This window comes from Blastococcus sp. SYSU DS0669, assembly GCF_054050895.1.
The window spans coordinates 57,672-99,962 of sequence record NZ_JBJHAE010000015.1 but is presented as its reverse complement, the minus strand read 5'-3'; the positions used below and the strand labels follow the sequence as shown (position 1 = coordinate 99,962).

The window sequence follows — 42,291 nt, the reverse complement described above, 5'->3', positions numbered from 1 at the left end:
TCTCAAGGAGCGGACGCGCAGAAACTCGACCCTTCCGGGCTTCGTCCCTGGCTGGAGGTCCCACTCTACGCCGGTTTCCAGCAGCCCGTCTAGCGGGGGGCTGGTCCGGCGGCCCTCCCGGGCCGCGCGGCGCAGAAAGAAAGTTACGTGCCCCCGCAGGCCGTGTCAAACCCGTGGTCCGTGACGCCCGACACGCTGCCGTCACACGCCCGTCGCCGGGCGTTCACAGGGCCCGGGAGGGCTCAGCCGGCCCGGTGCACGCCGGCGATCGAGCGGCGTCCGCGGCGCAGGACGAGCCAGCCACCGGGGAGCCAGGCGTCCTCCCCCGGGCGGGCGTCGGCGTCCGCCACCCGCTCGTTGTTGAGATAGGCCCCGCCCTCCTTCACCGCGCGTCGCGCCTCCGACAGGGAGCCCACGAGCCCGGTCTGCTGGAGCAGCTGGGCCACGGTCGGCGGGTCGCCGTCGACGGTGATGCTCCCGGCCTCGGTGAGCGCCGCGGCGAGGGTCGCCTCGTCCAGCGAGCGCAGGTCCTCCCGGCCGAAGAGCGCACGTCCCGCGGCCTCGGCCTGCCGGAGCTGGTCGGGGCCGTGCACGAGCAGGGTCAGCTCCTCGGCGAGCGCGCGCTGGGCGGTGCGGGCCGCCGGCCGCTCGAGGCTCTCGGTGATCAGCACCTCTAGCTCGTCGGCCGGGCGCTCGGAGAACAGCGGCAGCCACGTGCGGGCGTCGGCGTCGTCGGCGTTGAGCCAGAACTGGAAGAACGCGTAGGGGGACGTCAGCGACGGGTCGAGCCAGACGGTCCCGCCCTCGCTCTTGCCGAACTTGGTGCCGTCGGCCTTGGTCACCAGGGGCGTCGACAGGGCGTGCACCCCGGTCCCCTCGACACGGCGGACCAGGTCGATGCCGGCGGTGAGGTTGCCCCACTGGTCCGAGCCGCCGGTCTGCAGGGTGACGCCGTGGCGCCGGTGCAGCTCCAGGAAGTCGTTGGCCTGCAGGATCTGGTAGCTGAACTCGGTGTAGCTGATGCCCGCCTCGGAGTTCAGCCGGGCCGAGACCGCCTCCTTGGCGAGCATCCGCCCCACCCGGAAGTGCTTGCCGAGCCCCCGCAGGAAGTCGATGGCCGAGAGCTCGCCGGTCCAGTCGAGGTTGTCCACGTAGACCGGTGGAACCAGCCCGTCGCGCTCGGCCGGCAGGTCCAGGAACGGCGCCACCTGCCGGCGGATGCTCTCCACCCACCCGGCGACGACAGCAGGGTCGTTCAGCTGCCGCTCCGCCGACGGGCGCGGGTCACCGATGAGACCCGTCGCGCCACCGACCAGGACCACCGGCCGGTGCCCCGCCCGCTGCAGGGCCCGCAGCACCATGAACTGCACGAGGTGCCCGACGTGCAGGCTCTCCGCCGTCGGGTCGAAGCCGCAGTAGTAGGTGACCGGCCCCTCGGCGAGATGGGCGCGCAGCGCGGCCTCGTCCGTGCTCTGGGCGATCAACCCGCGGCGGTGCAGCTCGTCGATGACTCCGTGGGCGGCAGGCGTGGTCACAGGGGTCCATCCTGCCCGGCGCGTCCGCGCCGCGGTCTGCCGCCCGCCCGGAAGGCGCTCACCGACGGCGCGCCGGTCTCCCAGAACCGCCAGGGCAGCTCCGTGGCGACGCTGATGCCGACGCGGGGTCCGGCCGACACCTCGGCCGGCGGGGTTCCCCGGTGCAGGCGCACCGGGGAGGCCGGGTCGAGCAGGTCGGTGCCGAGATCCGGGCGCCCGACGGCGAGGGCCTGGGTCAGCCGCGCCGGCCCACCGGCCAGGTCGCGCGGGGTCCGCGCGACCGGACGGCGGGCGCGCGCCAGCTCCTCCCCCACCACGACCTCGCCGGCGCGCAGGAGCACCGCCGAGCCCTCGCCCTCGTGCCCGACGACGACGTTGGCGCACCAGTGCACCCCGTAGGAGAAGTACACGTAGAGCCGCCCCGGCGGGCCGAACATGATCGCCGCCCGGGGCGTCGGACCGCGGTGCGAGTGCGCCGCCGGGTCGACGCCCGACCCGGAGTAGGCCTCGACCTCGGTGAGCCGCAGCGCCACGGTGCCCTCCGGCCGGTCGGTGACCACCCAGCAGCCGAGCAGGGACGGCGCGACCTCGTCGACCAGGCCGAGCAGCTCCTCGGCCCGCACCAGCGGCCCCGGCTCCGACGACGGCACGCTCAGAGGGCCGCGGCCACGGGCGAGGACACCGCCCACCCGGCGTGCTGCCGCGCCGCCTCGGCCAGCTGCACGAGCTGCCCCGCGACCCGTTCCGGCGCCGTGCCGCCCCGCGCCGACCGCGCCGCCAGCGCCCCCGGCACCGACAGCACCGAGCGCACGTCGGGGGTGAGCCGCGGGTCGATGCCGGCGAGCTGCTCGTCGTCCAGCTGGTCGAGCTCGAGACCCGCCTCTTCGCAGAACGCGACCATCGCGCCGCTGATCTCGTGCGCCGACCGGAACGGCACCCCCTGCCGGACCAGCCACTCCGCGACGTCGGTGGCCAGCGCGAAGCCCTGCGGCGCGGCAGCCTCCAGCACCTCGGGGCGCAGGGTGAGGGTCGCGACCATCCCGGTGACCGCCGGCAGCAGGAGGAGCAGCTGCTCCATGGAGTCGAAGACCGGCTCCTTGTCCTCCTGCAGATCGCGGTCGTAGGCCAGCGGCAGCCCCTTGAGCATGGTGAGCAGGCCGGTCAGGTTGCCGACGAAACGGCCGGACTTGCCGCGGGCGAGCTCGGCGATGTCGGGGTTCTTCTTCTGCGGCATGATCGACGACCCGGTCGCCCACGCGTCGTCGAGGCGGGCCCAGCCGAACTCGGTCGACGTCCAGAGCACGACCTCCTCGCCGAGCCGGGAGAGGTGGACGCCGATGAGCGCGGCGGCGAAGCAGAACTCCGCGGCGAAGTCGCGGTCGCTCACGCCGTCGATGGAGTTGTCGGACGCGCGGTCGAAGCCGAGCTCGGCGGCGACGGCGTCGGGGTCCAGCGGCAGCGAGGAGCCGGCCAGCGCGCCGGAGCCGTAGGGGCTCACGGCCGCCCGCCGGTCCCAGTCCCGCAGCCGGTCGACGTCTCGGGCGAAGGCGTGCGCGTGGGCGAGCAGCTGGTGGGCGAAGAGCACCGGCTGGGCGTGCTGCAGGTGGGTCATGCCGGGCGCGGCGACGTCCTGGTAGCGCTCGGCCAGGCCGACCAGCGCGTACTCCAGCGACGACAGCTCCCCGACCAGCGCGCGCACCGTGTGCCGCAGGTAGAGCCGCAGGTCGGTGGCGATCTGGTCGTTGCGGCTGCGGCCGGCGCGCAGCTTGCCGCCGAGGGCTCCCAGCTTCTCGGTGAGCCCGCGCTCGAGCGCCTCGTGCACGTCCTCGTCGGACTCGACGGCGACGAAGGTGCCGGCGGCGACCTCGTCCGACAGCTCCCGCAGCGCGCCGAGCATCTGCTCCAGCTCCTCGTCGGCGAGCAGCCCGGCGCGGTGCAGCACCCGGGCGTGCGCCCGGGAACCGGCCAGGTCGAAGGGGGCGAGCTTCCAGTCGAAGTGCGTCGATTTGGAGAGGGCGGCCATCGCCGGGGACGGGCCGCCGCCGAAGCGCCCGCCCCAGAGCCGGGTGTGGGTCGCGGGGGCGGTCGGGTCGGTCACGGGGCGGTTCCTCCGGAGGGGTCGTCGGCCAGGTCGCTGTGCAGCTCGGGGTAGACGGCGGGGGTGCGGGCGGCCATGGCCCGCAGCCGCTCCGCGAGCGCGGGTCCGCCGTCGGGAGCGCGGGACACCACCAGGAGAGTGTCGTCGCCGGCGATCGTGCCGAGCACGTCGGGGAGCCCCACCTTGTCCAGGGCCGACGCCAGGAACTGCGCGGCGCCCGGCGGGGTGCGCAGCACCGCCAGGTTGGCGCTGCCCTCCGCGCCGGTGAGCAGGTCGGCGAGCAGCCGGGTCAGCCGGGCCGGCGCGGCCTGCGCCGGGCGCAGCGGCGCGTTCTCCGGCGGCAGCACGTAGGAGGCCGGCGCGCCGTCGGAGCCGCGCATCTTCACCGCGCCGAGCTCCTCGAGGTCCCGCGAGAGGGTGGCCTGGGTGACCTCGATCCCCGACTCGGCCAGCAGCACCGCCAGCTGGGTCTGGGAGGTGATCGCCCGTGCTTCGATCAGCTCGCGGATGCGGGCCTGGCGCGCCGAGCGGGTCAGGGCACCCGTCACGAGCGTTCCAGGAGCCAGACGAGGAGGGCCTTCTGGGCGTGCAGGCGGTTCTCCGCCTCGTCCCAGACCGCGCTCTGCGGCCCGTCGATCACCTCGGCGGCGATCTCCTTGCCGCGGTAGGCCGGCAGGCAGTGCAGGACGACGGCGTCGTCGGCGGCGCGGGCGAGCGCCGCCTCGTCCACCGCGTAGGGCAGGAACGGGGCGACGCGGGCCTCGTACTGGTCCTCCTGGCCCATCGACACCCACGTGTCGGTGACCAGGACGTCGGCGCCGTCGGCGGCGGCCGCGGCGTCGGGGGTCCACGCCACCGAGCCCCCGGTCTCCGCCGCGATCGCCGCCGCGCGCTCGAGCACCGCCGGGTCGGGCCGGAAGGACTCCGGCGACGCGATCCGCACGTGCATGCCGGCGGTGGCGCCGCCGAGCAGGTAGGAGTGCGCCATGTTGTTGGCGCCGTCGCCGAGGTAGGTCATGGACCGGCCGGCCAGCGAGCCCTTGCGCTCGATCACCGTCTGCAGGTCGGCCAGGATCTGGCAGGGGTGGTACTCGTCGGTCAGCGCGTTGACCACCGGGACCCGGCTCACCGACGCCATCGCCTCGATGCGCTCCTGGCCGGAGGTGCGCCACACGATCGCGGCGGCCTGCCGGTCCAGCACCCGGGTGGTGTCCTCGATCGGCTCCCCGCGCCCGAGCTGGCTGCCGGCCGCGTCGATGACCAGCGGGTAGCCGCCGAGCTCGGCGACGCCGACGGAGAACGACACCCGCGTGCGGGTGGAAGGCTTGTCGAACAGCACCGCCACCGCCCGGGGCACCCCGTTGGCGGCGCGCAGCGGGACGGGGGCGTCCCCGGTGTGCCGCGAGGCCTTGAGGGATGCGGCCAGGGCGAGCACCTCGGCCTGCTCCGCCGGGGTCAGGTCGTCGTCCTTGAGGAAGTGCCGGATCACTGGTGGTTCTCCTGGAGAGCGGTGTCGAGGGCGGCGGGCAACGCCGCCACGAAGGCGTCCACCTGCGCGTCGGTGAGGACCAGCGGCGGGGCGAGGCGGAGGACGTCCGGGGCGACCGCGTTGGTCAGGAAGCCCGCCGCGCGGAGGTTCGCCTCCAGGGCGGCGGCGACGTCGGCGGTGAGGACGACGCCGAGCAGCGCGCCCCTCCCCCGGACGCCGCGGATGCCGGCGTGGCCGAGGGCCTCGATGCCGGCGGTGAACCGGTGCTCGAGCTCCTTGGCGCGCTCGAGCAGCCCCTCGTCCCGGATGGTGTCGAGGACGGCGAGCGCCGCGGCGGCGGCGATGGGGTTCCCGCCGAACGTGGAGCCGTGCGAGCCCGCCGTGAGCAGTTCCGCGGCGTCGCCGAAGGCGAGCATCGCGCCGATCGGCAGCCCGCCGCCGAGCGCCTTGGCCAGCGTGATGACGTCGGGGTGCAGCCCGTCGGCCTGGTGGGCGAACCACGAGCCGGTCCGCCCGATGCCCGTCTGCACCTCGTCGACGGCGAACAGCGCGCCCGCGCCCTCGGCGGCGTCGGCCGCCGCGGTGAGGTAGCCGGGCGGCGCCGGCAGCACGCCGCCCTCCCCCAGCATCGGCTCGAGCAGCACCATGGCCGTCTCGCCGGTGACCGCCGAGCGCAGGGCCCCGGCGTCGCCGTAGGGGACGTAGGAGACCCCGCCGGGCAGCGGCGCGAAGGGCGCGGCCTTGGACGGCTGGCCGGTGAGCGCGAGCGCGCCCATCGTCCGGCCGTGGAAGGCGCCCTCGGCGGTGACGACGCCCGGGCGGCCGGTGAGCCGGCTCAGCTTGAACGCCGCCTCGTTGGCCTCGGCGCCGGAGTTGCAGAAGAAGACCCGCCCGGGCCGCCCGGCCAGCTCCAGCAACCGCTCGGCCAGCAGGATGCCCGGCTCGTGCATCGCCAAATTGGAGACGTGGCCCAGCCTCGCCGCCTGCGTGGTGATCGCCTCCACGACCCGGGGGTGGGCGTGGCCCAGGATCGTCGTCGCGATGCCGCCGAGCAGGTCGGTGTACTCCCGCCCGTCGACGTCCGTGACGGCGGCGCCGCTGCCGGAGGCAAGGGCGACCGGCGGGGTCTTGTAGTTCGTCATCATCACGGCCGACCAGCGGCGGGCCAGCTCCTCGGTGTGCGTCGTCATGCTGTGCCCTCCTTCTGGTCCCTCGCCGGGACGACCATCGTCCCGGTGCCCTCGGTGGTGAACGTCTCCAGGAGAAGGGCGTGCGGGGTGCGGCCGTCGACCACGGTCGCCCGCTTCACCCCGCCCTCGACCGCCCGCAGGCAGGCGGCCATCTTCGGGATCATCCCGGCGTCCAGCGTGGGCAGGAGCTCGGCGAGCTCGCGGGCGTCGATCTGCTGCACCAGCGAGCCGCGGTCCGGCCAGTCGGCGTAGAGGCCCTCGACGTCGGTGAGCACGACCAGCTTCACCGCGCCCAGCGCGGCGGCGAGCGCGGCGGCCGCGGTGTCGGCGTTGACGTTGTGCACGACGCCGTCGGCGTCCGGGGCGACGCTCGCCACCACCGGGATGTGGCCGGCCTCCAGCAGCGCGGTGACCGGGGTGGTGTCGACGGCCGCGACGTCGCCGACCAGCCCGATGTCGACCGGTTCCCCGTCGACGACCGCGGTGGTCCGCCGGGCGGTGAACAGCCCGCCGTCCTCACCGGAGAGGTGCACCGCCATCGGGCCGTGCTGGTTGATCAGCCCGACGATGTCCGGGCCGACCTGCCCGGTCAGCACCATGCGGACGACGTCGATCGTCTCCGGCGTGGTCACCCGCAGCCCACCGCGGAACTCGCTGGCGATCCCCAGGCGGGTGAGCATCTCGGTGATCTGCGGGCCGCCGCCGTGGACGACGACGGGGAGGATGCCGCACGTCCGCAGGAACACCATGTCGTCGGCGAAGGCGCGGCGGCACTCGTCGTCGACCATGGCGTGCCCGCCGTACTTGATGACGACGACCTTGCCGTGGAACTCCTTGAGCCAGGGCAGCGCCCCGGTGAGGACGGCGACCTTGGCGGCGTCGCCCTCGGGGTCGTGCGTGCGCATGACCCGGCTGGTGCCGACCCGGCGGGGCAGCTTCGTCGGCGGCGCCGGCTCGTCGATGCGGACGTCGGGCGGGGTGGGGTCCTGCTGGCTCATGTGGAGTAGGCCGAGTTCTCGTGCACGTAGGCGATGGACAGGTCGTTGGTCCAGATGGTGGCCTGCTCGGCGCCGGCCCGGAGGTCGACGTCGATGGTGATCTCCCGGCCGGTGAGGTCGACGCCCTCGCGCGGGTCGCCGATCGAGCCGCCGCGGCAGACGGTGACGCCGTTGATGGTCACGTCGACCCGGTCGGCCTCGAAGGCGGCGTCGGTGGTGCCGATCGCGGCCAGCACCCGCCCCCAGTTGGGGTCGTTGCCGAACAGCGCCGTCTTGAGCAGGTTGTTGCGGGCGCAGGCCCGCCCGGCGGTGAGCGCGTCGTCGACGGTGGCGGCGTTGCGCACGGTGATCGCGATGTCCTTGGTGGAGCCCTCGGCGTCGGCGAGCAGCTGCATCGCCAGGTCCGTCGCGGCTGCGGTGAGCGCCTCGGTGAGCTCGTCCTCGGTCGGGGTGACCCCGCTCGCGCCGTTGGCCAGCACGATCACCGTGTCGTTGGTGGAGAGGCACCCGTCGGAGTCGACCCGCTCGAAGCTGACCGCCGTGGCGGCCTTCAGCGCCCGCTGCAGGACGTCGGGGTCGGCGGCGGCGTCGGTGGTGAGGACGACGAGCATGGTGGCCAGGCTCGGGGCGAGCATGCCGGCGCCCTTGGCCATGCCGCCGACGGTCCACCCGTCCCGATGCTGCGCCGTCGTCTTCGGCACGCTGTCGGTGGTCATGATCGCCCGTGCCGCGTCGTCGCCGCCCTCCTCGGAGAGCGCCTCCACGGCGGCGGTGACGCCGGCGGTCAGCTTCTCCATGGGCAGCCGGACGCCGATCAGGCCGGTGCTCGCGACGACGACGTCGATCGCGCCGATGTCGAGGCGGGCCGCGGCGTGCTCCGCGGTGGCGTGGGTGTCCTGGAAGCCCTCGGGGCCGGTGCAGGCGTTGGCGCCGCCGGAGTTGAGGACGACCGCGCGCGCCCGCTGGCCGGCGAGCACCTGGCGGCTCCACTGCACCGGCGCCGCGGGGAAGCGGTTGGTGGTGAAGACGGCGGCGGCGGCGTCGTCGGGGCCGGTGTTGAGGACGACGGCGACGTCGGGGTTGCCGCTGGATTTCAGCCCGGCCGCGACGCCCGCCGCGGAGAAGCCCTTCGGTGCGGTGGTGGTCACGGCGCGACTCCTACGAGCGGGAGACCGGTGGTCTCGGGCAGGCCGAGGGCGAGGTTGGCGCACTGGACCGCCGCTCCCCCGGTGCCCTTGGTGAGGTTGTCGACGGCGGCGACGACGACGAGCCGGTTCGCGTCGGCGTCGACGGCTAGCTGCAGCGCGACGGTGTTGGCGCCGAGCACCTGGGCGGTGGTGGGCCACAGGCCCTCGGGCAGCAGGTGCACGAACGGCTCGTCGGCGTAGGCCTGCGCGTAGGCGGCGCGGGCGGCTGCGGCGTCGACCCCCGGCGCCAGCGGCGCGGAGCAGGTGGCGAGGATCCCCCGGCTCATCGGCACGAGGGTCGGGGTGAAGCTGACGCCCACCGGCGCACCGGCGGCCTGCGTCAGGCCCTGGATCATCTCCGGCGTGTGCCGGTGCACCCCTCCGACGCCGTAGACGCTCGCCGCGCCCATGACCTCGCTGCCGAGCAGGTGCGGCTTGGGCGACTTCCCGGCGCCGCTGGTCCCGCTGGCGGCCACGACGACGACGTCGGGCTCGACCAGGCCGGCGGCGAGCGCCGGGGCCATCGCGAGGGTGACCGAGGTCGGGTAGCAACCGGGGACGGCGACCCGCGTCGCGCCGGCCAGCCGCTCCCGCTGGCCGGGGAGCTCGGGGAGGCCGTAGGGCCAGGTGCCGGCGTGCACGCCGCCGTACCAGCGCGCCCAGGCGGCGGGGTCGTTGAGCCGGTGGTCGGCGCCGCAGTCGATGACGAGGGTCTCGGCGGGCAGCTGGTCGGCGATCGCGGCGGACTCGCCGTGCGGCAACGCCAGGACGACGACGTCGTAGCCGGCCAGGCTCGCCGCGTCGCTGGGCTGGACCACCAGGTCGGCGAACGGGAGCAGGTGGGGCTGCAGCTCACCGAGGCGTCGGCCGGCGCTCGAGTTGGCGTGCACCCCGGCCAGCCGGAGGTTCGGGTGCCCGGCCAGCAGCCGGCACACCTCGCCTCCCGCGTACCCGGTGGCGCCGGTGACCCCGACCGTCCACGTCTGCGTGCTCACGATGCATGACCATACATCACCATGCATGAACGTTCATCCGGGACCGACGCGGACCGGACCACCGGGGCGGTCGTGCGGTAGGACTAGCGGGGAGCGCGACGGGCGCACCGGCTCGGGTGAGGAGCGGCGTGATGACCACGGAGGGCGGTATCCGGCCGCTCGAGGAGGGCGTGCAGACCGACTTCAGCACGCGGATGAGCTACGGGGGCTACCTGGGGTTGGACACGCTGCTGTCGGTGCAGCGCCCGATCAGCGACCACCACGACGAGCCGCTGTTCATCATCCAGCACCAGACCACCGAGCTGTGGCTCAAGCTGGCGCTGCACGAACTGCGCGCGGTCCGCGCGGACCTCGACCGCGACGACGTGCAGCACGCACGAAAGGGGCTGGCACGGGTCAAGCACATCCTGCGCACGATCACCGAGCAGTGGTCGGTGCTGGCGACCCTGACCCCGAGCGAGTACGCCCAGTTCCGGGGCGTGCTGGGCAGCTCCTCGGGCTTCCAGTCCTACCAGTACCGCGCCGTGGAGTTCCTCCTCGGCAACAAGAACGAGCGCATGCTCGCCGTCTTCGCCGCCGAGCCGGCCGCCCGCGAGATGCTCGCCGAGCTGCTGGACTCCCCCACGGTCTACGACGCCTTCCTGCGGTTCCTGGCGCGCCGGGGGCACGCCGTCCCGGAGGAGATCCTCTCCCGCGACGTCCGCGAGCCGTGGACCGAGCGCCCGGCGCTCCTCCCGGTGTACCGGCGGATCTACGGCGACACCGAGGCGCACTGGGCGGAGTACGCCACCTGCGAGGACCTCGTCGACCTGGAGGACGGCGTGCAGCTCTGGCGGTTCCGGCACCTGCGCACCGTGCAGCGGACCATCGGCTTCACCACGGGTACCGGCGGCAGCTCGGGGGTGGACTTCCTCCGGCGCGCGCTGGACCTCACCTTCTTCCCCGAGCTCTACACGGTCAGGTCGGGGATCGGCGCCTGACCCACTCACAGGTACCTGACAGTCACCGTGCGCGGTTCTGTCAGCACCCGGAGGCACAGTTGCTCCTGTCCGGCGATGGTCGCCGGCGGGAGAGGGGTCCACGTGCACGTCGTCGATGCGAGCGCCGCCGTCCTGCCGCTGGGGGACATCGACCTGGTGGACGAGGAGTCCGGCCCGGTGCTGCGGCTGCGCGGTGAGGTGGACAGCACCGTCGTCGCGATCTGGGACGCGGTGCGCCGGAGCCCGGGGCACGCGCCGGTAGCGGTCGACGTCTCGGGGACGACCTTCCTGGACGCCCGGGGGCTGCGGCTGGTGGTCCGCGAGACCGAGGTGACCCGGCGCTCGGGCCGGCTACCGGAGCTGCGGCGCCCCTCGGCGGCGGTGCGCCGGCTGGTCGACATCGCCGGGGCCGGCCCGCTGTTCGCGACGGTCGCCTGACCGCCCGGCGGCGGGACGGGGTCAGGCGAGCGGGTCGCTGTCGCCGTAGGGGCGCAGGCGCAACTGCCGGGCGGTGCCCTCAGGGGTCACCGAGCGCAGGGTCTGCAGGTCGTCGGCGCCGGCGCGCAGGAAGCGGCCGGACCACGGGTCGAGCTCCCCGGCCGCGATCGCCGCGACGATCTCGACGACCCTCTCCGGCGGCGTCCAGTCGCTGAAGCCCTGCCACATGCGCATCGACCGGGTCATCGGCGTGTCGACGACGCCGGGTGCGACGTCGAAGGCCCGGACGTCGGAGCCCTCGAGCGAGAGCGCCAGCGACTCGGTGATCCGCATCAGCCCGGTCTTGGCCACCGAGTAGGCGGAGTAGTCGGGGTTGGCGCGGGTGCTCATCCCGCTGGCCAGGTTCACCACCCGGCCGCGGTTGCGCAGCAGCATCCACGGGACGACCGCCCGGCTGAGCAGGAAGCTGCCCCGCAGGTGGCTGGTGACGACGTCCCACCACTGATCGGGGTCGGCCTCCCACAGCGGCACCTCGGCCTCGTCGATCAGGCCCGCGTTGTTGACCAGCAGGTCGACCGGCCCGAGTTGCTGGCGCACCTCGCCCACCGCCGCCTCGACCGACGCCTGGTCGGTGACGTCGGCCGCGACGGCCAGCGTGCGGGCCCCGGTGGCCTCGGCGACCTCGGCCATCGCCGCGCGCAGCCGCTCCCCGCCGCGGGCCAGCCCGGCCACGGCCATCCCCCGGCGGGCCAGCCCCTCGGCGAGGTGCCGCCCGATGCCGGTGGAGGCACCGGTGACCAGGGCAACCGCACCCGACAGCGCGGCCCCGTCCAGGGACCCGCCCTGAGCCTGCGAAGGGCGGGGAGGACGGGGTCCTTCGTCAGGCACGGAGCTGCGCCCCGGTCGCGGCGGCCGCGGCCACCGCTGCATCGAACGCGACCCGGGCCTCCTCGCTCGTCAGCGTGCGGTCCGGAGCACGGAAGGTGAGCGAGTACGCCAGCGACTTCTGCCCGTCGGGCACCGAGCTGCCGGTGTAGACGTCGAAGAGCCGCAGATCCTCCAGCAGCGCGCCGGCGCCGCCGTGCAGCGCCCGGCGCACCCGGTCCTCGGGCTGGTCCTGCGGCACGAGCAGCGCGAGGTCCATGCGCACCGGCGGGTAGGTCGAGATCGCCGGCGCCTGCGGCACGGTGGGCTCGGGCAGCGCGTCGGCGTCCAGCTCCATCACCGCGGTGCGGGCGGGGAGGCCGAGCACCTCGCAGACCTTGGGGTGCAGCTCGCCCGCGTACCCGATGACCCGGTCGCCGACCAGCAGGGCGGCGCACCGCCCGGGGTGCCACGGGGCCCGCTCGGCCTGCTCCACGGTGAGCTCGGCCCCGGCGGCCGCGGCCACCAGGCGGGCGGCCTGGACGGCGTCGGCCCACTCCGCCGGCCGGCCCGGCCCCCACCAGCCGCGCGGCTCGCGCTGGCCGGTGAGCGCCACGGCGACGTGCCACGGCTGCGCCGGCACTGCGCCCAGCAGCGCGGCGAGGGTGGCGTCGTCGGGACGGCGGTCGGCGCCCGGCAGCGGCGCGGACGCGCGCTCCCCGCCCGGGAAGACCGAGCCGTGCTCGAAGAGCGCGACGTCGCGGAGGCCGCGGGAGAGGTTGCGGCCCAGCGCGGCGAGCAGGCCGGGCAGCAGCGTGGTGCGCAGCGCCGGGGCCTCCTCCGACAGCGGGTTGCGCACGGTGAGCACCCGGCGGCGCTCGTCGTCCTCGGGCAGGCCGAGCGCGTCGAGCTGCGCCGTCCCCAGGAAGGGGAAGGCCGGGGCCTCCACGTAGCCGGCGTCGGCCAGCGCGCGGCCGATGCTGCGCCGGCGGCGCTGGCGCTCGGTCAGCCCGCCGCCCGGGGGCGCCGTGGGCAGGATCGAGGGGATCTCGTCGAAGCCGCGGAAACGCACGACCTCCTCGACGAGGTCGGCCGGCTCGAGCAGGTCGCCGCGCCAGGACGCCGGGGTCACGCGCAGCTCGTCGCCGTCGCCGTCCACCTCGGCGCCGATGGCCGTCAGCACCTCGAGCACCTGGGACCGGGTGTAGGGGACGCCGGCGATCCGGCCGGGGAGCCCGGCGTCCAGCGCGATGGGTGCGCGCGGCCCGCGGGCGTCGACGTCGACCGGCGCCCCGACGACGCGCGCACCGCCGTGCTCGGCGAGCAGCGCGGCGGCCCGGGCGAGGGCGACGACGGTGACCTCGGGGTCGGTACCGCGCTCGAAGCGCTTGCCGGCCTCGCTGGGCAGCCGGTGCCGCCGGACGCCGCGGGAGATGCCGGTGGGCTCCCAGTGCGCGGCCTCCAGCAGCACCGCGCTGGTGGTCCCGCCGATCTCGGTGGAGGCGCCGCCCATGACCCCCGCCAGGCCGATCGGACCCGACTCGTCGGTGATGAGCAGGTCGTCGCCGGTCAGCGCGCGGTCGGCGCCGTCCAGGGTGGTCAGCCGCTCCCCCGCCGTCGCCCGGCGCACCGTGATCGGCCCGGTGACGGTGGCCCGGTCGAAGGCGTGCATGGGCTGCCCGAGCTCGAGCATCACGTAGTTGGTGACGTCGACGGCCAGCGAGATGCTCCGGATGCCGCACTGGGCGAGCCGGCGGCGCAGCGCCCAGGGGCTGGGCGCGGCCGGGTCGAGGTCCTCCACGGCGAGCATGGAGAAGCGGTCGCAGCGGTCGGGGTCGGCGACGGTGACCTCCCACGCGGGCGCCCCCGCCCAGTCCGGCAGCGGCAGGTCGGCCGGGTCGCGCCAGGTCACGCCGAGGACGCCGGCGAGGTCGCGGGCGACCCCGCGCATCGACATCGCGTAGCCGCGGTCCGGCGTCACCTCGAGGTCGAAGACGACGTCGTCCAGGCCGAGGACGTCGGCGGCCGGGGTGCCCGGCACGTAGCCGCCCTGGCCCAGCACCAGGATGCCGGCGTGGTCCTCGCCGATGCCGAGCTCGCGGACCGAGCAGATCATCCCGTCGGAGACGTGGTCGTAGGTCTTCCGCGCGGCGATGGCGAAGTCGCCGGGGAGCACCGCACCGGGCAGCGCGGCCACCACCAGGTCCCCGACGGCGAAGTTCTGCGCGCCGCAGACGATGCCGCGCGGTTCCGCCTCCCCGACCTCCACCTGCGTGTAGCGGATCGGCTTCTTGAAGCCGGTCAGCTCCTCGATGTCCAGCACCCGGCCGACCACGAGCGGACCGGTGGTCACCGGCGGGCGGACGACGTCCTCCACCTCGAAGCCGAGCCGCACGAAGGCGGCGTCGAGCTCCTCGACCGGAATGCCGGCCGGCAGGTCGACGAGCTCGGACAGCCAGCTGACGGGGACCTTCACTGCTCAACTCCGAAGACGCTGGTGAAACGGACGTCGGCTTCCGCGATGTCGTGCATGTCCGAGACGGCCGACCGGAACTGCAGCGCCCGCTCGATGCCCATGCCGAAGGCGAAGCCGGTGTAGACGTCCGGGTCGACGCCGCAGGCGCGCAGCACCCGCGGGTTGACCATCCCGCAGCCGCCCCACTCGACCCACTGCGGGCCGTCGCGGTGCTCGGGGAACCAGACGTCGAACTCCGCCGACGGCTCGGTGAAGGGGAAGAAGTGCGGCCGCCACCGGGTGCGGGCGTCCGGGCCGAACAGCTGGCGGGCGAGGTGGTCCAGGGTGCCGCGCAGGTGCGCCATGGTCAGCCCCCTGTCGACGGCGAGGCCCTCGACCTGGTGGAAGACCGGCAGGTGCGTCGCGTCGAGCTCGTCGGTGCGGTAGACCCGCCCCGGGGCGACGACGTAGATCGGCGGCTGCCGCTCCAGCATCGTGCGCGCCTGCACCGGGCTGGTGTGGGTGCGCAGCACCAGGCCGGAGTCCTCGGGCGCGACGAAGAACGTGTCCGAGAGCCACCGGGCCGGGTGGTCCGGGCCGAAGTTGAGCGCGTCGAAGTTCAGCCACTCCGCCTCGAGCTCCGGCCCGTCGGCGACCTCGTAGCCCATGCCCACGAAGATGTCGGCGATCCGGTCGATGAGCGTGGTCAGCGGGTGCCGGGCGCCGCGCGGGGTGCGGTCCCACGGCAGGGTGACGTCGACCCGCTCCTCGGCCAGCACCCGGGCGTCGCGCTCGGCCTCCAGCTCGGCCCGGCGGGCGTCGTAGGCCTCGGTGACGGCGACGCGCGCGGCGTTCACCCGCTTGCCGGCGTCGCTGCGGGCCGCCGGGGGCAGCGCGCCCAGCTCGCGCCGGGCCAGCAGCACCGGGGCGCGGTCGCCGAGGTGAGCCGGGCGGGCGGCGGCCAGCGCCTCCAGGTCCGCGGCCGCCGCGAAGGCCCCGAGCGCGGCGCGGACCGCCTCGTCGAGGGCCTCGGGCGAGAGGGCGGCGACCTGCTTGGGGTCGTAGGGATCGTTGGCGCCAGACACGGGAGGCCATTCTGCCCGGCGCCCGGGCCCGTGCGCGCCTGGGTTCCCGGAGCGGGGACGCCGCGCGGCCCGTGACCGGCGTCCTCCCTCCCCGCGCGGCGTCCTCCCCCACCGCGGGCGCCGAGGGAGGACGCGCCATGATCAGGGAAGCTGATCGTGGCGACGAGGTGGGTGGAGGTGCGCGTGGCGGCCCTCCTCGCGCTCGCGTCCGCGGTCGTCTACGGCGCCGCCGACTTCCTCGGGGGGCTCGCCAGCCGCCGGGCGTCGGTGTTCGCGGTCGTCGCCGTCTCGCAGCTCACCGGCCTGCTCGCGCTCGTCGTGCTGCTCCCCTGGCTCGGCGGACCGGTCACCACGGCGGACCTCGCGTGGGGCGCCGCCTCGGGGCTCGCCGGCTCGGCGGGGCTGCTGGTCTTCTTCCGCGCGCTCGCCGTCGGGGTGATGAGCGTGATCGCCCCGGTCACCGCGCTCACCGCCGCCGCCGTCCCGGTGCTGGTCGGCCTGCTCGGCGGCGAGCGCATCGGCCCGTGGGCGACGGCCGGCATCCTGCTCGCCCTGGGGGCGGTGGTGCTCGTGTCGGCCGAGGGCGGCCTGCGTGCGCTGCGCGGCGCCCGCCCCGCCAGCCTGGTGCCGGCGCTGGTCGCCGGCGCCGCGTTCGGGCTCTTCTTCGTGCTCCTGGACCGGACATCGGCCGGCGCCGGGCTCACCCCGCTGGTCGCCGCCCGGGTGGCCTCCGTGGCGCTGGTGATCAGCGTGGCGCTGACCACCCGGCAGGGGCTGCGGCCGGGCCGGGCCGCGCTGCCGCTTGTCCTGGTCTCCGGGCTCGGCGACATGACGGCGAACGCACTCTTCCTGCTGGCCACCCAGCAGGACGGGCCGCTGGCCATCACCGGGGTGCTCGCCTCGCTGTACCCCGTGAGCACCGTCGTGCTCGCCCAGATCGTGCTGCGCGAACGGCTCGTTCCCGCCCAGCTCGCGGGCCTCGGGACCGCCGCGGCCGCCGTCGTCCTCATCACGCTGCCCGGCTGACCTCCCCCTTCGGGGGGTGTCCCCGGTTCCGGCTTCGGCCCGGGCCGGAAGGGGCCGATCCCCCGTCCGTGGACCCCGTGCGCCCGAACACCGACGCAGCTCTCGCCGCCGCCCTCAGCCCCGGTGGCGTGCGCAGCGTCTTCCAGCCCATCGTCGAGCTCGACACCGGAGCTGTCGTCGCCTACGAGGCGCTCGCGCGCGGCCCCGAGGGGCCCCTGCAGCGACCCGACCTCCTCTTCGCCGCCGCCCGCGAGGGCGGCGTGCTCGCCGAGCTGGACGCCGCCTGCCGGGTGGCCGCCTTCTCCGGCGCCGTGCGGCACGGCCTGCCCGCGCCGCTGGCGCTGTTCGTCAACGTCGAGCCCGAGGTGCTCGACACCGCCCCGATGGACGAGCTCCTGGCCATCGCCGCGACCGCCCCCGGCGGCCTCCGCGTGGTCCTGGAGATCACCGAGCGGGCGCTCGCCACCCGTCCCGCCGAGCTGCTGCGCACCGTCGCCCGGGTGCGGGAGCTGGGCTGGGGCATCGCCCTGGACGACGTCGGCGCGGAGGCGATGTCGCTGGCGTTCATGCCGATCCTGCGCCCCGACGTGGTCAAGCTGGACCTGCGGCTGGTGCAGGAGCGGCCCGGGCCGGCGATCGCGGAGATCATGAACGCGGTCAACGCCTACGCACAGGCCACCGGGGCCGCGGTGCTCGCCGAGGGGATCGAGAACGACACCCACCTGGCCATGGCCCGAGCGCTCGGGGCCACCCTGGGCCAGGGCTGGCTCTTCGGCCGCCCCGCCCCCCAGCCGTCCTGTGACCGCCCCGTCGGGTCGCTGCCGCCGCCGGTCGAGGACCCGGGCGCCGAGGTGGAGCCGGGCTCCCCCTTCGCCTGCCTCCCCGAGGGGACGGCGCTGCGCCGCTCCCCGAAGGCCCTGCTCATCGAGCTCAGCAAGCAGCTGGAGCGGGAGGCGCTGCGCCTCGGCGAGACCTGCGTGGTCACCGCGACCTTCCAGGAGGCCCGGCACTTCACCCCCTCGACGACGCAGCGCTACCGCGACCTCGTCGAGCGCACCGGCTTCGTCAGCGCCCTGGGCGAGGGGCTCCCCGCCGAGCCGCTGCCCGGGCTGCGCGGCACCGACCTGGCCGGCGACGACCCCGTGCGCGGCGAGTGGGACGTCGTCGTCCTGGCCCCGCACTTCAGCGTGGCGCTGCTGGCCCGCGACCTCGGGACGACCGGCCCGGATCTGCAGCGGGAGTTCGAGTACGCCCTGACCTACGACCGCGACGTCGCCGTCCGCGCCGCGCGGAGCCTGCTCGGCCGGGTCGCGCCCCGCACCGGCCGCGCCACCCCGGTCGCCCCCGCCCCGCCGGCTCCCCCGGCCGCCGCGCCGACGGCCATGGGCTCGGAGCTGCTGGGGGACCCCGGCCTGGTGCGGCGCGCCCTGGAGGCGACGCCCAGCGGGGTCTGCCTGGTCGACGTCCGGCTGCCCGACCAGCCGCTGGTGTACGTCAACCCGGCGTTCGAGCGCCTCGCCGGGCTGCCGCGCGAGGAGCTGCTCGGCCGCAACTGCCGGTTCCTGCAGGGGCCCGGCACCGATCAGGGGGCGGTGGCCCGCATCCGCGGGGCGATCGCCGCCGGGCAGGAGTGCCGCGAGGTCCTGGTCAACCACCGGGGCCCCGAGCAGACCCCCTGGTACAACGAGCTGCACCTGGCTCCGGTCACCGACGCCTCCGGCACCGTCGTCCAGTACATCGGCGTGCAGGTCGACGTCACCGAGCGGGTACTGGCGCAGCGGGCCCTGGAGCAGGAGCGCGACCGCACCCGCGGCTACCTGGCCCGCATCGAGGAGCTGTCGATCACCGACCCGCTCACCGGGCTCTCCACCCGCCGGCACGTGGAAGAGCAGACCGAGACCGCGCTGTGGAACGCGACGTGCGCGGGCGACGCGGTGGCCCTCCTCGTCGTCGCGGTCGACGGCCTCGCCGCGATCGAGGACCGGTACGGCTCCACCGCGGCCGAGCAGCTGCTGACCGTCACCGGGCAGCGCCTCCGCGATCGTCTGCGGCGCGGTGACCTGGTGGCGCGCTGGGGACGCGACTCGTTCGTGGTCGTGCTGCCCGGCCTCGCGGTGGGCAGCGCCCTCCGCGAGGCGGCCCGGGTCCGCGGCGAGCTGGCGGAGGCCGCCCGCGGCCCGGTCGTGCTCGACGGTGCGCCCGTCGTGGCGGCCATCAGCACCGGCGCCGGCTGCTTCCCCGCCGACGCCGACGACGTCGCCGGGCTCCTGGCGGTCGCCGAGCGCGCGGCCGGGCGGCTGCCCGTCACCAACCGCTGATGGTCCGGGGCCGCTCCGTCAGCCGCGCGGGGGCAGCAGCGTGGCCAACCCGCCGTCGGCCAGGTCGGTGAGCTGGTCGACCAGGTCGGCGGCCGACAGGGTGCGGTCCGCCGACCACCAGTGCGTCGCCAGCTGCACCATGCCGACGACGCCATAGGCCCACGTCATCGCGCCGTCGGCCGGGCGGCCGGCCTCGGTCATCCGGGCGGCGAGGAGGCGGCCCAGGGCGGTGGCGACGGCGTGCTCGGTCGCCGCGACGAGGTCGGCCCGGCCTGCGCGCCCCGCCTGGGCGTAGGCGAAGCGGTAGAGCGCGGGCTCGTCCTCGATCAACGAGACGAAGGCGGCGATCACCGCGCGCAGCTGCGCGCGGTCGTCGGCGCGGTCGGCGGACAGCTCCCCCAGCAACCGGGGCAGCAGGATCGCTCGGGAGATGCGCTCCAGGACGGCGTCGATGAGCTCGTCCTTGTCGCTGAAGTACCGGTAGATGACCGTCTTCGAGACGCCGGCGCTTCGTGCGACGTCGTCGACGGAGAAGTCGGGACCGGCCAGGCGGACGGCCTCGACGGCCGCCCCCACGAGGTCCTCGCGGCGCGCGCGCCGGTGCTCGGTCCACCGGGACCGGCGCCCGTCCGCCGGTGCGGTCGCCGGTGCGTCGGCGACCTGCTGCAGGTGCTTCACGGTCACAGCTACCTTCTCTCGCGGCCCTACTCGTCGAGCCGGGGAGCCCGCCGGTGACCACCATCCTCCCGTCCGGCGCCCCGTGGGACACCAGGAAGGTGCCCGCCGGCCCGGCGACGGGCTCCCGCTACTGGGCGAGCTGGGTGGTGTAGAGGCAGATCGCGGCGGCCGCGGCGAGGTTGAGGCTCTCCGCGCGCCCGCGCATGGGGATGCGGACCCGGGCGTCGGCCAGCTCCGCGAGCTCGGCCGGCACCCCCCGGGCCTCGTTGCCGAACAGCCAGAGCACCGGCCCGGCGAGCCGGCCGTCGGCGACGAGCGCCGGGAGCTCGGCCTCTCCCCCTCCGTCGGCCGCCAGCACGGTCACCCCGGCGGCGCGGAGCTCGGGCAGCAGCGTGCCCAGCGGCGCACCGCGGACGACGTCGACGTGGAACAGGCTGCCGGCGCTGGAGCGCACGGCCTTGCCGCCGTACGGGTCGGCCGACCCCGCGCCGAAGACGACCGCGCCCGCACCGCAGGCGTCCGCCGTGCGCAGCACGGTGCCCGCGTTGCCGGGGTCGGCCAGCTCGGCCAGCGCGACCGCCAGCCGCGGCGGCGCCGTGGTCAGCGTCGTGGCGGGGACGTCGCGCAGCGCGCAGACGGCCACCAGCCCCTGGGGCGTGACCGTCTCCGACAGCCCCGCGGCCGCCTTGTCGGTGACCAGCCGGACCGGCACGGGTGCGGCGGCCAGCAGGTCGGCGTGCGCGGCGGCCGCGGCCTGCGTGGCGAAGACCTCGCGGACCCCGGCGGCGTCGGCGAGCGCCTCGGCGACCGCCTGGCGCCCCTCGGCGAGGAACAACCCGGCCGCGTCCCGGCCGGCGCGGCGGGTGAGCTTGCGCGCGGCGACGATCCTCGCGGAGCGCTCGGTGAGCAGCTCGGTCACGCGGTCTCCTCCGTGGTCGTGCAGACGCCGACGCCGCCGGCGCCCGACCCCAGGGGGTCGGTCACCGACGGCGTCAGGTGACGTGCTGGAACGGCCGCTCTGCAGGGTCCCGCCCCGAGCTGGCGAGGGGTGGGGGCAGAGCGGTCCTTGATCGGGCGGCCTGCTTGCCGGTCGCCTCGGGGTTCGCGACGAGCGCGGCCCGGGCGGTCTCCACCAGGGCGGCGAAGGCGGCGGGCTCGTTCACGGCGAGCTCGGCGAGGACGCGGCGGTCCAGCTCGATCTCGGCGAGCTTCAGCCCCTGCATGAACCGGTTGTAGGTCATGTCGTTGAGGCGCGCCGCGGCGTTGATCCGGGTGATCCACAGCTTGCGGAAGTCACCCTTGCGCGCCTTGCGGTCGCGGTAGCTGTAGGTCGCCGAGTGGAGGATCTGCTCCTTGGCCTTGCGGTACAGCCGCGAACGCTGACCGCGGTAGCCGCTGGCGGCCTCGAGGGTCGTCCGGCGCTTCTTCTGGGCGTTGACCGCCCGCTTCACGCGTGCCACGTGAGTGCTCCTGTCTTTCTAAAGGTCAGTGGGAGGGGCGCTCAGAGGCCCAGGAGCTTCTTGAGGTTCTTGGCGTCGGCCGGGGAGACGACCTGGTCCCGGTCGAGCCGGCGCTTGCGGGTCCCGGACTTGTGCTCGAACTTGTGCTGGTTGTTCGCCTGCTCGCGCATGAGCTTCCCGGTGCCCGTGATGCGCACCCGCTTGGCGGTGCCCTTGTGGGTCTTCTGCTTCGGCATGTCCTCGGTCCCTGTCGTCTGGTGTCGGGGCGCGCGGCAGCGTCGATCTGCCGCACGCACCGGCCGTCTTCGGTGGTGCTGGTCCTGCTGGGCCGGTCAGGCGCTGGGCGCCTGCTCCTCGGCCTGCTCGCCCTTGGGCCGGCGCTTCTCCTGCGCGGTCTGCGCGCCCTTGTGCGGGGCGATCACCATGACCATGTTCCGGCCGTCCTGCTTCGGGTTGGACTCGACGACGCCCAGCTCGCTGACGTCGGCGGCCAGCCGCTGGAGCAGGCGGTAGCCCATCTCCGGGCGCGACTGCTCGCGGCCTCGGAACATCACGGTGATCTTGACCTTGTCGCCGCCCTTGAGGAAGCGCTCGACGTGGCCCTTCTTGGTCTCGTAGTCGTGCGGGTCGATCTTGAGGCGCAGCCGCATCTCCTTGATGACGGTGAGCGCCTGGTTCCGCCGGGCCTCGCGGGCCTTCTGGGCGGACTCGTACTTGAACTTCCCGTAGTCCATGAGCTTGGCGACGGGCGGCCGGGCCATGGGAGCGACCTCGACCAGGTCGAGCTCGGAGTCCTGTGCCAGGCGCAGCGCCTCGCCGATCGACACGATGCCGACCTGCTCGCCCTCGGGGCCGACCAGGCGGACCTCGGGGACTCGGATGCGGTCGTTGATGCGGGGCTCGGTGATGGCCTCTCCTTACGCTGCTGCGTGGGAGGAGTCGCTGGCCCACCCGGGCGCCGACGCGGAAAAGGCCCCGCGAGCGTCTGCTCACGGGGCCCACTCGCCGGTGGCCCACGACCCGTGAGGGTCGTGCGCACGCGATCACCGACCGGTGGCCGGTTCTCGCGATCCGGGACCTGGGCGCCTGGACGGCGTCAGGTGGGAGCGGGCTCCTCTTGGATAGCGGCCCGGGGCGGGGCCGCTGGTGGTTCGCGCGCCTCGATGTAGCGGGGAGGCTCGTCCATGCTACAGCGTCCCCCGCCCCGCGGTCATTCCCCCTGCGGTGACGTGCTGGAACGGCCCCGTCCAGAGGCTCGCCCCGAGCGGAGCGAGGGGTGAGCCTCTGGACGGGGTCCTTCCTCAGTCGTCGTACAGCAGCGGTGGGCGCACCGGGTCGTTCGCCCGCACCGCGGCGTGCAGGGCGCGCAGGCCCTCGACGGCCCGGACGGCCTGCTCCCCGTCGGCCGCCTGCAGCGCGAGGAGGGACACCTCGTCACCGTTCTCCAGGGCCAGGGAGCCCCATGCGGACTTCCGCTCGAACCGGACCGCGCGCACCGCCGTCCACGGCAGGTCGTGGTGGACGACCACGTTGCGGACGTGGACGCCGTCGGCGTCGGCGTCGACCCGCGACCGCCCCAGGAACAGCATCCCCGCTCCCAGCAGGACGCCCAGGCCGGTGATGGCGGCCTGGTCGACCGGGCCGTAGGCGACGACCGTGTTCTCCGTCGACGGCAGGCTCAGCGCCACCAGGACCGCCACCAGGACGACGACGCCGGCGACCACGGCCAGCACCAGCCGCAGCCGACGCGGGACGACCGAGACGACAGGCAGGGAGCCGGGGTCGGGGGAACCGCTCACGCCCCCATGGTGACAGCCGGCGCTCCCGACCCGGCTGGCAGAGTGCGGCGTCGTGGAGATCACCGGCGCCGCCCAGCGCACCGCCTGGGACGAGCGCTCCCTGCCCCCGGTCGAGCAGCTGCGCGAGGACCTGTGGTCGCTGCCGGTCCCGATCCCGCACAACCCGCTGCGCTGGGTCAACGTCTACGCCTTTGCCCTGGACGGCGGCGGGCTCGGCCTGCTCGACACCGGCTGGGAGAGCGAGGCGGGCTGGACGGCGCTCACCGAGGGGCTGGCGTCCCTCGGCGGCTCGGTCGCCGACGTCCGGGGCGTGCTCGTCACCCACCTGCACTTCGACCACCTCGGGCTGGCCGCCCGCGTCCGGCAGGCCAGCGGCGCGTGGGTGGCCATGCACCCGGCGGACGCCGACGCCGTCCGCCGGCTGACCGCCACCGAGGCGCAGGCCGCCGTCGACGCCGAGGTGGCGTTCCTCGTCCGGCTGGGCGCGCCCCGCGAGGAGGCGCTCGGCGACGTCGGCGGGGCGGAGAACCTCTCCGGCTTCCAGCGCATGGCCGTGCCCGACCGGCACCTCGAGGACGGCGACCGGGCCGCCTTCCCGGGGTGGTCGCTGCGCGCCGTCCACACGCCGGGGCACACGCCGGGGCACCTGTGCTTCGCCGAGGAGCGGACCGGGCTGCTCTTCTCCGGCGACCACGTCCTCCCGCGCATCAGCCCGAACGTCTCCAGCACCACGGGCGGCTCTCCCGACCCGCTGCGGGACTACCTCGACTCGCTCGGCGCCGTGCGCAGCGTCCGCGCCGACGAGGTGCTGCCCGGTCACGAGTGGCGCTTCCGCGGCCTGGCCGACCGCGCCGACGCGCTCACCGCCCACCACGAGCGGCGGCTGACGGAGCTGCTCGGCGCGATCCGCGCGCACCCCGGGTCGACGCCGTGGGACCTCGCGGCCCACCTGACGTGGTCGCGGCCGTGGGAGCAGTACGCGCGGCGGATGCGGATCTTCGCGGTGACCGAGACCGACGCCCACCTGCGGCTCCTGGCCAGCCGCGGCCTGGTCGCCGGGGACGGCGGCGAGGTGCCCCGGTGGACCCTGGCCGTCCGCTGATCCGGCCGACGTTCGCCGCCCTGGCCGCCCGGACGCTCTCCCTCCCCCCGCGGCTGGGCGGCACCCGGCTCGTGGTCGTCGACGGCCCGGCCGGCTCCGGGAAGACCACGTTCGCGGCCCGGCTCGCCGCTGCGCTGGGTCCTGGGACGCCGGTCGTGCACATGGACGACCTCTACGCGGGCTGGACGCTCACCGGCGCGGTCTCCCGGCTGGCGGCGGGGGTGCTCCGCCCCTTGGCCGAGGGCCGCGCCGGCGCCTACCACCGCTACGACTGGGCGGCCGGCGGGTTCTCCCCCGACCCCGTGCCCGTCCCGCCGGAGCCGGTCCTGCTGGTGGAGGGCTGCGGCAGCGCCGCGCGGCGGCTGGACCCGTGGACGACGACGCGCATCTGGATCGAGGCCCCGCCGCCGCTGCGGCTGGCCCGCGGGCTGGCCCGCGACGGCGAGGGCCTGGCCGGCGAGTGGCGCCGGTGGCTGGGCACCGAGGCGGCCGCGTTCGCCGCGGAGGACACCCGCCGGCGGGCCGACCTCCGCGTGGACGGCGCGGCGGACGGCCCGCCCGACGGGTTCGTGCTGCAGTCCTGAGGCGGCGCGGCCGCGCGCGGCCCGCGACGTTTGCGAGGCGGCCGCGCTGCGTACCGAGCGGAGGAACGACACCAGGTCGAGCAGGCGGCCGCGCACGCTCCACGTGGAAGGCCCCTCGTGAACGGCAAGCGAATCGCTGGTCCGGCCCTGCCCCTCACCGATGAGCTCGCCGGGGTCTTCGCACGGATGTCGGGTCTCCTGCTCTCGGAGGAGACGGTCGAGACGTCGCTGAGCCTGCTCAGCTCGCTGGCCCACGAGACCGTGCCGGCTTCCTGCGGGGCCGGCATCTCGGTGGTCGAGGCCGGTCACCGGGTCTCGTCCGGGTCGACCGACGACCGGGTGCGGGAGGCCGACGCCCGGCAGTACGAGCTCGACGAAGGCCCCTGCCTGGCCGCGGCGGCGATGCGCGAGGTGGTCCGGGTCGACGACGTGCGGCAGGAACACCGCTGGCCTCGGTGGGCCGACGCCGCGGACGCCCTCGGCCTGCGGGCCGCCCTGAGCGCTCCGCTCGTCGCCGGGAACACCGGCCTGGGAGCCATCAAGGTCTACGCCGACCGTCCCGGCGTCTTCGACCGGCGCAGCGAGCACCTGCTCACCCTCTTCTCCGCCCAGGCCGCGTTCCTCGTCGCGAACGTCCAGTCCCACGACCGGGCCCGCCGCCTCAGCGAGGGCATGCGTCAGGCGGTGCGCGACCGCGACCTCGTCAGCATGGCCAAGGGCGTGCTCATGGGCCGGCACGCCGTCGAGGAGGACGCCGCCCTGCGCATGCTCGTCGCGCGGAGCCGGGACCGCGGCGTCGTCCTGGCCGACGCGGCGCGCGCGGTGGTCGACTCCGCTGCCCGCCACCGCCGGCTGTGACGCCGGACGCGCGGCAACCGGCCCTGGCGGCCGGCTACGCACACGCCGGCCTGCAACTCGAGCAGCTGTGGGTGCGGTACTTGGCGCTGGGCGGCACCGCCGACCTCGTGGAGGTCGACGCCTACCTCAACGGCCTCGCCTCCGTCCCGGGCGACCAGCACGACCTCCTGGCGCACGCCGTGAACGAGCGGCTCGAGGAGCTGGTGACCCGCCACCGGGTGCCCTACACCCGCACGATCCGGAGCGGGCGACCGACCGCCGGACCGCTCGCCGCCGTCGTCACCCTCCTGGAGGTGGCGGGGGCCGTGCCGCCGGAGCGGCTCCCGGCCCTGGTCGCGGCCGCCGGCCGGATGCTCGGCGTCGACGTCGCCGTCCACCGCATCGACCACGAGCAACGGTGCCTCGTGCGCCTCGGACCCCCGGTCGCCGGCGAGCGGGACCGGCTCGGGGTGGACAGCACGATGGCCGGCCGGGCGTTCCGCGCCGTGCAGGTGGTCTCCTCCGACCGGGAAGGCCGGCCGCGCCTGTGGGTGCCCGTGCTCGACGGCGCCGACCGGCTCGGGGTGCTGGAGGTCGGCGTCGAGGACGAGGCGGCCCTGTACGACCCGGCGCTGCGCGACCAGTGCCGGTGGCTGGCCTCGCTGCTCGGGCACGTCCTCGCCTCCACCGAGGCCTACGGGGACGAGCTGGAGCGCCCGCGGCGGACCCGGTCCATGTCGCCCGCGGCGGAGCTCGTCTGGCAGCAGCTGCCCCCGCTCACCGCCGCCACGGAGTCCTTCGTGCTCGCCGGCCGGCTGGAACCCAGCTACGACGTCGGCGGCGACGCGTTCGACTACGCCCTGTCCGAGCGCACGGTGTCCCTCGGCATCTTCGACGCGATGGGCCACGGCATGCACGCCGGGCTCATGGCGGCGGCCGCGCTGGCCGGGTACCGCAGCGCCCGGCGAGACGGCCGGGGCGTGTTCGACCAGGCCGGCGCGATCGACGACGTCGTCTCCCGCTGCTTCCCCCGGAGCGAGTTCGTCACCGGGGTCATCGGCGAGGTGGACCTGGAGTCCGGCCGGCTCCGGTACATCAATGCCGGGCACCCGGCACCGCTGCTGCTCCGCGGCGGCCGGGTGGTCAAGGAGCTCGAGGGCGGCCGGCGGGTGCTTTTCGGGCTGGAGACCGCGAGCCTGACGGTGGGTGAGGAGATGCTGCAGCCCGGCGACTGGCTGGCGCTCCACACCGACGGCATCACCGAGGCCGGCGACTCCGGCGGGACGTGGTTCGGGGAGCGACGCCTCGGCGAGTTCCTCACCCGGGCCATCGGCGCCGGCCAGCCCCCCGCGGAGACCGTCCGCCGGCTCACCGCCGCCGTCCTGGAGCACCAGGCCGGCCTCCTGCAGGACGACGCCACCGTGCTGCTGGCCCGGTGGAAGCAGCCGTGAGGGCCTCGCCGCGAGCGCCCTGGGACGGCCGGACACATCCCTGTAACCCCGAGGCCGCACCATGGACGGGCACCGGCGCGAGGGAGACACGTGACTGAGCAGGACGAGCAGCCGGCGGGGCCGGACCTCCCGCTGGCCGGGTACACCGTCGCGGTGACCGCGGCCCGCCGCAAGGAGGAGCTCGGCGCGCTGCTGGACCGGCGCGGCGCCCGGGTCGTCTACGCCCCGGCGATCCGCATCGTCCCGCTGGCCGACGACGCCGAGCTGGTCGCGGCGACGCGCCGGGTGCTCGAGGCCCCCGTGGACGTGGTCGTCGCCACGACCGGGGTGGGCTTCCGCGGCTGGCTGGAGGCCGCCGACGCGTGGGACCTGCCCCTTGTCGCGCACCTCTCCGGCTCACGGGTGCTGGCCCGGGGTCCCAAGGCCCGCGGCGCCATCCGCGGCGGAGGGCTGGTCGACGCCTGGTCGCCGGAGTCGGAGTCCTCCGCCGAGGTGCTCGAGCACCTGCTGTCGGGGGCGGAGGGGCCGCTGGCCGGCCGGCGGATCGCCGTCCAGCTCCACGGCGACCCGCTGCCCGAGCTCGTCGCGGGCCTGCGGGAGAGCGGCGCCGAGGTGCTGACCGTGCCGGTCTACCGCTGGGTGCCGCCCGAGGACGTCACCCCGGTGCGCCGCCTGGTGACCGGCATCGTCGCCGGTGCGGTGGACGCGGTCACCTTCACCAGCGCCCCGGCCGCGGCGAGCCTGCTGCAGGTGGCCGAGGAGACCGGGCAGCGGGAGGCGGTCGCGGCCGCCTTCGGCGACCGGGTGCTGGCGGTCGCCGTCGGCCCGGTGACGGCCGGCCCGCTGGACGCCGCCGGGATCAGCTCCTTCCAGCCGGTCCGCGCGCGGCTGGGCGCCCTGGCCCGTGAGGTCGTCGCGCGGCTGCCCGAGCGCGACCCGGTGCTGCGGGTCGGGCCGCACACGCTGCAGGTGCGTGGCCACGCCGCCGTCGTCGACGGGCAGGTCGTCGAGCTGCCACCCGGGCCGCTGGCGGTGCTGCGGGAGCTGGCCGGGCGACCGGGCCACGTCCTCCCCCGCACCGACCTGGTGGCCGCGCTGCCCGGCGGCGGCGACGGGCACGCCGTCGAGATGGCGGTGACCCGGCTGCGCGCGGCGCTCGGCGCCCCGCTGGTGGAGACGGTGGTCAAGCGCGGCTACCGGCTCGCGGTCTAGCGCTCCGACCGGAGGTCGCGCCGCACCACCACCCGCGGGAAGCCGTTGAGGACGGAGTCGGTGTCGGCCACCGTGACGAAGCCGGCGCGCTCGAACAGCGACCGGGTGCCGACGTAGGCCATCGTCAGGTCGACCTTGCGCCCCTGGTTGTCGACCGGGTAGCCCTCCACCGCCGGGGCGCCGTGCTCGCGGGCGAACTCCACCGCCCCCGCGACCAGGTGGTGGGCCAGGCCGCGCCCCCGGTGCCCGGGCCGGACGCGGACGCACCACAGCGACCAGACGTCGAGGTCGTCGACGTGCGGGATCCTGCGGTTGCGGGCGAAGCTCGTGCCGGCCCGCGGGTGCACCGCGGCCCAGCCCACGACCTCCTCGCCGTCGTAGGCCAGCACCCCCGGGGGCGGGTCCTCCTGCACCAGCTCGCGCACCCGCTCACCCCGCGCCGGGCCGACCAGCTCCCGGTTCTCCTTCGACGTCGTCAGCCGGTAGCTGAGGCACCAGCACACGTTCGCGTCGGGACGCCTGGGGCCGAGCACGGTGGCCACGTCGGGGAAGCTCGTCGCCGGCCGCACCTGGATCGCCATGCCGGGATGGTCGCACCGGGCACCGACGAGACGTCAGCGGCGGGCCCCGGCTCCACCCCGAGTCGGCCGCCGCGAGCCGGGCGGCGCCGGAGGTCATCTCCGCCGGCACCCTCACCACTGCGCCGCCGCCCGGGTGAGCGGGTCGTTCCCGAGAGGTCACACGCGCGCGGCGGGTCGGAAACGGCCGGTTCCTAGCGTCGGGCGCCACAGGAGCCGCCCACCCGGCGGCCCCGGAGCCGAGGGATGCGCCCATGACCACCACCCCCACCGCCCGCCCCGCCGGCGAGGTGGCCGCGCCGGCCCCCGCCCCGCCCGCCGCGACCCGGCGGGGGTCCCGCTGGATCGACGACTACGACCCCGAGGACCCGCGCTTCTGGGGCTCGCCGCAGGGCCGCCCGGTGGCCCGGCGCAACCTGGTGTGGTCGGTGCTGGCCGAGAACATCGGTTTCAGCGTGTGGCAGATGTTCAGCGTCGCCACCGCGGTGCTCGCCTCGATCGGCTACGGCTTCACCAGCGACCAGCTCTTCTGGCTGGTGGCCACCGCGGGCCTGGTGGGCGCGATCATGCGGGTGCCCTACACGTTCATGCCGGCGCTGGTGGGCGGCCGGAACTGGACGGTGGTCAGCGCGGCGCTGCTGCTGGTGCCGGTCACCCTGCTGACCGTGGCGGCGACCACCGGGCAGCCGTACTGGTTCTGGGTGCTGACCGCGGTCACCTGCGGCTTCGGCGGCGGCAACTTCGCGTCCTCGATGGCCAACATCTCGTTCTTCTACCCGGACAAGGAGAAGGGCTTCGCACTCGGGCTCAACGCCGCCGGCGGGAACATCGGCGTCGCGATCATCCAGCTGGTCGGGCCGCTGGCGGTGACCGCCGGCGCGCTCGCCGTCGTCGGCGGCAGCACGGGGACGACGGAGGCCGGTGATGCCCGCTACGTGCAGAACGTGGCCCTCATCTGGGTGCCGTTCGTCGTGCTGGCGGTCGCGGGCGCCTGGTACGGCATGGACAACCTCGCCGGTGCCCGCGCCGACATCGCCGGGCAGGCCGCGATCGCCCGCCGCAGGCAGACCTGGGTGATGTCCTTCCTCTACATCGGCGCGTTCGGCTCCTTCATCGGCTTCTCCGGCGCCTTCCCCCTGGTGCTGGCCAACGAGTTCGCCGCCGACACCTACCGCTACGCCTTCCTCGGCCCGCTGGTCGGCTCGCTCTCGCGGCCCTTCGGCGGATGGCTGGCCGACCGGGTGGGCGGCGCGAAGGTCACCGTCGTCACCTTCGTCGGACAGGCCCTGGCGATCGGCGCGGCGATCGGGTTCCTGCGCGCCGGGAGCTTCGGCGGTTTTCTCGCCAGCTTCCTGGTGCTGTTCGCCGTGGTGGGCATGACCAACGGCTCCACCTACCGGATGATCCCGATCATCTACCGCGCCGAGGCCGCCGCCGATCACCCGGGGGAGACACCGGAGGCCGTGCTGTACCGCGCCCGGCGCGACACCGCGGCGGCCGTCGGCATCATCTCGGCGGTCGGCGCCCTGGGTGCGGTGTTCATCCCCCGCGTGGTCTCGGAGTCCTACGGGGCCACCGGCGGGGTGGAGACGGCGCTGCTGGCCTTCTGCGGCTTCTACGTCGTCTGCGTGGCGGTGACCTGGTCCGTCTACCTCCGGCGCGGCACGCTGATGCAGCGCGCGGGAGTCTGATGCGCCGTCGGGCCCGGCCCTCCCGGAGCCGGGCCCGGCGTGCCGTGCGTGGCCCGAGCGGGTGAGCCCGGCCCGCCCCGGGGTGGAGCCGCACCGCCGGAGCGACGAAGATCGCCGGGTGACCGCAGCCGAGGAGACCAGCACCGGGCGCACGCTCGTCGAGGCCGGCGCCCCGGTCGCGGGCTCGATGTGCTCCGCCGCGGCGACGGTGGTGTTCGAGCCCGCCGCCGCGCGCGTGCAGGTCGACGACGCGTTCGCCGCGGTGCTGCGCGCCGCCGCGGAGGACGCCGCCGCCATCCCGGTGGCGCGCGAGCGGGTGCGGGCCGGGGCCGCCCTGGCCTTCGCCGTCGAGCACGCGGTGACGGTGCACCGCGCCGGCCGGGCGGTGCGGACCGACGCCTTCTTCGCCGGCCGCCCCGGCAACCGGTCGGTGGCCGAGGAGGTGACCGAGGCGGTGGTGCAAGCCGCGCGCGCCTCCACCGACGAGCGCCGGGTCCGCCATCTGGGCTACCTGCTGGCCGAGGTCGCCGTCTCCCCCGACATCGACGCCGAGCTCGTCGGCCGGGCGCTGCGGCTGGCCGGCACGCTCGGCTGGCGGCAGCTCGCGCTGCTGGCCGCCGTCGGCCGGCGGGACCGCGTGCCGCTGCCCATGACGCCGCTGGACGACGACCCGCGGGCCTGGACGGCGTGGGGCGCCCGGGAGGACGTCGCAGAGCTCCAGCGCGCCGGGCTGCTCGACCCACCGCCGGCCCAGCCCCGGCCCGGCGGGGCGGCGCTGCCCCGCCTGCGGATGGCCGACCTGCGGCTCACGCGCCGCGGGGTGCTCGTGCACCGGCTGCTCGCGCTCGAGGTCCTGCGGGAGGGCGCGGTGACCGCCGCCCTCGCCGAGCTGGGGCTCCCGCGCAGCTGACCGCCGTCCGGCCAGGGGAAGGACTGCTGCTCGGGCCATGTCGCCCTCTGCCCAGCCCGCGTGGGCAGAGAGCGACGCCCCGCGTGGGAGGTCGTGCAGGCGGTCGGGCCCGTGCGGTCAGCGTCGCCGCCGCGCGACGAGCACCGTGTCGGGCACCGGGTTGCCGGTCCGTTGCGCCGCCCCGTGGTCCCGCTCGCGGCTCTCGGTGACGACGTCGGACCACTCCCCCGGCTCGAGCGCCGCCGCGACGTCCTCGGCGGTGTAGAGCACGCCGGGGTCGTGCGCGTGGTGCTGCCCGTGGCTCACGTCGTCGCCGAGCAGGTGGCCGACCACGAGCAGGGTGCCGCCCGGGGCGACCGCGGCCGCCAACCGCCGGAACACGCCGACGCGGTCGGTCCAGGTCGCGTGCAGGTAGTGCACCGTCACGAGGTCGAAGGCGCCGGCCGGCGGCTGCCACGCGTCGAGGTCGGCGGGCAGCCACTCCACCCGGTCCGCCAGCCCCCGCGCCCGCGCCGCCGCGGCGCCGCGCTGCAGGGCCACCGGCGAGAAGTCCACCGCCGTGACGCGCCAGCCCCGCTCGGCGAGCCACAGGGCGTCCCCGCCCTCGCCGCTGCCGGCGTCGAGCGCGGTTCCGGCCGGGAGCCCGGCCGCCTCGACGACGAGCTGCCGGTTGGGCCGGCCGCTCCAGACGGCCGGGGCCGACCGGTACAGCTCGTCGTAGGTCTCGCGGTCGGTGGCCCTCACGCCGCCACCGCCCGACGCCGGGCCACCGCTGCCCGGGTGTCCTCCTGGATCAGGTCGGCGTTGATCATCGCCCCGGCCCGGAGCCCCTGGGCGGCGGCGACGATGACCTGCGCGCTCAGGTCGCCCGCGTTCCCGGCCACCCACACGCCGGGCACGTCGGTGCGCCCGGTCGCGTCGGCGGGCAGGTGGGTGCCCATCACCGCACCGTGCATCTCCATCGGCACCGGCACGGCACCGAGGTCGGCGAGCAGCTCGGCGTTGGCGACGAACCGCGGCGCGACGACCACGGCGTCCCGGGCGACCAGCTCACCGGTGGCCAGCCGGACGTCCGCGCCCCCCTCCAGCCCGGCCACCGCGCCGCGCACGACGCGCACCCCGCGGGCCGCCAGCTGCTCGTGCTCCTCGTCGCCCGGCTCGGCGCCGGAGTGCACGAAGAGGACGACGTCCTCGGTCCACTGCCGCCACAGCAGCGCCGCGTAGGCCCCCATCGGGCCGGTGCTCACGATGCCGACGGCCCGGTCGCGGACCTCCCAGCCGTGGCAGTACGGGCAGTGCAGCACCGTCCCGCCCCAGCGCTCCGCGGCCCCCGGGAGCTCGGGCAGGTCGTCGGTGAGGCCGGTGGCCAGCAGCAGCCGGCGGGCGCCCACGGAGGCGCCGTCCTCGAGGGCGACCCTGAACCCGCCGGCCTCGCGCCGCACCGACACGACCCGGCCGGGGACCACGGACCCGCCGTAGCCCTCGACCTCGCCGCGGCCGATCGCGTACAGCTCGGCGGGGGGCGTGCCCTCCCGGCCGAGGTAGTTGTGCACGTGCCCGGCGGGGGCGTTCCGCGGCTCACCCGCATCCACCACCAGCACGCTGCGCCGGGCGCGGGCCAGCGTGAGCGCTCCGCTCAGCCCCGCCGCACCGCCACCGATGACCACCACGTCGTAGCTGTCGTCCATGGCGCCCACTGTCGGCCGGCGACCGGCTAGCTGGCAAATACGCTTGCCGAAATGGCAAACTGGCGGCCATGACCGACGACGACGTCCTGCAGAACGTCGGCACGCGGCTGCGGGCGCTGCGCGGGGAGAGCGGGCGCACGCTGGCCGAGGTCGCCGGCGCCACCGGTATCTCGGTGAGCACGTTGTCGCGGCTGGAGTCCGGTGGCCGCCGGCCGACGCTCGAGCTCCTCCTGCCGCTCGCCCGCACCTACGGCGTCGCCCTCGACGACCTGGTGGATGTGGCCCCGCCGGCGGACCCGCGGGTGCACGGGCACCCGATCACGCGGGACGACGGCATGACGATGGTGCCGCTGACCCGCCAGTCCGGTGGCCTGCAGGCCTACAAGATGCTGCTACCGGCCCGGTGGCGGGTGAGCGACACCGACCAGAAGACCCACGAGGGCTACGAGTGGCTCTACGTGCTCTCGGGGCGGATCCGCCTGCTCCTCGGCCCCCGCGACTTCGTGCTCGGCCCGGGCGAGGTGGTCGAGTTCGACACCCGGGTGCCGCACACCTTCTCCAACCCCTTCCCGGAACCGGCGGAGGGGCTGGTCCTCTTCGGCCCGCAGGGCGAGCGCATGCACGTGCGCGCCCGCCCGGCCTGAGGCGCCGCTCCGCGGACCGGGGCGGGCGCTCGGGCAGAGCGGTCGTAGGCGTCCGGCGTCCGGCGCGGGAGCGCGCGGTGCGGCGCGGGCTGCCGACGTCGGTGCTCACCGCTCAGAGCGTCACCACGAGCGCGCCCTCCTCCTCGTGGACGGGGAACACGCGGATCGGCGCCGTGCCGGAGGTCGAGGCGCCGTCGGCCCACCGGTAGGCGTACTGGTGCAGCGGGCACACCAGCACGTCGACGTCGGTCTGCCCGTCGGCGAGCGGGCCCCTCGCGTGCGGGCAGGCCGCCTGGGTGGCGTGCAGCGAGCCGTCGCGCAGCCGGAACACCGCCACCTGCTCGCCGCCGACCACGAACGTCCGCCCCTCCCCCGGCGGGACCTCCGCCACGCTGCCCACCACGTGCGCCGTCGCGGCCCGCTCCTCGATGAGGCTCATCGACCCACCCCCGGTGCCGAACCGGACGCCTGCGGCGCGCTCGTCACCGGCACCTCCGGCAGCGCGACCAGCGGCAGGGCGGGCCGGAACTGGCCGGGGGTGGCCGGCTCGACCGCGTCCTGGCCCCACGGGTCGCGGTAGGCGTCGATCGAGCGCTGGATCCCCGCGTCGAGGTCGGCGCAGATGCCCTCGCCGTCCTCCAGCAGCACGTGCTGGAGCTTCGCCAGCCCGACCCGGGGCACGAAGTCGTAGGTGCGCTCCAACCAGTTGGCGTTCTCCCGGTAGTACTGCATGAACCGGCCGGCCAGGGTGAGCACGGCGTCGCGACCGACGACCGTGGCCAGCAGGTCGCCCTTGCGGACCGTCGCCCCGGCGGCGCCGCCGACGTAGACCTCCCACCTCCCGTTGCCGACCGCGACGACGCCGACGTCCTTCACGTAGGCCTCGGCGCAGTTGCGCGGGCAGCCGACGACGGCGAGCTTCATCTTCGCCGGGCTCTCGATGCCCTGGAACCGGGTCTCCAGGTCGATGCCGAGCTGGGTGGAGTCGTCCAGGCCGAACCGGCAGAACTCCGAGCCGACGCAGGTCTTCACGGTCCGGAAGCTCTTCCCGTAGGCGTAGCCCGAAGGCATGCCGAGGTCGGACCACATGGCCGGCAGGTCCTCCTTGCGGACGCCGAGCAGGTCGATCCGCTGGCCCCCGGTCACCTTGACCATCGGCACCTCGTACTTCTCGGCGACGTCGGCGATCCGCCGCAGCTGGGCCGGCGACGTCACCCCGCCCTTCATCTGGGGGACGACGGAGAAGGTGCCGTCGCGCTGGATGTTGGCGTGGACGCGGTCGTTGATGAACTCGCCGTCCTTCTCCGGCACGAAGTCGTGGCCCCAGATCATCTTCAGCAGCGACGTGAGGCCCATCTTCGACTTCGCGTCGTCCTTGCCGTCGGGAGCGAGGGCGGCGAAGACCGCGGACACGCTGCGCAGGTCGCGCTCACGGATGGCCCGCATCAGCTCCGGCTTGGGCATCGGGATGCCGGGCACGTAGTAGAACGCAGCGGGGTCCTCGGCGAGATCGCCGTCGGCGGCCCACTCGACGATCTGCGTGACCAGCGCCTTGCAGGAGCCGCACCCCTTGCCGGCGCGGGTGCGGTCCATGACCTCGCCGACGCTCCCGCAGCCCCCGGAGACCGCCCCGCAGATGTCGCCCTTCGACACCCCGTTGCAGTTGCAGACCTGGGAGTCCGCCGGCATCTCGGCGACGCCGACCTCCGCCGCACCGTCGGAGAGGTCGACCAGCAGGCGGATGCGCTCCTCGGGCAGCGGGGAGCCCCGGTCGAAGGCCTGGGTGAGGTAGGCGACCTTGCGGGTGTCGCCGAGCAGGGTCGCCCCGACCAGCGCGCCGTCGCGGATCACCACCGACAGGTGCACCCCGCGCCGGGGCTCGGAGATGACCAGGAACTCGTCGTCGTCCCGCTCGGGGCTGCTCACCCCCATCACGGCGACGTCGACGCCGGCGACCTTCAGCTTCGTCGCCGTCCGGCTGCCGTGGTACTCGGCGGCGGGGTCGGTCCCGGTGAGGACGTCGGCCAGGACCTTCGCGTGCTCCCACGCCGGCGCCACCAGCCCGTAGACCTCGCCGCGGTGCTGGGCGCACTCCCCGATGGCGTAGACGTCGGGGTCGTCGGTGCGCAGCTGGTCGTCGACGACGACCGCCCGCTGCACCTCCAGCCCCGAGCGGACGGCGACGTCGGTGTGCGGGCGCACCCCGGCGGCGACCACGAGCAGGTCGCAGTCCAGCCGCCGGCCGTCCTTCAGCAGCACCCCCTCGACGTGCTCCTCGCCCAGCACCTCGGTGGCCAGGACGTCGAGGTGGACGGTGATGCCGAGCTGCTCGACGCTGCGCTTGAGGATGGCGCCGGCCTCGGCGTCGAGCTGGGCGTTCATGAGCCACGGCATCGCGTGCACCAGCTCCACCTGGAGACCGTGCCCCTGCAGGGCGCGCGCGGCCTCCAGCCCGAGCAGCCCGCCGCCCATGACGACCGCGCGGCGGCAGCGCCCGGTCGCGGCGAGCAGCGCGCGGGTCTCGTCGATGGTGCGGAAGCCGTAGACGCCCGGGAGCAGCTCGCCGTCCTCGCGCCGCACGCCGGTCATCGGGGGGATGAACGAGTAGCTGCCCGTGGCGAGCACCAGGTGGTCGTAGGCGGTGACGCTGCCGTCGGCGGCGTGCACCTGCTTGGCCGCGGTGTCGATCCGCTCGACCCGGACACCGGCGCGCAGGTCGATGCCGAAGTCGGCGTACCAGTCGTGGGAGTTGAGCACGATCTCGTCCTCGTGCGACTCCCCGGCGAGCACCGGGCTCAGCATGATCCGGTTGTAGTTGCCGTGCGGCTCGTCGCCGAAGACGGTGATGCGGAACTGGTCGCCGCCGCCGCGCTCGAGGATCTCCTCCACGAAGCGGGCGCCGGCCATGCCGTTGCCGACCACGACCAGCCGGCCGCGGGCATCGAGGTCGTCGTCCAGGTGCAGGGCGGTGGCGCCGGCCAGGCGGGCCCCGAGGATCGCCGTCATGTCAGACCTCCACCAGTCCCAGGTCGACCACCAGCTCACCGGTGACGCCCTCGGGGGCGGCGGCGTGCAGCTCGAGCACCGAGCCCCCCGGAAGGTCCTCGACCACGCGCAGCGGCACGTGCGTGTCGGCCTTCGCCCCGATCGGGAACCAGCGCACCGGCTCGCCGTCGCGTAGCAGCAGCACGTAGACCAGCTCGGCGGTCGCGTTGCCGCCGCGGAAGTACAGCGCCTGCGCGCTGCAGCCGGCGGGCACCGTGTAGCGCAGCGCCGGGTCGACGGGGCCGGGCTTGGCCAGCCCCTCCCCGGTGATCGGGAAGACGCCTTGCAGGAAGCGCGGGGTGCTCTTCACGGGGGTTCTCCTGGTCGTCGAGGAGCGGGTCGTGCGGGACGGCGGGCGCGGGACGGGGCCGACCGCGGGCCGGTGGTCCGCGGGCCGGGGCTGGGTGGTGGCCGGGGGCGGGGGGAAGCGCTCCTCCGGCCCGCCGACGCGGGTGACGGCGACGGCGCAGACCTTGAAGGGCGGCATCTTCGACGTCGGGTCGAGCGCGCCGGCGTCGGTGAGGGCGTTGGTGCCGGCCCAGTGGAACGGCACGAAGACCACGTCGGGCCGGATGGTGTCGGTCACCTGCGCGTGGAAGCGGGCGCGTCCCCGGCGGGTGGCGAGCTCGACGACGTCGTCCTGCGCGATGCCCAGGCGCCGGGCGAGGTCGGGGTGCAGCTCGGCGCGGGGTGTGGGGGCGACCAGTTGCAGGCTCCGCGTCCGCCGGGTCTGGGTGCCCGACTGGTACTGGGCCAGGACCCGGCCGGTGGTCAGCACGTAGGGGTGCTCGGCGTCGGGCCGCTCGTGCGCGTCGACGTGCTCCACGCGCAGGAAGCGAGCCCGCCCGTCGGGGGTGGCGAAGCGCTCGGTGAACAGCCGTGGCGTGCCGGGGTGGTCGTCGGCCGGGCAGGGCCAGAAGACGCCGCGCTCCTCGTCGATGCGCCGGTAGCTGATGCCCGCGTAGTCCGCCGTCCCTCCCGCGCTGGCCCGGCGCAGCTCCTCGAAGACCGTCTCCGGGTCGCCGCTGAAGTTCTGCGCGCCGAGCCGGCCGGCCAGCGTGGCGAGGAGCTGCAGGTCGTCGGGGACGCCTTCCGGCGGGTCGAGCGCCCGCCGACGGCGGATCACCCGGCCCTCGAGGTTGGTCATCGTGCCGGCTTCCTCCGCCCACATGGCGCTGGGCAGCACCACGTCGGCGAGCTCGGCGGTCTCGGAGAGGAAGAAGTCGCTGACGGCGAGGAAGTCCAGGTCGCCGAGCCGGCTGACCACCCGGCGTGCGTCGGGAGCGGAGACGGCGACGTTGGAGGCGAGCACCAGCAACGTGCGCACCCCGCCGTCGGTGCCGAGGGCGTCCAGCAGCTCGAAGGCGCTCTTCCCCGGCATCGGGAGCTCGTCGGGGTCCACGCCCCAGACGGCGGCGACGTGCGCGCGGGCGGCGGGGTCGGCCAGCGACCGGTAGCCGGGCAGCTGGTCGGCCTTCTGGCCGTGCTCGCGGCCGCCCTGCCCGTTGCCCTGGCCGGTGATCGTGCCCCAGCCGCTGCCGCGCCGGCCCGGCAGGCCGAGGGCGAGCGCGAGGTTGATCCACGCCTGCGCGGTGTCGGTGCCGCTGCGGTGCTGCTCGGCCCCGCGCGCGGTCAGGATCATCGCCTTCTCGGCGCGGGCCAGCGCGAAGACGGTGCGCCGCTGGTCGGCGACGGGCACGCCGGTGAGCCGCTCCACCCGGTCGGGCCAGTACGCCGCCACGCCGGCCCGGACCTCGTCGAAACCGGTCGTGCGGGCGGCGACGTACTCCTCGTCCACCAGGCCCTCGGCGACCGCGAGGTGCAGCAGCCCGTTGGCCAGCGCCAGGTCGGTGCCGGGCAGCGGCTGCAGGTGCAGCGCGGCACTGCGGGCGGTGGCGGTGCGGCGGGGGTCGACGACGACGTGCTGCGCGCCGCGCTCCCGGCCGGCGTCGAACCACTGCATCGCCGGCGGCATGGTGTCGGCCGGGTTGCTGCCCACGAGGACGACGACGTCGGCCTCGGCGATGTCGGAGAGCGGGAAGGGCAGCCCGCGATCCAGGCCGAAGGCGCGGTTGGCCGCCCCCGCCGCCGACGACATGCAGAACCGGCCGTTGTAGTCGATGGCGCTGGTGCGCAGGGCGACACGGGCGAACTTGCCGAACTGGTAGGCCTGCTCGTTGGTCAGCGAGCCGCCGCCGAAGCAGCCGACGGCGTCGCGGCCGTGCCGGGCCTGGGTGCGCCGGATCGCGGCGACGACCCGGTCCAGCGCCTCCTCCCACGTGGACTCGACCAGCGGGCTGGTGCGGTCGCCGGGCACCGCGCGGACCAGCGGCCGTGTGAGCCGCTCCGGGTGGTCGAGCAGGTCGGCGGCCGACCAGCCCTTGGAGCACAGCCCGCCACGGTTGGTCGGGAAGTCCAGCGGCAGCAGGGTGGCCGGGCGGTCTCCGGCGGTGACCGCCATCCCGCACTGCAGGGAGCAGTAGGGGCAGTGGGTGCTCGTCGTCCGCGAGGCGCGCCCACCGGGGGCGGTGGCGGCGGAGGGTGCGGTGGCGGACACGGGAACCAGCGTGGGGCGCGGGCGTTTCCCTTCGTGGACCCCGGCGTCAACGCTGGGTTCCGTCCCCCTCACACGGGGGGCGCCGCCCCTGTGCGGTCGCCCGCCGCGCATCATCACCGGCACGTCCCGCCGAGCGAGGGAGAGCGTGATGACCGAGCCGGACCCCGCGGCCGACCCCGACAGCCCCGAGGGACGCGGCGGTGCGGCCGCGACCGTGCCGGCCGCTCCGCCCGGTGCCGGGCGAGCGGGGCTCGACCGCCGCCGCATCCTCGGCGCGGCCGTCGAGTACATCGACGCGAACGGCCTGGGCGCGCTCACGATGCGGCGGCTCGGGGCCCACCTGGGCGTGGAGGCGATGGCGCTGTACCGCTACGTGCCCGGCCGCGAGCAGCTGCTCGACGGGGTGGTGGAGTCGGTGGTCGACGAGCTCTACGGCGACCCCGACGTGCACCTGAGCGCGGCGCACGGCTGGCAGGACTACCTGCAGCGCCTGGCGCACGGGGTCCGGCGGATCGCCCTCGCCCACCCCGAGGTCTTCCCCCTGGTCGCCACGCGGCCGCCGGCGGCCCCGTGGGTCCGCCCGCCGCTGCGCAGCCTCTGCTGGGTCGAGTCCTTCCTCGACACCCTGATCGGCAGCGGCTTCACCGAGGACGCCGCGGTCGCGGCGTACCGCGCCTACTCCAGCTTCCTCCTGGGGCACCTGCTCCTCGAGGTCTCCCAGAAGGGCGTGAAGATCAGCCCGGAGGACCGGCCCGACGGCGCGCCGGACGCCGCCGTGGGCACCGACCTCAGCGCGTATCCCACCGTCGTGCGCCTCGAGTCCCTGCTGTCCCTGGACGAGTCGGCCGCCGAGTTCGAGGAGGCGCTGGAGAACCTGCTGGGGCGGCTGGAGGTCGTGCGAGCGGAGGGCCGCACCCCGCGCCGCGGGGATCCGCGGGGCTGAGGCGCACGCCCGGGAGAACGCGGTCGGTTGTTTACAACGTAAATCTGCGGGCACCGCTCCTGGTGTCCCCACCCGCGCGACGCCGCGCGGGAGCGGGGGACCGTTCCCCCGTTCCCGGCACCCAGGAGTACGCGCATGATCACCGAGCACCAGCTGAGCGACGTCATCGGCAGCACCGCCATCGGCCCCGACGGCAAGCTGGGCACCGTCAGCGAGGTCTACCTCGACGACGAGACCGGCCGCCCCGAGTGGGCCACCGTCCGCACCGGGCTGTTCGGCACCAAGGAGGCCTTCGTGCCCCTGGCAGACGCCGACATCACCGGCGAGGAGCTGCGGGTGCCCTACGACAAGGCCAAGGTCAAGAACGCCCCGCACATCGACTCCGAGGGCCACCTCTCCCCCGCCGAGGAGACCGAGCTCTACCGGTACTACGGCCTCACCGCCGGAGGGGCCGGCACCGGCGTCCCCGGCGAGGTCACCGACACCACGCGGGCGACCACGACGACCGGCGACGCCACCCACGGCACCGTCGGCCACGACACCTCCGGGCCCACGACCGACGACGCGATGACCCGCTCGGAGGAGCAGCTCCACATCGGCACCCAGCGCGTGGAGACCGGTCGCGCCCGGCTGCGCAAGTACATCGTCTCGGAGAACGTCTCCCGGACCGTGCCGGTGTCGCACGAGGAGATCCGCGTCGAGCGCGAGCCGATCACCGACGCCAACGTCGGCGACGCGCTCGAGGGGCCGGCGATCTCCGAGGAGGAGCACGAGGTCGTGCTGCGCGGCGAGCGCCCCGTCGTGGAGAAGGAGGCCGTACCGGTCGAGCGCGTCCGCCTGGACACCGAGACCGTCACCGAGCAGGCGACCGTCACCGAGCAGGTCCGCAAGGAGCAGGTGGAGCTGGACGTCGACGACACCGGCACCGGCACCCGCCGCTGACCCGGATCCCCGGCCGGCGGCATCGGGGCGCTTCCCGGCGCACCGACGCCGTCGGCCCCCGCACCCGCCGTCCCCTCCTGGAGGAGCCCAGCCATGTCCACACCCGCTTCCGCCCACGGCGACGACGCCGGCATCCGACCGGACGGCGCGCACCCCACCCGCGGCGCCGGCCGTGACGCCGTCGACGCCCAGCACTCCCGCTACGGCGGCATCAAGTGGGGCGCGGCGTTCTTCGGCTGGCTCTCCGCCAACGGCCTCGCCGTCCTGCTGGTCGCCCTGATCAGCGCCGCCGGGGTCGCTCTGGGGCTGACGCAGGGCGTCCCGTCGGTCGAGGAGGCCACCCAGCAGGCGGGCACGATCGGCATCGTCGGCGCGATCGTCCTGCTGGTCGTGCTCTTCCTCGCCTACCTGGCCGGTGGCTACGTCGCCGGCCGGATGGCGCGCTTCGACGGGGCCCGCCAGGGAATCGCCGTGTGGGTCATCGGCCTGCTCGTCGTCCTGGCGCTCGCCCTCGCCGGCGTCCTCTTCGGCTCGGAGTACAACGTGCTCCAGCAGCTGAACCTGCCGCGCATCCCGATCGACGAGGGGACCGCCACGACCGGCGGGATCATCGCCCTGGTCGCGGTCCTCGTGGTGACCCTGCTCGGCGCGATCCTCGGCGGCAAGCTCGGCGAGCGGTACCACCGGAAGGTCGACCGCGCGGGCTTCTGAACGGCCCTCCTGCCCCCCGCCACTCGCACGCTCGCGGCGGGACCCTGCAGGGGGCCGGCGCGCACGGGGGCCGTCCTACCCGGGGCGACCCCCGTCGTCGTCGGGCGTGGTGGGATCAGGGGGTGACCCCTCCAGGCCCGGTCGTCCGGCGGATCGACGACCCCGACGAGCCCGGCCCCGACGTCCGCGTCGCCGAGCAGCGCGACGTGCCGGCGATCGCCGCGACCCTCACCGTCGCCCTGGCCGACTCGCGCTGGACCCGGTGGGCACTGCCCGACGACGGCCGCATGCAGCGGCTCACCCGGCTCCACGAGCTGGACGCCGCCCACCGCGGGGTGGCCACCGGCACCGCCTGGGTGACCGAGGACCGCGACGCCGTCGCCGTCTGGGAGCCGCCGGCCGGCGCGCCCGGCACCCGCCCCCTGCCCGAAGACGTCCGGGCCGCCCTGACGCGCGAACTCCCCTACCTCTCCGCCGACCGCGCGCGGGTGGTGGCCGAGACCGAGGCGATGGTGACCGCGGCGCTGCCCGACCGGCCGCACTGGCGGCTTCGGCACCTCGGTGTCCGGCCGTCGTCCCGCCGCAGGGGGCTGGCCGCCGCCGTGCTCGCGCCGGTGCTGGTGCGCTGCGACGTCGACAGGACACCCGCCGCCGCCGCGGTGTTCGGCTGGGCCAACGTGCGCTTCTTCCGCGGCTTCGGCTTCCAGGTCACCGAGACCACCCGCACCAGCGACGACGAGCTGCCGCTGTGGGTGCTCGTCCGCGAACCGCTCTCGCTCAGCTGACCGCCGGCCGCGAGGC

At 75.4% G+C, this 42,291-nt stretch carries 40 protein-coding genes; 16 read left to right on the top strand and 24 right to left on the bottom strand.

The genetic code is table 11. The annotated features are described in order from the left end of the window. Positions 1-242: 242 nt before the first annotated feature. From tyrS to argC, 9 genes are read right to left on the bottom strand one after another with little or no spacing between them, the layout of a single operon-like run. The gene (gene tyrS, locus ACI792_RS15185) at positions 243-1,535 is read right to left on the bottom strand and encodes a tyrosine--tRNA ligase (RefSeq protein ID WP_456603322.1); all 1,293 of its coding nucleotides are present in this window, start codon (positions 1,533-1,535) and stop codon (positions 243-245) included. Then, positions 1,532-2,185 carry a DNA-3-methyladenine glycosylase gene (locus tag ACI792_RS15180; RefSeq protein ID WP_456603321.1) on the bottom strand — a complete coding sequence of 218 codons (654 nt, stop codon included), beginning with the start codon at positions 2,183-2,185 and terminating at the stop codon, positions 1,532-1,534. The genes tyrS and ACI792_RS15180 overlap by 4 nt, the downstream gene beginning before the upstream one ends. 2 nt (positions 2,186-2,187) lie before the next feature. After that, positions 2,188-3,633 carry an argininosuccinate lyase gene (gene argH / locus ACI792_RS15175; RefSeq protein ID WP_456603320.1) on the bottom strand — a complete coding sequence of 482 codons (1,446 nt, stop codon included), beginning with the start codon at positions 3,631-3,633 and terminating at the stop codon, positions 2,188-2,190. Next, complete coding sequence (locus ACI792_RS15170) at positions 3,630-4,181, bottom strand: arginine repressor (protein ID WP_456603319.1); 552 nt, start codon at positions 4,179-4,181, stop codon at positions 3,630-3,632. The genes argH and ACI792_RS15170 overlap by 4 nt, the downstream gene beginning before the upstream one ends. Then, entirely contained in the window at positions 4,178-5,122 is a 945-nt protein-coding gene (gene argF / locus ACI792_RS15165) for an ornithine carbamoyltransferase (RefSeq protein WP_456603318.1), read from the bottom strand. Before argF ends, ACI792_RS15170 begins: the two co-directional genes overlap by 4 nt. After that, a complete protein-coding gene (locus ACI792_RS15160) occupies positions 5,119-6,312 on the bottom strand; it encodes an acetylornithine transaminase (RefSeq protein ID WP_456603317.1) in 1,194 nt (397 codons plus the stop codon). The genes argF and ACI792_RS15160 overlap by 4 nt, the downstream gene beginning before the upstream one ends. Beyond that, the gene (argB, locus tag ACI792_RS15155; protein ID WP_456603316.1) at positions 6,309-7,310 is read right to left on the bottom strand and encodes an acetylglutamate kinase; all 1,002 of its coding nucleotides are present in this window, start codon (positions 7,308-7,310) and stop codon (positions 6,309-6,311) included. Before argB ends, ACI792_RS15160 begins: the two co-directional genes overlap by 4 nt. Further along, the gene (argJ, locus tag ACI792_RS15150; RefSeq protein ID WP_456603315.1) at positions 7,307-8,458 is read right to left on the bottom strand and encodes a bifunctional glutamate N-acetyltransferase/amino-acid acetyltransferase ArgJ; all 1,152 of its coding nucleotides are present in this window, start codon (positions 8,456-8,458) and stop codon (positions 7,307-7,309) included. Before argJ ends, argB begins: the two co-directional genes overlap by 4 nt. Then, on the bottom strand, positions 8,455-9,492 hold the full coding sequence (argC, locus tag ACI792_RS15145) for an N-acetyl-gamma-glutamyl-phosphate reductase (protein WP_456603314.1): 1,038 nt from the start codon (positions 9,490-9,492) through the stop codon (positions 8,455-8,457). Before argC ends, argJ begins: the two co-directional genes overlap by 4 nt. 131 nt (positions 9,493-9,623) lie before the next feature. On the opposite strand from argC, the gene ACI792_RS15140 reads away from it, so the two are divergent. Both ACI792_RS15140 and ACI792_RS15135 read left to right on the top strand, forming a co-directional pair. Then, positions 9,624-10,472 carry a tryptophan 2,3-dioxygenase gene (locus ACI792_RS15140; protein WP_456603313.1) on the top strand — a complete coding sequence of 283 codons (849 nt, stop codon included), beginning with the start codon at positions 9,624-9,626 and terminating at the stop codon, positions 10,470-10,472. A gap of 102 nt (positions 10,473-10,574) precedes the next feature. Then, positions 10,575-10,910 carry an STAS domain-containing protein gene (locus tag ACI792_RS15135; RefSeq protein WP_456603312.1) on the top strand — a complete coding sequence of 112 codons (336 nt, stop codon included), beginning with the start codon at positions 10,575-10,577 and terminating at the stop codon, positions 10,908-10,910. Between the two features lie 21 nt (positions 10,911-10,931). Here the strand turns inward: ACI792_RS15135 and ACI792_RS15130 are convergent, their stop codons facing one another. From ACI792_RS15130 to pheS, 3 genes are read right to left on the bottom strand one after another with little or no spacing between them, the layout of a single operon-like run. Then, positions 10,932-11,798 carry an SDR family NAD(P)-dependent oxidoreductase gene (locus ACI792_RS15130; protein ID WP_456603311.1) on the bottom strand — a complete coding sequence of 289 codons (867 nt, stop codon included), beginning with the start codon at positions 11,796-11,798 and terminating at the stop codon, positions 10,932-10,934. Further along, on the bottom strand, positions 11,791-14,250 hold the full coding sequence (gene pheT, locus ACI792_RS15125; RefSeq protein ID WP_456603310.1) for a phenylalanine--tRNA ligase subunit beta: 2,460 nt from the start codon (positions 14,248-14,250) through the stop codon (positions 11,791-11,793). The genes ACI792_RS15130 and pheT overlap by 8 nt, the downstream gene beginning before the upstream one ends. Continuing rightward, the gene (pheS, locus tag ACI792_RS15120) at positions 14,247-15,314 is read right to left on the bottom strand and encodes a phenylalanine--tRNA ligase subunit alpha (RefSeq protein WP_456603309.1); all 1,068 of its coding nucleotides are present in this window, start codon (positions 15,312-15,314) and stop codon (positions 14,247-14,249) included. Before pheS ends, pheT begins: the two co-directional genes overlap by 4 nt. A gap of 183 nt (positions 15,315-15,497) precedes the next feature. Between pheS and ACI792_RS15115 the strand changes: the two genes are divergently transcribed. Next, positions 15,498-16,340, top strand: coding sequence for an EamA family transporter (locus tag ACI792_RS15115; RefSeq protein WP_456603308.1), 843 nt, complete (start codon positions 15,498-15,500; stop codon positions 16,338-16,340). A 77-nt stretch (positions 16,341-16,417) separates the two neighbouring features. Beyond that, complete coding sequence (locus tag ACI792_RS15110; protein WP_456603307.1) at positions 16,418-18,658, top strand: EAL domain-containing protein; 2,241 nt, start codon at positions 16,418-16,420, stop codon at positions 18,656-18,658. 18 nt (positions 18,659-18,676) lie between these two features. Here the strand turns inward: ACI792_RS15110 and ACI792_RS15105 are convergent, their stop codons facing one another. The 6 genes from ACI792_RS15105 to ACI792_RS15080 form a co-directional block, all read right to left on the bottom strand. After that, entirely contained in the window at positions 18,677-19,342 is a 666-nt protein-coding gene (locus ACI792_RS15105) for a TetR/AcrR family transcriptional regulator (RefSeq protein ID WP_456582291.1), read from the bottom strand. A 121-nt stretch (positions 19,343-19,463) separates the two neighbouring features. Further along, positions 19,464-20,255 carry a TrmH family RNA methyltransferase gene (locus tag ACI792_RS15100; protein ID WP_456603306.1) on the bottom strand — a complete coding sequence of 264 codons (792 nt, stop codon included), beginning with the start codon at positions 20,253-20,255 and terminating at the stop codon, positions 19,464-19,466. A gap of 73 nt (positions 20,256-20,328) precedes the next feature. Beyond that, positions 20,329-20,796 (bottom strand): 50S ribosomal protein L20, encoded by a 468-nt coding sequence (gene rplT / locus ACI792_RS15095; RefSeq protein WP_456603305.1) that lies wholly within the window; start codon positions 20,794-20,796, stop codon positions 20,329-20,331. Positions 20,797-20,837: 41 nt separating this feature from the next. Beyond that, the gene (gene rpmI, locus ACI792_RS15090) at positions 20,838-21,032 is read right to left on the bottom strand and encodes a 50S ribosomal protein L35 (protein WP_091934213.1); all 195 of its coding nucleotides are present in this window, start codon (positions 21,030-21,032) and stop codon (positions 20,838-20,840) included. Between the two features lie 96 nt (positions 21,033-21,128). Next, complete coding sequence (gene infC / locus ACI792_RS15085) at positions 21,129-21,689, bottom strand: translation initiation factor IF-3 (protein WP_456597954.1); 561 nt, start codon at positions 21,687-21,689, stop codon at positions 21,129-21,131. Between the two features lie 408 nt (positions 21,690-22,097). Beyond that, positions 22,098-22,595, bottom strand: a complete 498-nt coding sequence (locus ACI792_RS15080) for a PH domain-containing protein (protein WP_456603304.1) — start codon at positions 22,593-22,595, stop codon at positions 22,098-22,100. Between the two features lie 52 nt (positions 22,596-22,647). Here ACI792_RS15080 and ACI792_RS15075 point away from each other — a divergent pair, with 52 nt between their 5' ends. The 5 genes from ACI792_RS15075 to ACI792_RS15055 all read left to right on the top strand — a co-directional run bounded on the left by ACI792_RS15075 (position 22,648) and on the right by ACI792_RS15055 (position 27,781). After that, a complete protein-coding gene (locus ACI792_RS15075; protein WP_456603303.1) occupies positions 22,648-23,697 on the top strand; it encodes an MBL fold metallo-hydrolase in 1,050 nt (349 codons plus the stop codon). Continuing rightward, the gene (locus ACI792_RS15070; protein ID WP_456603302.1) at positions 23,676-24,281 is read left to right on the top strand and encodes a uridine kinase family protein; all 606 of its coding nucleotides are present in this window, start codon (positions 23,676-23,678) and stop codon (positions 24,279-24,281) included. Before ACI792_RS15075 ends, ACI792_RS15070 begins: the two co-directional genes overlap by 22 nt. Positions 24,282-24,398: 117 nt before the next feature. Beyond that, positions 24,399-25,139 (top strand): GAF domain-containing protein, encoded by a 741-nt coding sequence (locus ACI792_RS15065; RefSeq protein WP_456603301.1) that lies wholly within the window; start codon positions 24,399-24,401, stop codon positions 25,137-25,139. A gap of 71 nt (positions 25,140-25,210) precedes the next feature. Continuing rightward, positions 25,211-26,569 carry a PP2C family protein-serine/threonine phosphatase gene (locus tag ACI792_RS15060; RefSeq protein ID WP_456603300.1) on the top strand — a complete coding sequence of 453 codons (1,359 nt, stop codon included), beginning with the start codon at positions 25,211-25,213 and terminating at the stop codon, positions 26,567-26,569. 90 nt (positions 26,570-26,659) lie between these two features. Further along, positions 26,660-27,781, top strand: a complete 1,122-nt coding sequence (locus ACI792_RS15055) for a uroporphyrinogen-III synthase (RefSeq protein ID WP_456603299.1) — start codon at positions 26,660-26,662, stop codon at positions 27,779-27,781. On the opposite strand, the gene ACI792_RS15050 is transcribed toward ACI792_RS15055, so the two are convergent. Further along, positions 27,778-28,362 (bottom strand): GNAT family N-acetyltransferase, encoded by a 585-nt coding sequence (locus ACI792_RS15050; RefSeq protein WP_456603298.1) that lies wholly within the window; start codon positions 28,360-28,362, stop codon positions 27,778-27,780. The genes ACI792_RS15055 and ACI792_RS15050 overlap by 4 nt on opposite strands. Before the next feature lie 251 nt (positions 28,363-28,613). Between ACI792_RS15050 and ACI792_RS15045 the strand changes: the two genes are divergently transcribed. After that, positions 28,614-30,050, top strand: a complete 1,437-nt coding sequence (locus ACI792_RS15045; protein WP_456603297.1) for an MFS transporter — start codon at positions 28,614-28,616, stop codon at positions 30,048-30,050. Between the two features lie 118 nt (positions 30,051-30,168). Then, positions 30,169-30,960 (top strand): hypothetical protein, encoded by a 792-nt coding sequence (locus ACI792_RS15040; protein WP_456603296.1) that lies wholly within the window; start codon positions 30,169-30,171, stop codon positions 30,958-30,960. A gap of 117 nt (positions 30,961-31,077) precedes the next feature. Here the strand turns inward: ACI792_RS15040 and ACI792_RS15035 are convergent, their stop codons facing one another. Both ACI792_RS15035 and ACI792_RS15030 read right to left on the bottom strand, forming a co-directional pair. Beyond that, positions 31,078-31,704, bottom strand: a complete 627-nt coding sequence (locus ACI792_RS15035; protein WP_456603295.1) for a class I SAM-dependent methyltransferase — start codon at positions 31,702-31,704, stop codon at positions 31,078-31,080. Then, complete coding sequence (locus ACI792_RS15030; RefSeq protein WP_456603294.1) at positions 31,701-32,648, bottom strand: NAD(P)/FAD-dependent oxidoreductase; 948 nt, start codon at positions 32,646-32,648, stop codon at positions 31,701-31,703. The genes ACI792_RS15035 and ACI792_RS15030 overlap by 4 nt, the downstream gene beginning before the upstream one ends. 68 nt (positions 32,649-32,716) lie before the next feature. Here ACI792_RS15030 and ACI792_RS15025 point away from each other — a divergent pair, with 68 nt between their 5' ends. Beyond that, complete coding sequence (locus ACI792_RS15025; protein ID WP_456582304.1) at positions 32,717-33,292, top strand: helix-turn-helix domain-containing protein; 576 nt, start codon at positions 32,717-32,719, stop codon at positions 33,290-33,292. A gap of 112 nt (positions 33,293-33,404) precedes the next feature. Here the strand turns inward: ACI792_RS15025 and ACI792_RS15020 are convergent, their stop codons facing one another. From ACI792_RS15020 to ACI792_RS15010, 3 genes are read right to left on the bottom strand one after another with little or no spacing between them, the layout of a single operon-like run. Beyond that, positions 33,405-33,731, bottom strand: coding sequence for a Rieske (2Fe-2S) protein (locus ACI792_RS15020; protein WP_456603293.1), 327 nt, complete (start codon positions 33,729-33,731; stop codon positions 33,405-33,407). Continuing rightward, entirely contained in the window at positions 33,728-36,298 is a 2,571-nt protein-coding gene (nirB, locus tag ACI792_RS15015; RefSeq protein WP_456603292.1) for a nitrite reductase large subunit NirB, read from the bottom strand. The genes ACI792_RS15020 and nirB overlap by 4 nt, the downstream gene beginning before the upstream one ends. A 1-nt stretch (position 36,299) precedes the next feature. Next, entirely contained in the window at positions 36,300-38,894 is a 2,595-nt protein-coding gene (locus ACI792_RS15010; protein ID WP_456603291.1) for a molybdopterin oxidoreductase family protein, read from the bottom strand. Positions 38,895-39,042: 148 nt separating this feature from the next. Between ACI792_RS15010 and ACI792_RS15005 the strand changes: the two genes are divergently transcribed. The 4 genes from ACI792_RS15005 (at position 39,043) to ACI792_RS14990 (ending at position 42,275) form a co-directional block, all read left to right on the top strand. Further along, complete coding sequence (locus ACI792_RS15005) at positions 39,043-39,837, top strand: TetR/AcrR family transcriptional regulator (RefSeq protein ID WP_456603290.1); 795 nt, start codon at positions 39,043-39,045, stop codon at positions 39,835-39,837. A gap of 135 nt (positions 39,838-39,972) precedes the next feature. Further along, positions 39,973-40,779 carry a DUF2382 domain-containing protein gene (locus ACI792_RS15000; RefSeq protein WP_456603289.1) on the top strand — a complete coding sequence of 269 codons (807 nt, stop codon included), beginning with the start codon at positions 39,973-39,975 and terminating at the stop codon, positions 40,777-40,779. Between the two features lie 93 nt (positions 40,780-40,872). After that, a complete protein-coding gene (locus tag ACI792_RS14995) occupies positions 40,873-41,490 on the top strand; it encodes a hypothetical protein (RefSeq protein ID WP_456603288.1) in 618 nt (205 codons plus the stop codon). A 122-nt stretch (positions 41,491-41,612) separates the two neighbouring features. Continuing rightward, positions 41,613-42,275: an N-acetyltransferase gene (locus ACI792_RS14990; RefSeq protein ID WP_456603287.1), complete on the top strand. Its 663-nt coding sequence runs from the start codon at positions 41,613-41,615 to the stop codon at positions 42,273-42,275. Positions 42,276-42,291: the final 16 nt, after the last annotated feature.

Bases quoted from the DNA above. Each gene is read 5' to 3' on its own strand.
- ACI792_RS15160 (WP_456603317.1), bottom strand. From the start codon at position 6,312: ATGACGACGCACACCGAGGAGCTGGCCCGCCGCTGGTCGGCCGTGATG.
- argB (WP_456603316.1), bottom strand. From the start codon at position 7,310: ATGAGCCAGCAGGACCCCACCCCGCCCGACGTCCGCATCGACGAGCCG.
- ACI792_RS15140 (WP_456603313.1), top strand. From the start codon at position 9,624: ATGACCACGGAGGGCGGTATCCGGCCGCTCGAGGAGGGCGTGCAGACC.
- rpmI (WP_091934213.1), bottom strand. From the start codon at position 21,032: ATGCCGAAGCAGAAGACCCACAAGGGCACCGCCAAGCGGGTGCGCATC.
- ACI792_RS15050 (WP_456603298.1), bottom strand. From the start codon at position 28,362: ATGGCGATCCAGGTGCGGCCGGCGACGAGCTTCCCCGACGTGGCCACC.
- ACI792_RS15045 (WP_456603297.1), top strand. From the start codon at position 28,614: ATGACCACCACCCCCACCGCCCGCCCCGCCGGCGAGGTGGCCGCGCCG.
- ACI792_RS15030 (WP_456603294.1), bottom strand. From the start codon at position 32,648: ATGGACGACAGCTACGACGTGGTGGTCATCGGTGGCGGTGCGGCGGGG.
- ACI792_RS15025 (WP_456582304.1), top strand. From the start codon at position 32,717: ATGACCGACGACGACGTCCTGCAGAACGTCGGCACGCGGCTGCGGGCG.
- ACI792_RS15020 (WP_456603293.1), bottom strand. From the start codon at position 33,731: ATGAGCCTCATCGAGGAGCGGGCCGCGACGGCGCACGTGGTGGGCAGC.
- nirB (WP_456603292.1), bottom strand. From the start codon at position 36,298: ATGACGGCGATCCTCGGGGCCCGCCTGGCCGGCGCCACCGCCCTGCAC.
- ACI792_RS15005 (WP_456603290.1), top strand. From the start codon at position 39,043: ATGACCGAGCCGGACCCCGCGGCCGACCCCGACAGCCCCGAGGGACGC.
- ACI792_RS15000 (WP_456603289.1), top strand. From the start codon at position 39,973: ATGATCACCGAGCACCAGCTGAGCGACGTCATCGGCAGCACCGCCATC.
- ACI792_RS14995 (WP_456603288.1), top strand. From the start codon at position 40,873: ATGTCCACACCCGCTTCCGCCCACGGCGACGACGCCGGCATCCGACCG.